This is a genomic window from Gillisia lutea, assembly GCF_021568705.1.
Classification (GTDB): Bacteria; Bacteroidota; Bacteroidia; order Flavobacteriales; family Flavobacteriaceae; genus Gillisia; species Gillisia lutea.
Genome location: NZ_JAKGTH010000012.1, coordinates 1 through 57,671, shown reverse-complemented (window position 1 = coordinate 57,671; position 57,671 = coordinate 1). Strand labels below are relative to the sequence as shown.

The following is a 57,671-nucleotide window of genomic DNA, read 5'->3' as shown; positions in this document are numbered from 1 at the left end:
GGCAAATTGCCGATAGTTATGTGAAACTGAGAAGACCTGACGCGGCAGTTCTATATTACGCAGATGTTGTTGATCAACCAAGTATTTCCCCGGAATATTATTATAAATATGCCCAGGCCTTAAGAGGGGTCAAAAGATATGATGAATCAAAAACATGGTTAAAAAAATATCAGGAGTCTAAAGGAAATACCAAAGAATTAAATGAAATTCTAAACGGGGATATTTCTAAAATGATTCTAAAAGACAATTATACTATTTCAAATGTGCATTTTAATTCCGAAAAAAGCGATTTTGGAGCTTTTGAAAAGGATAGTGTGGTTTTTTTCGTGTCTGCTAGGGATGATGGTATTTCAAAAAGAAAGAAAATATATTCCTGGAATGGAGAACCTTTCCTAGACATCTACACTACCTCCCTACCAAATAAAGATATCTATTCTTTAAAGGGAGATGTAAATAGTGTTTTACATGATGGACCAATAGCTATTACTAAGGACGGGAAATATTTATATTTCAACCGAAATAACTATTTGAACAAGAAAGAGGGTAAGCGAGATGTTAATGAAACCAACAATCTTAAAATTTACAGAGCCACTAATATTGATGGTAAATGGGAAGATATTGTGGAGTTGCCTTTCAACAATGATAATTATTCTGTAGGACATCCTAGCCTTTCACCAGATAATAAAACCCTCTACTACGCATCAGATATTCCTAACGGTTTTGGCGGAACAGATATTTATAAAGTGCCAATTTTTGAAAATAACACCTATGGAAAACCAGTTAATCTTGGACCACATATAAATACCAAACAAGATGAAACATTTCCATTTTTAACCGCAGATAACATTTTATATTTTTCATCAAATGGTCACCCCGGTTTAGGCTTGATGGATATTTTTAAAACAGATATCGATGATCTATTAAAAACAATAGAAAACCTAGGGACTCCTGTTAATAGTAATATGGACGATTTCGCTTTCTTCAAGAAAAGCAATGATAATACAGGCTACTTTTCTTCTAATAGAGAAGGCGGTGTGGGAAGTGATGATATATATAATTTCACACGGCTTAAAGCTTTAAAGTTAAAAGGCCAGGTAACCGACATTATTAATAATGCTCCTATTCCCAATGCTACAATTCGTTTATTTGATGAAAAGAAAGAACAAGTCGCTTTTTTAGAAACCGATAAAGATGGAAATTATCAAACAGATATCAATAGAAACATCAAATATCCTATTGAAGCCAAACATATTGAATATCAAGAAAAAAGTGGAATTGTAAACACTTTTAATACGAATGATGTAGAGGAAATTATATATAACATTCAATTAGAGCCGGTTCAAGATGTAGAATATCTTGCTGAGATAAATAATATCTATTTCGACTTTGACAAATCAAATATTCGGGCTGACGCACAAACAGAGTTAAATAAACTAGTTGATTTAATGCAGAATAAATATCCACAATTGGTGCTTGAAATTAGCTCTCATACCGATATTAGAGGTAGTAATGAATATAATGAGGCATTGGCACTTAGAAGAGCTAATGCTACCTATGAATATTTAATATCTAAAGGCATATCAGCTAACAGAATTTCTACTTACAAAGGCTACGGAGAAACAATGCTTGCAGTAGATTGTAAGCGATGTAATGAAGTTCAGCATCAATTAAACAGAAGATCGATGTTCAAAGTAGTTAGTATGAAATAAGACATATATTATAAGAACCTACACTTCTAAAGAAGTGTTTATAAAAAACTCCCCACTCGTAAAAGTGGGGAGTTTTTTATTTTATATGTAACTATGATTTATCTTCTAACAAAAATATTTGTAAAATAATTCCTACCATCTTTATCTTTTTCTACCGCAATTCCAAAATGCGTATAGTTACCTTCTATATTAACACGGTGACCTTCACTAGCTATCCAGGCCTCCACAACAGATTTAGCATTTCTATAACCGAAAGCAACATTCTCGCTCATTGCACGAGCACCAATCTCTTTTACAAGATTCTGATATCTCTTTTCAAAATTATCATGATTTACAATCTCGTTGCTAGCCATGTAATCGGTATGCCCTTCAGCTTCAAAAGTAATATTATCAACAGTAGATAATGACGATAAACCTTTTGACGCTCGATATTTGTTTACCTCAATTAGAATTTCTGACTCTAACGCACTGTAAGGAACATTATCTCCAAGTTCAGCAGTTTGTAAAGCAACCGTATCTTCAGGAATTTCACTGTCTTGAGAGCAGGAAGCAAAAGTAAAAACGCATAAAAGCGCAATGCAAAGTTGTTTAGTAGAAGTAAGCATAAGCAGGTTAATTAAATTTGGCTTAGCCAAAATAATTAAAATAATCGATTAAAAGCACGATAAACTACGGATTTAATCGATTATGTGTCAATTTTAACACTATTTGTAGCTTAATACTTACATAATCTATTTTATAAAATAAAATAATCGACGAACGACACTTATTTAAAAGTAAAATTCCTTCCGTCATCGGCTAATTCCACTTTCTGAAAAATGGTGTTGGCCTCTTTTCTAAACAACTCAATATCACTATATCTGGTAGAATAATGTCCTAAAATTAAAGTTCCCACATTTGCTTCTTTTGCGAGAGTCGCGGCTTCTATAGCAGTACTGTGTTTTGTAGGAGCGGCAAGATGTTTATGCTCTTCTAAAAAAGTACTCTCGTGATACAGGACCGTGACATTCTTTATTTGTGGGACAATAGCAGGACTGTACGCAGTGTCACTGCAAAATGCATAACTTTTAGGTGGGTCTGGAGGTGCTGTAACCAAATAATTTGGAATTAATTCTCCCTCGTTAGAAATTACATCTTTGCCCATTTTTACGCTTTGATACAGAGCTACATCAATTCCATAGTTTTGAGCTTCATTAATCAGTAATTTTCTCAACCCGGGTTTTTCTCTAAATATAAATCCGTTGGTATATACTCGGTGATTTAAAGGTATGGTTTCTACTGTTACTTTCGCATCTTCAAATATAAGCTGAGGCTCTTTTTCCGTTAATTCATGGAAATAAAGAGGATAGTTAGTCCATGAATTGGATAATTTAAGCTGCAAAGTAATAATCTCTTTAATTCCTTTAGGTCCGTAAACATGCAACTCCGATTCCCTATTAAGTAACCGAAACGTGGATATCAAACCAACGAGACCATAGAAATGGTCACCATGTAAATGAGAAATAAAGATATGTTTGATCTTGGAAAATTTAACCTTATTTCTGCGTAGTTCTACTTGAGTTCCCTCTCCACAATCAATAAGAAACAAATGATTATTAATTTCTAGGACCTGTGCCGTAGGGTTTGTAAATGTTCTTGGCGTAGCGGCATAACACCCTAAAATGGTGAGTTTCATTATTGAATTTATTTTTGAAGCCTATATATAATACTCAGGATTTATCATAAGAAACTAAAACCCTAACTCTCTTTCAAGTTCTTCCATATTTACAATATCCTGAGCTTCTAATAATGTAGGAACCACTATTAGTTCATCTGGAACCACATCTATATTAATAGCATCGTTAACTATCACGAAAGATTTCTTGCTGCTACGGTGTGTGTTGGATATCTCCAAAAACTGAAGTAAATCCGGCAATTCTAAGTTGGTGTACGAAAGTAAGTTAATAACTAAATTATCATCCTTTAGGGTAGCACGATTTACATCTAGATATTCGGCAAAACCTTGAATATTATTTTTAGCATCCTCAAGGACGATATAATTATCTTTCTTTGTAATCTTCATATTATAATTATGTGAGATTGATTATCTATTAATTTTAGAAGCCAGCAAGTAAATAACAGCCATTCTTATAGCAACTCCGTTTTGCACCTGGTCTAAAATAATTGCCTGGTTAGAATCGGCTACATCACTGGTAATTTCCACTCCCCTATTAATTGGGCCGGGGTGCATTACTACTATTTCTTTATTAAGAGAATCTAATATCTTTTTATTCAAGCCAAATTGCTGGGTATATTCTCTAGTGGAAGGAAAATAACTTATCTCCATTCGTTCATTTTGAACACGGAGCATATTTGCCACATCACACCATTCAAGAGCTTTTATAAGGTTGGTCTCAACTTTCACCCCTAAAGATTCAATATGCTTTGGAATTAGAGTTTTGGGTCCACAGACTTTAACTTCAGCTCCCTGAAGCTTTAATGCAAAGATATTTGATAAGGCAACCCTGCTATGCATAATATCTCCTACAATTACGATTTTTTTGCCTTTCACCTCTCCTAGTCTTTCACGAATGGAATAAGAATCTAAAAGAGCCTGGGTGGGATGCTCATGTGTACCATCTCCAGCGTTTACGATACTTGCATCAACATGTTTTGAAAGAAATATTCCCGCACCGGGATTAGGATGCCTCATCACTACCATATCCACTTTCATTGCAAGGATGTTGTTTACAGTATCTATAAGGGTTTCCCCTTTCTTAACTGATGAAGAAGCAGAGGAAAAATTAATAACATCGGCACTCAGGCGTTTCTCTGCAAGCTCAAAAGAAAGCCTTGTCCTTGTACTGTTCTCAAAAAACAAATTAGCAATGGTAATATCCCTTAACGAAGGCACTTTTTTAATTGGCCTATTGATCACTTCCTTAAAATGATCGGCAGTTTTAAAGATCAGGTCAATATCTTCAGGTTTCAGATATTTTATTCCCAATAAGTGGTCTACACTTAGTTCACTCATGAAATTTTATTATTTTGATATCAAGTACACTGCGTCCTCCTCTTGATTTTCTTTCCAGTGCACTTTTACTTTTTCATCATTTATTGCATCTACCTGCCTCCCATTATAATCGGGTTGAATTGGTAAATGCCTGCTAAATCTTCTATCTATTAGTGTAAGTAATTCAATTTCCTTAGGCCTTCCGAAAGACTGAATGGCAGTTAAAGCAGATCGAATACTTCTTCCGGTATACAATACATCATCCACCAATATCACTTTTTTATCTTCAACAATAAAATCTATCTTGGTTTTATTGGCTTCTAAAGGTTTAGAGCTTCTTCTAAAGTCGTCTCTATAAAAAGTGATGTCCAATTGACCAAAAGGGATTGCATCAAGCCCATATTCAACTTTTAGAATATTTAAAATCCTCTCTGCTAGATATACACCACGAGGTTGAATACCAATAATAACAGTATCTTCAAAACCGGGATGATTTTCAATTAACTGGCAAGCCAAACGATGAAGAATAATGTTGATTTCCTTTGAATTAAGCAACATTTTTTGGCTCATAATATTAAATACTGATGTTAGTTAAGCAAAAATAGGATTTTTTTTTGTTTGAAGGAAGTAATACCAACTACTTGTTAAAATCAAAAAAAGCTTTATTGGAGATTGCAATAAAGCTTTTTACATTCATACAACAATGTACTGCTGCTATTCTTCAATTTGATTTAGTGAAGTGTATTCTGCTACCCATTGCTCAATTTCTTCCTTTTGTAAGGCTGTTAATTTGGCTTCATTATGTATCCAAACATAAGAGTCTAAGGGCATTTTTCCTTCATTAATCTCTTCTACGGTTTCTTCTAGCTTATGGAGTTGTTTCTTTAAGCTGTAATTTCCCCAATGTGAGAAATTAAGATGCTTTTTCCCATCTTTTACATGTTCATCCATCCAGTAAGATAAAGGTGCTATATTATTGTACCACGGATAGTTGGTGTTGTTGGAATGACAGTCATAACATGCTGTATGCAAAGTTGCCGCCACAGATTCCGGCATTTGGGTAAGAGCTACTATATCGGTTTTAGGGACAATTTTTGAGATATTCTTTTCAGGTTGAAAGAATTGAAGAATAACCAGTGCTACCAATAGTGCAATGGCAATAAGTTTAATTATTTTCATAAGAGCTGTTTCTAATCATAAATTTAGAAAAAACTGTGTAATAAAATCTTGTTATCTCCTTTACAATTTTATTTTTCAGAAAATAAAAATCCCTTCTTAGCGAACTAAGAAGGGATTCTATTTAAGATAAATGAATTTCTACCTAAGGGTAGAGGGAAATATTATTTTCCTTCCATTTTGTCTTTCAACGCTTGAAGTTCAGCATTCACATCACCAATAGTGGTTTTTTCACTGCTTTGCGAAGCTGCTTTTTTCACAGCTTGCTTAACAATTTGTTGCTCTTCTTCTTTGTGGATAGCTGTATGAGAAGCAACCACACGTTTGAATTCTTTATTGAATTCGATTATTTGGAATTCTGCAGACTCTCCAGCTTTCAATTTCTTACCATCTTCTTTTTCAAGGTGACGGGTAGGAACAAATGCAGTAATATCTTCGTTAAACTCGATAGTAGCACCTTTGTCAACCAATTCAGAAATCTCTGCAGTATGAGTTGTACCTACAGCAAATTCAGTTTCATACTTATCCCAAGGATTAGATTCAGTTTGCTTGTGACCTAAACTTAATTTACGTCCTTCAACATCTAATTCTAATACTACAACTTCCAATTTATCACCTACGTTAGTAAACTCAGATGGATGTTTGATTTTCTTAGTCCAAGAAAGATCAGAGATATAGATTAAACCATCAATTCCTTCTTCTAATTCTACGAATACACCAAAGTTAGTGAAGTTACGCACAATTCCTGTGTGTTTAGAACCTACAGGGTATTTAGAAGTAATATCAGTCCATGGATCTTGAGATAATTGTTTGATACCTAATGACATTTTACGGTCATCACGATCTAAGGTTAAGATCTCAGCTTCAACCTCATCCCCTACTTTCACGAAATCCTGTGCAGAACGCAAGTGCGTGCTCCAAGACATTTCAGAAACGTGGATAAGACCTTCAACACCTTCAGCAACTTCAATAAATGCACCGTAGTCTGCAATAACAACTACTTTACCTTTTACTTTATCTCCAACTTTAAGATCTTGATCTAAAGCTTCCCATGGGTGTTTGTGCAATTGTTTCAATCCTAATTGAATTCTTGTTTTAGCTTCATCGAAGTCAAGAATAACAACATTAAGTTTTTGATCCAATTCAACGATCTCATTAGGGTGGTTGATACGAGACCAAGAAAGGTCTGTAATGTGTACCAATCCATCAACTCCTCCAAGATCAACAAATACTCCGTAAGAAGTAATGTTTTTAACAGTACCTTCTAGTACCTGACCTTTTTCTAATTGACCAATGATCTCTTTTTTCTGCTCTTCAATATCAGCTTCAATAAGCGCTTTGTGAGATACAACAACGTTTTTGAATTCATGGTTGATTTTCACAACTTTGAATTCCATTGTCTTACCAACGTAAGCATCGTAGTCTCTAATAGGCTTCACGTCAATTTGAGATCCTGGCAAGAATGCCTCAATTCCAAATACGTCTACGATCATACCACCTTTAGTACGACATTTAACGAAACCATTTACTATTAAGCTTTCATCGTGAGCTTTGTTCACGCGATCCCAAGCCATGATAACACGGGCTTTACGGTGAGAAAGCACTAATTGTCCTGTAGCATCTTCACGTACATCAATTAATACTTCTACCTCATCACCTACTTTAAGCTCTGGGTTGTAACGGAATTCGTTTAAAGAAATAACTCCTTCACTCTTCGCGTTAATGTCGATAATTGCATCACGATCTGTAATATTAATTACTTTTCCTGTTACAACTTCATCGTCCAAGGTATCTACGAAATTCTCAGCTACCAATTTCTCGAACTCTTCTAATTTCTCATCATCTACAGGATCTATTCCTTCCTGGTAGTTGTGCCAATTAAAGTCTGCTAAGAATTGTTCAGGGTTAACCTGTTGTGCAGACGGAGCTGCTTTTTGAGATTCAGAGTTCGCTTGAACTTCTTGATTTTTAGTTTCTTCAGCCATTGCTGATGTAAAATTTGTATTCTATGCTCTTTTTAGGAAATTTCAGATAATTAAAACACAGAAGTGATTATATATTTGATTTTCAGCCCTTTTCTATTTCCATTGCTTTATCTGAAAAGGAGTGCAAAAATACAATTTATTTTTTTGAAAATCAAAGAACTAAAATCAAAATAAATGCACATTTATTTTGATTTTAGTTCTTTAATGCAATCACCTCTAGTGAAAGTTCTAATATCTTCTGAAATTGTTCGTCGATAGTAAGTGAAGAATTATCAATTTCTATGGCATCTTCTGCTTTTACTAATGGCGAATCCTCTCTAGTTGTATCAAGATGATCTCTTTCCTGAACGTTCTTCAGGACATCATCATAACTAACCTCCTGCTCTTTTTGCTTAAGCTCCATATATCGTCTTTTGGCTCTTTCTTCTGCAGAGGCCGTCATAAATAATTTTAGCTCGGCATCGGGAAATACCACCGTACCTATATCTCTTCCATCCATCACCACACCTTTCTCACTTCCCATCTTTTGTTGCTGTAACACCAATTTCTCCCTCACTTCCGAGATCGCTGCAATTTTACTTACAAATTGAGAAACTTCTAATGTTCGTACTTCATCTTCAACATTCTCATCGTTTAAATACACCGCTGCAAACCCAAGAGCTTTATCAAAAACAAAACTTATGGAAATATTAGGGAGCTGATTAATTAATTCCACTTTCTTAACAGAAGTTTTATTTATTAATCCATGACGCATGGCATACAAGGTTACTGCTCTATACATTGCGCCGGTATCTACATATACGTAGTGCAACTCCTTTGCAAGTTGTTTGGCCACAGTGCTTTTTCCGGTTGATGAAAATCCATCTATAGCAATTGTTATTTTTTTACTCATTAAAAATATTGATTTCAGTAGTTACTGCTTAATTCCTATAATTTTTTAAAGTCACAAAATTAAACAAATCTTATATGAAGTATTTATAAAAATAAAACCCCGACATCATCGGGGTTCAATTTTAGTTTAAAGCGTCTTTGCGTTTTTGACTTTTTCGTCAGTAAGTGCATGTTCCAGCACTTCCGACATATCTTTTACGTAATGAAAAGTAAGACCTTTTAGATATTCTTCTTTAATCTCTTCGATATCACGTTTGTTTTCTTCGCAAAGAATGATCTCTTTTATTCGTGCTCTCTTCGCTGCAAGAATTTTCTCTTTAATTCCTCCAACCGGTAAAACTTTACCTCTCAAAGTAATTTCCCCAGTCATCGCTATGCTTTTCTTCACCTTTCTCTGGGTGAATAAAGAAACTAAAGAGGTTAACATGGTGATTCCCGCACTTGGTCCATCTTTAGGAGTAGCTCCTTCCGGCACGTGAATATGTACATTATATTTCTCAAATATTCCAGGATCCAGTCCTAAAGTATTGGCATTCGATTTTATAAATTCCATAGCAATGGTGGCAGATTCCTTCATCACCTTTCCTAAATTCCCGGTAATATTAAGATTTCCTTTTCCTTTAGAAAGAATAGATTCAATAAAAAGAATATCCCCACCAACTTGTGTCCAGGCTAAACCTGTAACCACTCCGGCAGTTTCATTATTTTCATACTTATCACGTTCCATCCTCGGGCTACCAAGAATTTTCACAACATCTTCATTGCTAATCTTCACATTATACTCTTCTTCCATCGCAATGTTTTTAGCAGCATAACGCACCATTTTTGCAATTTGCTTCTCTAAACCACGTACTCCAGATTCTCTAGTATACCCTTCTACGATCTTTTCCAACTGGGCTTTCCCTATTTTTATATGCTCCTTAGTAAGACCATGCTCTTCCAGCTGTTTTGGTAGCAAATGCTGTTTGGCTATTTCTACCTTCTCTTCAATAGTATAACCGGTAACATTTATTATTTCCATTCTATCTCTAAGTGCAGGCTGAATAGTGTTCAAACTATTTGCTGTTGCTATGAACATCACTTTTGAAAGATCGAAGCCCATTTCCAGAAAGTTATCATGAAATTCGCTGTTTTGTTCAGGATCTAATACCTCTAATAATGCTGAAGATGGATCTCCACTATGTCCACTTGTAAGTTTGTCAATTTCATCAAGAACGAATACCGGATTACTGGTACCAGCTTTTTTTAGACTTTGAATAATTCTACCGGGCATTGCCCCAATATAGGTTTTTCTATGCCCTCTAATTTCAGCCTCATCTCTTAATCCACCTAGTGAAATTCTAACATATTCTCTTCCCAGTGCCTCTGCTACAGATTTCCCTAAGGAGGTTTTACCAACTCCGGGAGGTCCGTACAAACACAGGATTGGAGACTTCATATCATTTCGCAGTTTAAGTACTGCTAGATATTCTATAATACGCTCTTTTACGTCATCAAGACCATAATGATCTCTATCTAATATTTTCTTAGCGCGTTTCAGATCAAATTTATCTTTGCTGAATTCATCCCAAGGCAGGTCCAAAAACAGATCCAGATAGTTACGCTGAATAGAATACTCAGCTACCTGAGGATTCATTCGTTGCATTTTTGATAATTCCTTATTAAAATGCTTCTTTACCTTTTCGTCCCATTTCTTCTTTTTGGCACGAACACGCATTTCTTCTAATTCATCATCCTGAGAAACTCCACCCAATTCTTCCTGAATGGTCTTCATTTGTTGATGTAAGAAATATTCCCGCTGTTGCTGACTCATATCACTTTGCACCTTCGACTGGATATCGTTTTTCAGTTCTAATTTCTGAAATTCGATATTCATATACTTCAAAGTAGACAGTGCTCTATCCTTAAGGTTATTGGTTTCTAATAATTTCTGCTTCTCTTCAACCGTAAGGTTCATATTAGAAGAAACAAAATTTATAAGAAAAGAAGGACTCTCAATATTCTTTATTGCAAAAGAAGCTTCTGAAGGAATATTAGGGCTTCCTTTAATAATTTGTAAAGACAGATCTTTAATAGAATCTACAATTGCACCAAATTCTTGATTGTCCGGTTCCGGACGTTCTTCAGGCACTTCTTTAATGGTAGCAGAAAAATAAGGCTTTTCCTGGGTTACCTCAACTATCTCAAAGCGCTTTTTCCCTTGAATAATTACAGTAGTATTACCATCAGGCATTTTTAAAACTCGTAAAATCCTTGCTACGACACCTGTTTTATTGATATCTTTTGTAGTAGGGTTTTCTACTTCCTCATCTTTCTGAGAAACAACTCCTATAACCTTATTACCATTATTTGCATCATTAATTAGCTTGATAGAAGCATCTCTTCCTGCGGTAATAGGTATTACTACACCTGGAAATAAAACGGTATTTCTTAAAGGTAATATAGGTAAGGTCTCGGGGAGTACCTCTTTATTTATTTCTTCCTCATCTTCAGGCGTCATTAATGGAATTAATTCAGCATCTTCATCTATTCCTTGTAATGACAAACTGTCAATATTTGTTAATTTTGATTTAGCCATATCGTATTTTAAGTCAAACTGTCACTGCAGTTTTTTATTTATAAAGTTTAATAAACCTCCTATTCACGCATACTTCTCTGAGGTTCTGGGGTAATTGTAAGTATGCTTTCTATTCATTCAATTCTTATGCCACCTATTTAACCTTAATTTATTTTTGCCCAAACTGTAACAATTTAAAATCAGCTGTATCTTTATAGTAGAAGTTTAAGGTATTATTACTTGACACCAACCATCACTTATACCGAAGAGTTAATAGCACGTTGCCGCAATGGTGAGCAACGGGCTCAGTTGGAAATATATAATAAATACTATAAAGCTATGTATAATACTGCCCTAAGAATTGTGAACGACACTGCCGAGGCAGAAGATATCATGCAGGAAGCGTTTATAAATGCCTTTAATAAAATTGAGAGTTTTCAAGGAAAGTCCACTTTTGGTGCATGGTTAAAAAAGATTGTGGTCAACCTAAGTATCAATTCTTATAAAAAAGAATCTAAATACAGAAAAGTGTCATACAACGACGAATTTAGAAATGAAACTGAAGATACGGGTGGAATTGACCCACAAGAAGAAGCTACAAATTCTAAAGTACAAAAGGTTATTCATGTAATGAAGAACTTAAAAGAAAATTACAGAGTCGTTCTTAGTTTACATTTAATTGAAGGCTACGATTATGATGAGATCTGTGAAATATTAAAAATAAGCGCAGCCAATTGCAGAACCACTATTTCAAGAGCAAAAGAGCAGTTACGTACGAAATTACTAGAAAATGAAAATTGAAAATTTAAACGAATTCTTTAAAGATCTGGATCTAGATTTTGCTGAACCTTCAGCAGGACATAATGAACGATTTTTAGAACGTCTGCAGAAAAAGCAAGAAAAGCAAAAACCAAAAAGTAAACTTAGAAACCTCTGGATTCCTTTTTCTGCTATTGCAGCCTGTGCACTTATCGCTTTTTTAATGTTTGGTAATATTATAAGTCAGAACATCTCGGCAAACTCAGGTGATCTCGCTAATGTTTCTCCAGAGATGAAAGAAACCCAAAAGTTCTATACCACTCTTATCAATTCTGAATTAGAAAAAGTGGATGCTGCAAAATCTCCAGAAACTATTGCAATTATTAATGATGCAAAACTTCAGCTGGAAAAACTGGATGTGGAGTATGAGAAATTGAAAAAAGACCTCGTGAAAAGCGGAAACGATAAGCGAGTAATTTTTGCCATGGTTTCCAATCTTCAACAGCGAATTGATTTATTAAATAATGTAATACAAAGTATAGATACTATTAACAGTCTTAAAACAACACAAAATGAAAACAACTTTATATAATCTACTATTTCTAATAGTACTTTCCCCCGCCCTTCTTTTTTCTAATAATGTAGATCCAAAATCGTTGAACGGAAAATACACGAAGGAAAAAAAGATCTCCAAACAGTTTACTGTAGATGCTAATACTTTGATGAAAATAAGTAATAGCTATGGCAATATTGATGTTTCCACATGGGATCAAAACACCATTAAAATTGAGGTTTTTATCAAAACAAATGGAAATGATGAAGAAAAGGTGATTAAAAAACTCAATGATATCAATATCAAATTCAATCAGTCTTCATCTGAAGTGAGTGCGAGAACAGAATTTCCAAAATCCAACAATAACTCCTTTTGGGATCTGCTATTTGGTGAGAGTTCTAATGTGAACATGGAAGTGAATTATGTTATCAAGGCACCTGTAAACAATAATCTTGACCTTAATAATGATTACGGAAACATATTTATCGATAAGCTGAACGGTAATTCTAAGATCAATTGTGATTATGGTAGAATTGATATAGGTGAATTAAATGGAGACAGCAACTATCTTTATTTTGATTATTCGAGAAATAGCCATTTTGGAACTATAAATAAAGCCATCATCAATTCCGATTATTCTGAATTCACTATTGAAAATGCCAGATCTCTAGATATCAATGCCGATTACAGTACTAGTGTAATTCGAAAAGTTGAATTGCTTCAGTTTAATTGTGACTACGGAAGTCTTACTGTAGATAAGGTGAGAAAACTATTAGGTTCTGCAGATTATTTGAGCACCAAGATCGGGCAAGTGCATCAGTCCCTAGACCTGAATGTAGATTATGGAAGTGTATCTATTGACAAAATTATGAAAAGTGCCGGAGATATAACCATAGCAAGTGATTATGCAGGTGTAAAGATTGGATATGCCACTGATTATGCCTTCGATTTCGCTGTGAATACTTCCTATGGTAGTGTTAGCGGAATGGATAATTTTGATATTAGAAAACAAAATAAAAGCTCTAATGAAAAAAACTATTCCGGATATCACCTAAGCAGCTCCAACAAAAGTAATATTCGCATCAATTCCAGCTATGCTAACATAAATTTCAGACAACAATAATCAACACTTAAAAAAACCATTACAATGAAAAAACTACTATTATTAGCCAGCTTAATAGTTCTGAGTACAAATATTTCCTGTGCACAGGGATGGAGAAACTCCAAAAGAATCACAGGGAATAAGGACCTTACCTCAACCACCAGGTCGGTAGGAGAATACAATGCAGTTTCGGTTTATGGACCAATGGATGTAGAATTGGTAGCCGGTAATGAGGGAACCCTAAAAATAGAAGCAGAAAGTAACCTTATAGAATATATCACCACTCAGGTAGAAGGGGGCAATCTTAAAATAGCTATCGAAAGAGGGGTTAATTTGCAAGCCTCAAGAAATATGTCTATTAAGATCACCGTACCTTTTAAAGATATAGAAGCAGTGCGATTAACAGGTTCTGGAGATATTTGGAACACTGATGTTATTAAAAGTCAAGAGTTCCAGGTAGAAGTAACGGGATCTGGAGATATAACTCTCGATCTTAAAGCGGATACTGTAATTGGTGGTATAACCGGTTCTGGAGACATCACCTTTAAAGGTGATACTAACAGACTGAAATGTTCAGTTAAAGGTTCTGGCGATTTCAAAGCATTTAATCTTAACGCAAATGACGTGAAAGCTTCAGTTACAGGTTCTGGCGATATTGAAATTATGGCGACACAGGAACTTAAAGCTAGTGTATCGGGATCAGGTGATATTACTTACAAAGGGAATCCTGAAAAGCAAGATTTTAAAACTTCTGGTTCAGGTTCTGTTTCTAAGGGTTAAAACTTATTGCAGAAAATAGAAAGGGCAACTAAAACTGATTTAGTTGCCCTTTCTATTTTTAATACTCTCCAATTATTTATCCTTAGGAACTCTTAATAACAGGAAAACTCCTAATATAAAAAAGACAACTAAAAAGAGAATAGCATTTCTAACGCTTCCCGTTACTTGCGCTACTACCCCATACATAAGCATCCCTATTACAATTCCTATTTTTTCAGAGACATCGTAAAAACTAAAGTAACTAGCAGAGTCAAGAGTGCTCACCGGAAGCATTTTTGAATAAGTAGATCTGGAAAGCGCTTGAATCCCTCCCATTATAAGCCCTACACTCGCTGCCGCAATGTAAAAACCAAAAGGGGTTGTAATGAAGTAAGCATAGACGCATATTACAATCCAAAACAAATTAAGACCTATCAAAGTTTTAATATTCCCTATACGGCCGGCAATCCTTGAAGTAAGTGTCGCTCCGGCAACGGCTACCAACTGAATTAAAAGTATACTTACAATTAAACCTGTTGTAGCGTCTTGCTCTCCCCAATCCAGTTCTTCTATTCCAAAATAAGTAGCAATTAGCATAACCGTTTGCACACCCATACTATAAACAAAAAATGCAATTAAATATCTATACAAAGGCTTTTGATGCTTTAAAGCATACCAAATAGACCTCAATTCTTTAAATCCGTTAAAGAGTACATTTCTGGTCATTTTTTGTTTCTTATTACCTTTGGGTAAGTAGTAATAAGTATACTGGCTAAAGCTTATCCACCAAATCCCGGTTAAAACAAAAGAAAGCCGAGTCGGTAAACCTTCATCTTCAAAACCGAACCACTCATATTTCATGATCATTACCAGGCAGATAAGAAGAAGAATAACACTACCTATATAGCCCATAGAAAATCCCTTAGCACTTATTTTATCTTGTTGATCAGGAAAAGCAACATCCGGCAAATAGGAGTTATAGAACACCAAACTTGACCAAAAACCTATTAGCGCCAAGAAGTAGCAAAGCAAACCAAACCAGAGGAAGTCTAAGCTAAACCAAAACAATCCTATACAAGAAACAGCTCCCAAATAGCAGAAGAACTTTAAAAAAGATTTTTTATTCCCCACATAATCTGATATTCCCGATAAAAACGGACTAAAAATAGATACCACTAAAAACGCAGCAGCAGTAACATAGCTGATAAGAGAATCATTATTAAAGTTAAATCCAAGGAAATTAACAGTGTCATCTAAAATAACTCCATCATTATTCTTAACGATAGTAACAGCACCATAAAAAATGGGAAATATTGCGGAAGTTATTACTAAACTGTAAACAGAATTGGCCCAATCGTAAAATGCCCATGCATTTAACAATTTCTTACTTCCTTTAGGGAGATCTTTCATTTTTTAAAAATAGAAAAAGCTGCTCAAATTGAGCAGCTTTCAAAATTATTATTTCTTGATATCTTATTTAAATGTAGTCACTCCATATTTAGCAGCTTCCGCTCTCGCTTCAGGTGCCCATTTTGTAAGATTACTAATTCTTGTTGCAGAAGAAGGGTGTGTACTTAAGAATTCAGGTGGAGCTTGCCCATCGCTATGAGCAGCCATTCTTCTCCAAAGATCTGCAGCTTCATCTGGGTTATATCCAGCAATTGCCATTAATGTTAATCCAATTCTATCGGCTTCAGTTTCATGACTTCTACTAAAAGGAAGCATCACTCCTAATTGCGATCCAAGACCATATGCCTGCGCAAAGATTTGCTGAGTTTGCTCGCTCTTACCACTTACCGCAACACTACCTGCAACAGCACCTAATTGTTGTAATTGCGCAGCGCTCATACGTTGTGCACCATGATCAGCTAATGCGTGAGCTACCTCATGCGCCATTACCACTGCTATTCCGGTTTCATCTTTAGCTATAGGAAGTATTCCAGTATATACTACAGTTTTACCTCCAGGCATCGCCCAAGCATTTACGGCATCGTCTTGTACCAGATTAAATTCCCATGCAAAATCTTTTAAATATCCCTGATACCCATTAGCATTTAAAAATCTCTCTGAGGCGGTAACAATTTTTTGCCCCACATTTTTTATCATATTAGCTTCAGCAGTATTCTTAACAACTTTGTTTTCCGACAAAAACTCATCATATTGAGCAAAGGCAGACGGGAATAACTGTTCATTTGAGACAAAATTCAAATTTTTCTCACCCGTAAAAGGATTCGTCTTACAGCTTACTAAGGTTAGAACGGCAAATACAACTATAAGTAAGTTTTTAATTCTCATAATTTTTGGTTTATTTTTGATAAAAGTACAAAAGTGAAGCCTTCTCTTTAATTAGTTTAAGTTCGCTTTAACAAAAGTTAATTTTCAAAAATAATACCAATCTCAAAATAAAAAGATGTTCTAATAATTATCCTGCGATCTTTCCTATATTATTATCTTGCCCTCTTTTAATGATAATATGACTAAAGACCACAAAAATAAATTACCTGTACAGGTATTGTTAACTCCAAAATACATATTAACCACAGGGAAGATCTTAACAGCGATCTCCCCTTTTCTTGCAAGTAGATTTGCTGCCAGATTATTTCTTTCTCCTCATAAATATAAGCTTCCGAAAAGGGAGAAAAGAATGGATGAAAATTCAATTCAGAAAACTATTATTGTTCCATCCATTAACAGGGAGATTGTTAGCTACAGCTACGGGACATCTAATAAAAAAGTGCTGTTAATCCACGGTTGGAGCGGTCGTGGTACCCAAATGGCTCACATCGCAGAAGCGCTCATCGAAAAAGGCTATTCGGTAGTGAGTTTTGATGCTCCTGCCCATGGAAAAGCTAATGGGAAGATAAGCATGATGCCTTTTTTTATTGAATCAATTCATCATTTAAACGAGATACATGGTCCTTTTGAAGCTGCTATTGGGCATTCTTTAGGTGGCATGTCTATTCTTAAGGCCATTAAAGACGGGTTATCTATCAAAAAGTTGGTTATAATAGGCACAGCCAACAGCGTTACTCACATTACCAAAGAATTTGCCCGGAATATGGGCTTATCTGAAAAAGTAGCCGATAAGATGAAAGCCTACTTCGATTCTAAATTTGGTGAAGATATGGATTCCTACTCCGGAGCTTTATCTGCTGAAAAAGTAAATATTCCAACACTGGTAGTGCACGATGAAGATGATGTAGATGTGCATGTAAGTTCTGCATATGAGATTGCCGATAAACTTAAAAACTCAACATTATTGATTACCGAAGGTTTAGGGCATAGAAAGATATTAGGAGATGCTCATGTAATTAACAAAATCACAACGTTCATCACGGTATAATCTTTGTAGTTTTAGAGAAAAATATACCGATGAAAAAATTCTTTTTAGTCCTATTGGTCGTTATAGCTGTTAGTTGCAACGGAAATGCTCAGAAAAATCAAACTAAATCTTCTGCTAAATATAATGTTTCAAAGACTGATACAGAATGGAAAGCCAGTCTTACGGCAGAACAATATGCTGTGATGATAAATGAAGCTACAGAGCCACCTTTTTCAAGTGAATTAAATGACATTAAAACACCTGGAACCTTTGTGTGTGCGGCATGTGGAAATGAAGTATATGAAACAAAATATAAATTTGATAGCGGGACAGGTTGGCCAAGTTTCGACAGAGCTATAAAAGGTGGAGTAGCTTATGGATCTGACTCTAAATTAGGTTATTCTCGAGATGAAGTTCACTGTGCAAATTGTGGTGGTCACTTAGGACATGTATTTGATGATGGTCCAAAAGAGACTACTGGGAAAAGACATTGTATAAATGGAGTTGCTATGAAATTCGTTCCAAAGACTAAATAATTTAGCTATGAAAAAATATAATTTAGAACTATCTGATAAGGAATGGAAAGAAAAACTTTCTCCTGAGCAGTATAAAGTTCTAAGACAAAAGGGAACGGAAGCTCCTCACACCGGAAAATATAATCTTCATTTCGATAAAGGTGAATATCACTGTGCTGCCTGTAATGCAAAATTATTTGAAAGTAATACTAAATTTGAAAGCGGATGTGGTTGGCCAAGTTTTGATGAATCCATTCCGGGAAGTGTAGAATATATACAAGACAGAAGTTTTGGAATGTTACGTACAGAAATTTTATGTGCAAACTGCGGAAGCCATTTAGGGCACGTGTTTGATGATGGTCCCACAGCTTCTAGCCAGCGTTACTGTGTAAATTCCGCAAGTATTGAATTTGAAAAATAACTTAAAACATTAAACCATGAAAAAAATTATCACATTAGCATTATTCTCATTTATCGCACTAACCTCTTGTTCTGATGGAGATCCGGGACCACAAGGTCCTCCGGGAGAAGACGGTCTAATTGGTAGCGTAGTAGATGTTACAGGAGATTTTAGCGCGGCTAATAATTACGAACTTTCCTTGAATTTCAACGATGTTGGCTTAGAGGTTTATGAATCGGATGTTGTTCTTGTATATCTAAAAACCGGAGAAGATGGTACCGCAGGTGGACAACCGGTTGAAGTTTTTAGACAACTTCCTCAAACTTATTATATAAACGGGCAAGCCCTTCAATACAATTTTGACTACACCTTTTTCGATGTTCTTATCTTTTTAGATGGAACAGCAGATTTTGGAAGCTTGGATTCTAGTTATACAGACGATCAAGTGTTAAGAGTTGTAGTAGTACCTGCTGAGTTTGCTGAGACTTCAGGAGTAGATATTTCCAATATGGAAGCAGTTATGAAAGCTTTAGATGTTCAGGAAAATGACATTGAAAAAGCGAGTCTTAAAAAATAAATAGAAAACCCAATACCATAAAGGCTTATCTCTTTTAAAGAATAAGCCTTTTTTTATTTCATTAATTTTAAATATTAAGCGTTGTAGCCTTTCTAATAACTTTTTGTTTAGACTAGAATTCCTTAAATTCGCAACTTCTTAAACTGTTACAAAAAATTCAGAATATGAGTAAATACGATATCATTGTTTTAGGAAGTGGACCTGGAGGTTATGTTACCGCAATCCGCGCTTCGCAATTAGGTTTTAAAACCGCCATCGTCGAGAAAGAAAGTCTTGGTGGTGTTTGTCTTAACTGGGGTTGTATCCCAACAAAAGCATTGTTAAAAAGTGCGCAGGTTTTCGATTATCTAAAACATGCTGAAGACTATGGTCTTACTTTGAAAGATGCCGATAAAGATTTTAGTGCAGTTGTAAAAAGAAGTAGAGATGTTGCAAATGGAATGAGTAAAGGTGTTCAATTCCTAATGAAGAAAAATAAAATTGATGTAATTGAAGGTTACGGGAAGTTAAAAGCCGGTAAAAAGATTGCAGTTACCGATAAGAATGATAAAACTACCGATTACGAAGCAGATAATATCATTATTGCTACAGGAGCTCGCTCAAGAGAATTACCTAGTTTAAAGCAAGATGGTAAGAAAGTAATTGGTTACCGCGAGGCAATGACCTTAAAAGAGCAACCAAAATCTATGATCGTAGTTGGTTCTGGAGCAATTGGTGTAGAATTCGCACATTTCTACAATACGATGGGAACCGAGGTTACCGTGGTAGAGTTCTTACCGAATTTGGTTCCATTAGAAGATGAAGAGGTTTCTAAACAATTTGAGAGAAGCTTCAAAAAAGCAGGAATTAAGGTAATGACGAACTCTTCTGTAGAGAGTCTTGACACTTCAGGTAAAAAAGTAAAAGCTACTGTAAAGACCAAAAAAGGAGAAGAGATCCTTGAGGCTGATATCGTTCTTTCTGCCGTAGGCATTAAGACCAATATTGAAAATATAGGTTTAGAAGACTTAGGAATTAAAACCGATAAAGATAAGATTCTGGTTGATGAGTGGTACAAGACCAATGTTTCAGGAATCTATGCAATTGGTGATGTTGTAGCCGGGCCAGCCTTAGCACACGTTGCTTCTGCAGAAGGTATTACTTGTGTTGAAAAAATTGCAGGAATGCATGTAGAACCAATCGATTACGGAAATATCCCAGGCTGTACATATGCAACACCTGAAATTGCTTCAGTTGGTATGACTGAAAAACAAGCTAAGGAAGCAGGGTACGAATTGAAGATTGGAAAATTCCCATTTTCAGCTTCAGGAAAAGCGAAAGCCGCAGGTACTCCTGATGGGTTTGTGAAAGTGATCTTTGATGCTAAGTATGGTGAATGGTTAGGTTGCCATATGATTGGTGCCGGAGTTACCGATATGATCGCGGAAGCGGTTTTAGGTCGTAAACTTGAAACTACAGGGCATGAAGTATTAAAAGCTATTCACCCGCACCCAACTATGAGTGAAGCGGTTATGGAAGCTGTTGCAGCTGCTTATGATGAGGTGATACACTTATAAATAAGAATAAATACTTAATATTTAAAAGTCCTGAAATTCAGGGCTTTTTTTTGTTTCAATGATGTTACTTAGGAATTAGGTCACAGAACCAAAAAGCTGTATCCCAAGCCTCGGTCTTATCAGTAAAGCAGTCATCTTCATCTTTAGAGGCGTATTTCCTTTCTACCATCTCTCCTACTTCAAATTTTATCGGGTATTTAAAATTGGGACCATCATACACAAAACTATGGAATTCTCCATTTTCCCCGCAAGCATCAACACCTTCAGGCAAATCTTCTAAAAATGATTGGTCAATTATCCTTCTGCAAAACGTCTTATCTAGATATTTTGAATTAACGCAAACCGTTATTGCTTTAAAACCCGCTTCAATAAATTCTTTTAAAAGTACACGGGTATCTTTTTTCCACAAGGGAAAAACGGCCTCAATTCCCACTTCAGCCAATTGTTGTTCTCGGTATTCTTTTAAGTCTTCCAGAAAAATGTCTCCAAAAACACTATGAGTAAATCCCTTTTCCTTCAACTTAAAAACCTGAGAGTTCATAATTTCAGAATAGGTTTGCATAGAGACGTTTCCGTTTAACTCAATAATATGTAATGGAAGTCCTATACTTTCAGCTTGTCTCTTGAGCAATTCACTTCTCAAGCCATGCATGGAAACTCTATCTACTTCAGAATTAACCGTAGTTAGAAGTTTCTCTATTTTAATAGCTCCTGCCTGTTGTATTTTATATAAGCAAAAAGCAGCGTCCTTCCCGCTGCTCCAGTTCAAATATGCCTTTTTCATCTTCTACTTATTTATAAAACTACTAATTGCAAGATCATAGCTTTGTAAACCGAAACCTATAATTATCCCTACAGCATTGGGAGAGATATATGACTTATGCCGGAATTTCTCCCGGGAAAAGGTATTGGAAATGTGCACTTCAACCACCGGAGTTGAAATAGCTTTAATAGCATCCCCTATTCCTACAGAAGTGTGGGTATAAGCCGCAGCATTCAAAACAATCCCATCAAAATCCTCATCTGCTTTCTGGATAGCATCTATTAATTCTCCTTCTATATTACTTTGCTCATAAGAAAGTTCGGCATCTCTAAACTTAAATTGAAGCTTAGAGAAATACTCTTCAAAACTTTCATTGCCATACGTGTCTGGTTCTCTCGTTCCTAATAGATTAAGATTGGGACCATTTATTATTAATAATTTCATTTGCTAATATTTGTTATTTTTCTGAAGATTAAGAAAAGCATTCCTTCTAAACTTCTCCTTCTAATAGTTAAAGATATTAAAATTGAGACATAAAAAAAGCGAAGACCAATGGCCCTCGCTTTTTAAATATTAATACATTGCTCTTATTAGAACATGAATCCAATTCCAGCTTGAAACACAGAGTTATGAATATCTCTGTCTTTGATTAAATCGGTAAAACCATAGTTGTAACGTCCTTGTATAAAGAAACCATTGTTAAACTTGTATTCTAAACCTGAAGCAACTCCAAATTCAAAATCTTCAGCCTCATCAAAATCTACATCTCCGCCATCTTCTAATGGCTTGTAATCGATCTCTTCACTAACTTTAAAGTTAAATGATGGTCCCGCTTGAAGACTTAGTCCATCAACTAAATAAAATTTAGCTAACACAGGAACCTGAATGTAATCCAATTGATATTCAATATTACCATCTGTATCAAAAACGTTGTCCTGATCTCTTTCCACTACATCAAAACCTTGTCCTGAATATAGTACCTCTGGTTGGATAGAAACTTTGTTAGATAAAGGAATTTCTCCTACCAAACCTAGGTTAAAACTTGTTCTAGATTCTGCATCACCAAAATCATCTCCAGTTATATCGGCGAAGTTCACCCCACCTTTAACACCAAACATTACAGACTCTTGAGCAGATGCAGTGGTGAATCCCAATGCAGCAATTGCTATTACTAAAATTGACTTTTTCATTTGTTTTTGTTTTTAAGTTCGGGAGCAAAATTAAGCCTACATTTGTTAAGGAAATGTTACTCAAACCTAAAGTATTGCTAAACTAGTTTCCTTAAAATTGTTAATAACTTTACCTATGACGTGGCAACAATCTTTAAATGATTATAAAAACTACTTGCTTATAGAACGGGGGCTCGCAGATAATTCTGTTACAAATTACATTTTAGATGTTTCGAAACTTATTAACCACCTGGGCACTAACAATATAGTAATCTCACCCACAAAAATCACCCCCGAAATATTGCAATATTTTGTTTTTGAAATTGCAAAATTGGTGAATGCCAGAACGCAATCTCGAATAATTTCAGGCTTAAAAGGATTTTTTAATTTCTTAATTTTTGAAGGCTATCGAGAAGATAATCCTATGGAATTGATCGAATCTCCCAAAATTGGAAGGAAATTACCTGATACGCTTTCGCTAACAGAAATAGACGAATTAATTGATAATGTCGATCAATCAAAAGAACAAGGCGAGCGCAATAAGGCTATTCTTGAAACTTTATACGGCTGCGGACTCCGTGTGTCGGAGCTGTTAGATCTCAGGATTTCTGATTTATATTTTGATGAAGGTTTTATTAAAGTGACCGGAAAAGGTAGCAAAGATCGTTTTGTTCCCGTTGGAGACATTACTCAGCAAATTATAAGCGATTACATAAATAATAGCAGGCTGCAAGGACCAATTAAAAAGGAAGCTACTGATATTGTCTTTTTAAATAGACGCGGAAATAAGTTAACGAGAGCAATGATTTTTACAATTGTTAAAGATCTTGCAAAGAGAGCCAATTTACAGAAGAATATAAGTCCGCACACCTTTAGGCATTCGTTTGCCACTCATTTACTAGAGAATGGAGCCGATTTAAGGGCAATTCAGCAGATGTTAGGACATGAAAGCATCACAACTACCGAAATATACATGCACGTAGATAAGAGTCATTTAAAACAAGTAATATCTCAATTTCATCCACGCAAAGATTATTAAACTTGTGCTAAAGTCGGCGCTTAGTTTTTTCATGTATAAGAAGCATAGTAAATTCATGCAAAAATAAATTATATATGAAAACTTTGAAATTTAAAAACGGTGATGAAATGCCTGCTATTGGTCTTGGAACCTGGAAGTCTGCCAAAGGAGAAGTTGCCAAGGCTGTAAAAACAGCTATACAAAACGGATACAGACACATCGATTGTGCAGCCACTTACGGAAATGAGGCTGAAGTTGGAGAAGCGCTTGCTGAAGTTTTAAAAGAAGGTATCGTAAAACGTGAAGAACTTTGGATTACATCTAAGTTATGGAACAATTCTCATAAAAAAGAGGATGTTCTCCCTGCTTTAAAACAAACCTTAAAAGACCTACAACTGGATTACTTAGACCTCTATCTAATTCACTGGCCGGTAGCTTTTAAACCTGGTGTAGCCTTTCCCGAAAATGATGATGATTATCTCTCACTAGAAGAAGTACCCATTATAGAAACATGGGAGGCGATGATTGACGCAAAAAAGGAAGGTCTTACCAAACATATAGGAGTCTCTAACTTTAGCCAAACTAAATTGGAAGATCTCATCAAAAAGACAGATGATATACCTGAAATGAATCAGGTGGAGCTGCATCCTTATCTTCAGCAAAATGAATTAATTGAATTCTGTAGTAAGAACAATATTCATCTAACTGCTTATTCTCCATTAGGAAGCGGTGATAGATCTGATGAAATGAAAGCTAAGGATGAACCTTCTTTACTAGAAAACAAAGTAATTACTACCATAGCAAAAAAACACGGCGCTTCCCCGGCACAGGTAATAATTAATTGGGATACATTACGAGGTACAGCGGTTATACCAAAATCTACCAATGAAACTCGAATTATTGAAAATTTGGAAAGCACCGGTGTAAAACTAGATGAAGATGATCTTCAGAAAATCGCTGAACTTGATGATAACTTTAGATATGTAACAGGAAAGTTCTTTGTTACAAAAGGAAATTCTTATAAGGATATTTATGATGAGGAGTAATTAACTTTCTTTCTTAAAATAAAAAATCCCGTCAATGACGGGATTTTTTATTTACTACAATTTAAAAATTATTTAGCAATATTCACTGCACGCGTTTCACGTATAACGGTTACCTTAACTTGCCCGGGATATGTCATATCTGTTTGGATCTTTTGAGAGATCTCAAAAGAGAGATTTGCCGCCTTATCGTCTGTAACTTTCTCACTTTCTACAATAACTCGTAATTCTCTACCAGCCTGGATGGCATATGCTTTCTTCACGCCACCAAATCCGAAGGCTATCTCTTCAAGATCTTTCAAACGTTGGATATACGAATCCAACACCTGTCTTCTCGCTCCCGGTCTTGCACCACTAATAGCATCACAAACCTGCACTATAGGTGATAAAAGAGAATTCATTTCTATTTCATCGTGGTGAGCTCCAATAGCATTACATACTTCCGGTTTTTCACCATATTTCTCAGCCCACTGCATCCCTAAAATTGCGTGTGGTACTTCAGTCTCCGTATCCGGCACTTTTCCTATATCATGTAATAGTCCGGCACGTTTCGCTAACTTCGGATTCAATCCTAGTTCTGCGGCCATTACACCACATAGTTTAGCTACTTCTCTGGAGTGATGCAGTAAGTTCTGACCGTAAGACGATCTATACTTCATTCTACCAACCGTTTTAATTAATTCTGGATGTAGACCATGAATACCAAGATCGATCACTGTACGCTTACCTATATCAATTATTTCTTCATCTATCTGTTTGCGGGTTTTCTTTACCACCTCTTCAATACGTGCCGGGTGAATTCTTCCATCTGTAACCAGTTTATGTAAAGATAAACGCGCTACTTCTCTTCTTACTGAATCGAAACAAGAAAGTATAATTGCCTCAGGGGTATCATCAACAATAATCTCTACTCCTGTTGCAGCTTCAATAGCTCGAATATTTCTTCCTTCTCTACCAATAATTCTACCCTTCACATCATCGCTTTCCAGATTAAAGACAGATACACAGTTTTCAATCGCTTCTTCCGTACCGATGCGCTGAATGGTGTTAATGATGATCTTCTTAGCTTCTTGCTGAGCGGTTAGCTTGGCTTCTTCAATAGTATCCTGAATAAGGGCCATGGCATCTGCCTTCGCATTATCTTTCAAAGATTCTGTAAGTTGAGACTTAGCTTCCTCAGCCGAAAGCCCTGAAATCACTTCCAGTTGTTGAATTTTACTGGCAAGCAACTTATCTATTTCCTCTTGTTTCTTTTCTAAATAGTCGTTTCTATGATCGTAATCCTTGATCTTATCTTCAATATCTTTATTTAAATTCTTGCTTTTAGCAAGCTCACTTGAAAGCTGAGATTCTTTGTCTCTTATACGTTTCTCTGCATCTCCAATCTTCTTATCTCTGCTAAGTATTACTTTCTCATGCTCAGTTTTAAGTTCAATGAATTTTTCTTTAGCCTGAAGTATCTTGTCTTTCTTTATACTCTCTGCCTCCACCTTAGCTTCTCTAATTGTTGCAGCCGCCGATTTCTTGGCTCCTTTAACAATTTTTGACGCATTACTCTTCTCGAGAAATTTAGCTATTGCAAATCCTATTGCAACGCCTACTACTACTCCAATAATTACTATACTTATGTCCATATGTTTAAATGTATATATAAAAAAAGCCTGTACTAGATCATGTTTTGTATAAACTCCTTAAAATAAGTATAGGGCTAACAAGCTGATCAAGTATCCGCTCAAAGACGGCTCGCTTTTACAACTTAAACTCACCCTTTTTAAAGAATTCGTGTTGAGTTTATCAAAAATAAATCACTAATACAGGCAGTAAACCTTTTGTGTTATTTAAAAGAACTTATGTAGCTAAGTGAGTTTGAAGAAGTTCATTAAGTGACTTTAATTTCTCTTCAGCTATTTCCACTTCGCTTTGATTATCTATGGTTTTTTGCTCGGTCTGGGCTGCAAACTGCAAGGCACACATGGCCAAGACATCTTGCTTATCCCTTACGGCATAACTTTGCTCAAACTGCTTTATCATCGCTTCTATCTTCTTTGCAGCCTTACGCAATCCTTCTTCCTGATGGGACTGAATCGTTAGAGGGTAAACCCTGTCTGCAATCGATATTTTTATTTTAAGCGTATCTGACATTATTCTTTTATTCTGATAATTGAACAATACATTGATCAATATCTCGTATCAAGCCGTTTATTTTAAGCTTAGTTTCCTTCTTGAAATCGTTACTGCCTAGCATCGCGTTGGCGGCCTTTAGAGTTTGAACTCGGTTTTCTGAAGTTATTAATTCTTCGGTAATCCGCTCGTTTTCCTTTTTAACAGCTGTTAATTCTTCCTGAATTGAATGTTGCGTTTGCTTAAGAACTTCATACTTATGAAGCAACTTGCTTATTCTATTTTCAAGGCTATCAACTATTTCTGTCAAATCACTCATAAAAGCTCAACGTGCTACTTATTCCTACAAAGTTAACATACCTCCTCAAATTTCCCAATACTTTTAAATCTATTTTCAAAATCCTTTCAAATACGCTTTATATAAGGCGCAATAAAGCTTGAATAATCCCTGAAACTTTAAGTATATTTAGAGCCCGAAAACAATTATTTGAAAAGATTTTATGAAGAAGCTATTGCCGCTATTATTAGTTTTAGTTACAAGTCTTATACAGGCCCAACCTCAAGTGCCTACCGACTATTTTAGAAAACCATTGGACATCGATCTGGTTTTGTCCGGAACTTTTGGTGAACTCAGGTCAAATCATTTCCATAGCGGAATGGATATTAAAACCCAACAACGAGAAGGATTACCGGTTCTTGCGGCGGCCGATGGGCATATAAGCCGAATAAACATTCAGCATTATGGCTACGGAAAAGCATTATACATACTTCACTCTAATGGCTACACCACTGTTTATGGACATTTACAGCGTTTATCGCCCGAACTAGAAGCTTATCTTAAAAAGCAACAATACGCTAAAGAAACTTATGAGATAGAGCTTTTTCCTAAAGAAGGTGAATTAGCAGTTAAAAAAGGAGATCTTATAGCTTACAGTGGAAACACCGGAGGAAGTGGCGGCCCTCATTTGCATTTTGAAATTAGGGACGGTCAGCAACGCCCTATGAATCCAAACCTCTTTGGTATTAACCTGAAGGACACTCAAGCCCCCACAGTTAATTCATTATTCGTGTATCCACTGGGAGAAAATGCCCATGTAAACGGCTCAGCAGAAAGACAACAAATTAAATTAATCCCTCTTAGCGACGGCTCTTTTAAAACCCAAGAACTGGAAGCATGTGGCGAGATAGGATTTGGAATTTCTACAGTAGATAAGCTAGATGGAGCGCCCAATAACAATGGAGTTTACAAAATTGAAGCTAACCTTAACGGTGATCGTATATTCCAATTAAATATGGATAAATTCTCATTTTCTGAAACACGATATATCAATTCGCTTATTGATTATGAGTATTTCAGCAATAGAAAAAGTCGTATCACTAAATTATTCGTGCCACAGAACAACCCTTTGAGCATCTACGAAAATGTCTTAAACAAAGGAAATATAAGCGTTCAGGATAGCTTAACCTATTTATATAGCATCAAAGTATTGGATTATGCCGGAAATGAACGCGTGATACGAATTCCTATTTTAGGGAAACAGCCTAAGACTGCCGTTTCAAAAAATATCCAGGAGACTGATTATTTTGTAAAAGCCGATGAAGCTTTTTCTACAGAACAAAACGGAATAGATATCTATATTCCTAAAAATAGTCTTTACGAAGATACGTACCTCGACATTTCTTTTAAGGGTGACACGCTACACTTTCATCAGGACGACACTCCTATTCATAGCAACATTACTATTGGATTTGATGTGAGCAAGTATAAAGCTGAAGACAGAGAGAAACTTTTTATTGCAGAGTTAGGTTATAGAGGGAGGCCCAGCTATTCTTCAACCTATAAAAAAGGAAATAGATTTACCACCGGCACTCGATCTTTTGGTGATTACACCTTAGTAGCAGATATTAATGCTCCTAAAATTTCACCTGTAAATTTCAAAGACGGGCAATGGATCTCCAACAACCAAACGCTACAAGTAAAAATATCAGATGATCTTTCAGGGATTAAGAGCTATAGAGCAACTGTTAACGGAAAATTTATCTTGATGGAATATGAATACAAAAAGAATATGCTAACCCATAGTTTTAGCGACGAAGCTTTAACTGAAACAGAAAATCATCTTAAAGTAATTGTAACAGACAATGTGGGTAATAGTCAAACATATGAGGCTACTTTCTTCCGAAAGTAGGACTGCTTCAACCCAAGAACACAAAAGCCTCCTTATCAGGAGGCTTTTACTTTTAATTTAAACAACTTGTTTTATTCAATTATAAACCAGTTATTTATGATAAATTATTTCTCTATAAATTCTTTTAAAACTTCGACGGTATAATCTATATCTTCAGTACTATTAAATCTAGATAATGAAAAACGAAGGGACGGCTTTTTCATATCCTCTTCAGATAAAAACGCACTTAAAACATGAGAGCCTTTATCACTTCCACTCTGGCAAGCACTACCTTTTGAACAGGCAATACCTTTAAGATCTAATTGAAACAATAACATTAAGGCCTTTTCAGGAGAAACAGGTAAACATACATTTATTAGTGTGTAAGTACTACTTTCAAAATCTTTGCAGTTCCCATTAAATTTAACTCCTGGAATCTCAGTCTCTAATTTCTCGATGAAGTATTTCTTAAGAGAAGATATATACGCTCTCTCTTCATCCATTGTCTCATGTGCTAACTTCAACGCTTCTTCCAGACCTACGATATTATGAACACTTTCAGTTCCAGCACGATGACCCCGCTCCTGCTCACCTCCAAAAATAAGAGGTTTCAAACCGCTATTCTTACGTACAAAAGCAAATCCTACACCTTTGGGGCCATGGAATTTGTGCGCACTCACAGCTGTAAAATCTACTGGGAGATTAGACAAATCCATTTTAAAATGACCAATAGATTGCACGGTATCGCAATGAAACAATGCATTTTTACTCTTACATAATTTCCCTACAGTTTCAATATTCAAAATATTTCCCACCTCATTATTCACGTGCATCAGGCTAACCAGTGTTTTTTCTTCTGAAGAACTTAAGAGTTGCTCGAGATCTGAAATATCAACATTCCCACAATTATCCAGCTTTACATAATCTACCGCAATATCAAAACAGGCTTTTAATTGATCTACTGTGTAAAGCACCGCATGGTGTTCGATCTTTGAAGTGATTATCCTTCTCACCCCAAGGTCACGCACGGCAGAATTCAAGGCTAAATTATCTGCCTCGGTACCACCCGATGTGAACACTATTTCTGAAGCAGACACATTTAAATAACCCGCTACAGTTTTACGAGCATTTTCAACTAACGATTTAGATGACCTTCCATAACTATGAGTAGATGAGGGATTACCGTAGTTTTCTCTCATTACTTGGGCCATTTTATCTATAACTTCCTCACGCATTTGCGTGGTTGCTGCACTGTCTAAATATACTTTTCTCATGGGGCACAAAAATAAAAGAAATAAAATTATTTAAAGTATGCTCTGCTATAAATTACTAAAGCTTTATTTTTGTTGAAAACAAATTTTTATGCGCACTTACCTTTGCTTAGGAATACTCTTGCTTTTTTTAACTTCTTGTGATGATGGTGATATTATTTTCACTTCTTTTGATTTTGACGATCAAGACTTGAAAGTGTGCGGAGATGCTGAGAATAAAGTCTTCTATAAAATTAAAAATGACAATATTTTTGAATCTATATCGCTAAGCACTGATCAGCTTGCAACAATAGAAGAAGGTTTTATTTCAACTGAGATTGGTGAGATCACCTTTTCTCTTTCGGGGGAAAACAATAAACTTGTTTATAGAACTTTTGATGACGCTGTAACTACAGACTACTTCTGTAATAATATTCCTCCAAGCACACCTCGTGTGCAACAGGAATACAAAAGCGTTGGAGGCACAGTGATTATTATAACCCAAGAAACAGCCAGCGATGATATTGATGGAGATGATATATTAAATACTCTTGAAGGCATGGCTACAGAACAAGATACTGATGGGGATGGTATTTTTGATTACTTAGATATTGATGATGACGGAGACAATGTACCTACTAGTGAAGAACTTAAAAAACTCGCAACAGATCCAGTTAATGCAGATGGTTATAAAGATAGTGATGAAGACGGTATAGCAGATTACCTCGATGATGATGATGACAACGATGGTGTTATTACCCGATGGGAAGTAACCGAGTTAAATACCAACCCTGCCACAAATTATAACCCTACAACTGACCAACCATATTACCTAGATAAAACTGCCAGTATCCAGTATGAAGGAGCCGAAAGCCTTATTAACACAATTAAGAAGAGCTTTAGTTCTTTAATTAGAATTCAGGATCTCAAACTAAAGAATCAAGGAGGAGACGCCGAAGAAATATCTTTTGAAAGTTATACTTTAGGCACTTTTGTATCTAACAATTTGGAAGTAACCTACCCTTTAGAAGAAGAGGAACCTACAGAAGGCGAAGAAACCAATTAAGCATTCTGAAAAATATAAACTTCTGTGGCGCCCGCTCCATACTTCTGGAAATCGGCGTCATAGAATTTTAAATTATCATACCTTCCTAGCATAAAATCGAGTTCTGCCTTAAGTACGCCCTCACCAACTCCATGTATGAAAACGATTTTTGGAATACGCTTACTAATAGCAAACTCTATTTGTCTGACAGCTGTTTCTATTTGAAGACTTAAAATATCATAGTTACTCATGTTTCCATGAGAACGAACCAATTTTTCTATATGCAAATCTACTTCCATAGGAGGAGCACTTCTCTCCTTTGGTTTTATTCGCGTTGATTTTAAGCGCTTTACGGGCTGTTTTTCTTTTAATATCTTAGAAAGAGGAATATCTACAGCATTTAGCATTCTACTTTGATCGCTATCAATTTTGACCAGTTCAGAACTCTGAAAATCTAACAAAAAACCTTCCGTAGTCTCTATAGAGATAGCTTCTCCGTTAACCTTGATCACTTTGCCTTCTAAGGCATCATCCAGCACTGCCACTCTATCACCAACTGTAAATCCCTCCATTACAAATCTTGTTGTTCGTTATCGTCAATATGATCATCCTTAGTTTCAACCCAATAATTTGTCGCTCTGTACAAACCAAACATTATCACTACAAAACCACCTATTTGAATATACTTATCTGGGGTTTCAACCGTAATAGAATACACTAACATAATTCCTCCAACCAGAATAAGCAGTGTATTAATTAATTGGGAATATTTTTTCATCATAATTAACTGATTTTTAGTACTTAAAATTGCATATGGAATAATTTCATTCGCCTCCAATATGCTAATTTTAAGTAAGCAATAAATATATGAAGCAAATATACACTATCGCATTTTTTTTTCTGCCTTTAATCTGTTTTTCCCAATTGTATATTATGCCTAACTTAAATCAGGATAGTTATATATATTCGGAAGGCACAATAGTATTTGTAGAAAAGAACATTGATCTGACTCTAAATAATGAGGAGAGTTCAAAAGCGAGTATCTTTTTAAGAAATGAAGCTCAACTGTTACAAGGAAGATCTAACTCTGTTAATTCCGGAAATGGCCAAATTTCGGTATTTCAGGAAGGAACGGCATCCGAATACACATATAATTATTGGGGTATTCCAGTTCAAAATAATTCAACAAATTCTAATTTTGGGAATATACTTTTTGAACCGCTCTCCAAAACCCTTAGTAGAAAAGCAGAAATAACAAATAGTTATAACGGAACCGCAAATCCATTGAACATTTCGAACAAATGGATATATAAATACACGGGCAATAGTTACAGTGATTGGAAATACATAGGAAATATTTTTGATGTTTTACCGGGGGAAGGCTTCACCATGAAAGGGGTTTCTGGAACTAACACTGAAGTAAACATCTATGGCACCATGAATAATCCGGGAGGAAAACAACGCTATGATTTTCGAGGAATTCCCAATAATGGAATAATCACTTTAAAAATTAAGGCAGATGAAGGCAAACTGATAGGAAACCCATATCCCTCTGCAATTGACCTCAATGCATTTCTTCAGCAAAACGAGAGCTTAACGGGAATTGCCTATTTCTGGGATTCACGCCCTGTAGCTTCACATTATATCAAAGATTATGAAGGCGGCTATGGAGCCTATTCGCCAGCGGGCGGAAATTGTGGTTACGTGCCCGCGGTATTTAGCAAGTATGACGCCTTTGGGAATCCACTTTCAGAAAGCGGTCTAGGCGATTATTATGCAAGACGCTTCACCCCTCTTGCCCAAGGTTTTATAGTTATAGGAGCTAGTGAAGGAGAATTTTCTTTTAAAAATGAGTATCGAATTTTCACAAAAGAGAATGCTGAAACATCCCAGTTTAAAACACAGCGACTCTCCAACAAAGATGTGGAGGAAAATATCTCTTCTATTCGCTTGAATATTGAATTTACAAACCTCTATATCCGACAGTTATTATTGGTCTTTAACGACAATAGCACGAAAGATGCAGACAGAGCAATGGATGCTAAGAACTTATCCTATTTAGATACCGATGCAGGATGGTTGATAAATGATGAGTCTTACCTGATTGAGGTTAGACCCTATTTACATGATGACCTAATCCCTTTGGCTATAAAATCTACAACAAATCTTAACCTTAGTTTCAAGGTTGTTGAAACCGAAAATTTTAGTGAACCTCTATATTTAGTCGATTCCTATACAGACACTTATTATAATCTAAAGGAAGAAGTGTCAATCACAATAGAGGCAGCATACGTGGCCGATCGATTTAAGATCAGTTTTAAAGACAAACCTATTACAGAAATTATAGAAACCGAAGAAGAAACCACTCCAGATCCCGTACCACAAACACCGGAAATCCCGGAAGTCACCCCCATATATTCAATACTCAAACCTTCCATTTACCAGAATAATCCATTAAAAAGGCTGGAGATAAATATTCCTGAAAAATACAAAGAGGTTTTTATAGAAATATTTGACAGTTCCGGAAGAAAAGTCAAAGAAACCAGTAGAAAAATCACCGAAAAACATATTGAAATTTCTACGTCAAATTTTAGCAGCGGAATTTACATCCTGAAAATATATAACCAGGATGAAGGTATTATTTCTAAAAAAGTTATAATTTCAAATTAAATACTTTTATTAATGGAAGATTTTTTACTTCCCTGCTTAAATAAGGAAATATTTGGAATAGACTGTTACGGCTGTGGCGGACAAAGAGCTCTTCTTTTATTGCTTGAAGGTAAATTTGAAGCTGCCTATCATATGTTTCCGGCGATCTACACCTTGCTCCCACTACTATTTTTAGTATTATTCAATATTTTCATCAAATTTAAATATGCTTATACTCTCAAGATCGGTCTAATTCTTTTGAATGCAACGATTATCTTTATTAGTTATATCTTTAAAATGTATGATCTATTTAATTCTATATAAATTCTTTTAAAAACACACTATGAATATACAAAGGCAAGAACTACCCAACTCTACTTTAATTCTAGTATTTGGAATCTTATCTATTGTAGGATGTTGTTGTTACGGAATAGTCGGCTTAATATTCGGTGTTCTTGCAATAGTAATGGCTAAAAAAGCTAAAGAGATCTATTTAGCAAGTCCCGAACTTTATATTGGGTATCAAAACGTGAATACCGGAAGAATATTAGCTATTATAGGAGTGGTGCTAAGTGCAATTGTCCTAATATCCAATATCATTTTCTTAATTTTTATTGGAGAGAATGGAATGATGGAAATACTAGAGGAAGTACAACGCGAATATGGGGGTTAAAAAAACAAATGCTCGTATAATATGAATTATACGAGCATTCGTAAATATCGACAACTTTAATTATTTCAAAGTATCAATTAGATCTTCCAAACTAAGTTTTTCCTGATTTCCACTTACCATATTTTTTAGACCATAAACTTCAGCTTTAATCTCTTCAGCACCGGCAAGTATAACGAATGGTATATTACGCTTATTTGCATGATTCATCTGCTTTTTCATTTTTGCAGCATCAGGATATAACTCTGCAGCTATTCCTGCTTCCCTGAGCTTTTGAACAGCCTTTAAACCATACATTGCCTCATCTTCTCCAAAATTTATAACCAATACTTTAGTTGCGGCACTAACAGTGGTTGGAAAAAGATCCAATTCTTCCAGCACCAGATAGATCCTGTCTAATCCAAAGGATATTCCAACCCCACTCATATTTTTTAAACCGAAGATACCCGTAAGGTCATCATATCGACCTCCGCCACCAATAGAGCCCATTTTTACCGTGTTGGGAGCCGCAACCTCAAAGATCGCACCCGTGTAATAATTAAGTCCTCGAGCTAAGGTAACATCCAGATCTAATACTGCAGTTTTTAAAGGCATTTCAGAAATAGCCTTTTGAATAAACTGCAGTTCTTCAATTCCCTTTTTTCCTATTTCAGAGGTTTCCAAAATGGTATGAAGTATAGCTATCTTATCATTAAAAGTACCTTTCATTCCAAAGATAGGCTGGATTTTCTTCAAAGCCTCTTCAGATATTCCTTTCTGCAACATTTCATCTTTTACACCCTGCTCCCCTATTTTATCGAGTTTATCTAAGGCAACCGTAAAATCGATCAATTTATCCTGTTCTCCAATAACTTCAGCGAAACCTGATAATATTTTTCGATTATTTATCTTTATTGTAACACCTTCCAGTTGTAATGCTGTGAAAACTGTATCGTACAATTGGACAAATTCTACTTCCTGCCATAAACTATCACTCCCCACCACATCAGCATCACACTGAAAGAATTCGCGAAACCTTCCTTTTTGAGGACGGTCTGCTCTCCACACCGGTTGAATTTGATAGCGCTTAAATGGAAACTCCAATTCATTTTGATGTTGTACCACATATCTGGCAAAAGGAACCGTTAGATCGTAGCGTAGCGCTTTCTCACTAATCGAGGAGGTGAGCTTTAAGCTATCTTCATTCTTATAGGCGTCTTTATCAGCTTTTGCCAAAAAATCTCCGGAATTAAGAATTTTAAAGATCAACCTATCACCTTCTTCCCCGTATTTTCCCATCAAGGTATCTGAGTTTTCAAAACTAGGAGTTTCAATAGGCTGAAATCCGAATTTTACAAACTGAAATTTTATGGTGTTAATTATATAAGAGCGCTTTGCCACTTCAATTGGAGAAAAATCCCTTGTTCCCTTTGGGATGGAAGGTTTTTGTGCCATAATGTATATTTCTTGAACTAAGTATCTATTTATAAAACATCAAAAACTACAAAACACCCTAAAAATTTCTCTGGGTCCTATCATTTTTGATGCTGCAAATATCTTAATTTTTGTGCGAACCCAAACAAATTTCAATTTTTAAGTAACATTCCTGTAAATTGGTAGTCTAACTACTGCGTTTTGATACTATCTAACTATGTTCTCACTATTAAAGGAAAATATAAGAATTGCTTTCGATTCTATTAAAAGTCAACTTCTTAGAACCATACTCACTGTTTTAATTATTGCTATTGGAATAACCGCTTTGGTGGGTATTCTAAGTGCTGTAAGCGCCTTAGAAAATACTATTAGTAGTGATTTTGCGTCTATGGGTGCTAATACCTTCAATTTACAGCAATACGAATTTGCCACAAGAAGCAGAGGCGGTGGCGAAGTAGAAAAGGTTAATCCAATTATCAATTACCGTGAGGTAAAGGAGTTTAAAGACAATTATGAATTTCCGCAAACTCAAACTTCTATTTCCTTTACAGGAACAGGAAATGCGGAAGTAAAATATGAAAATGAAAAGACCGATCCTGAAGTTTCGGTATTAGGAGTAAATGAATTTTACCTTTCCAACTCAGGTTTAAATCTGGAAAAAGGGAGAGATTTTAATTATTTCGATATTCAGAATAACAACCATGTTGCAGTATTAGGAGCCGATTTTGCCGAGGGAATATTCAAGGGAACCGATCCTATCGATAAAGTAATCAGCGTTAGAGGAGCTAAGTTTAGAGTAATTGGAATCTTGGAGTCAAAAGGTTCTACATTTGGTAACAATCAGGATCTTCGTGTTTTGATTCCCGTTGAACTTGCTCGCTCAATCTTCACACAACCCAATATTAATTACGCAATAAGTGTAAGAGTTGGAGATAAAGAAATGATGGAAGGTGCACAAAGCGAAGCTATCATCACTTTTAGAAACATTCGAGGATTGAATCCTATTGAAGAAAATAATTTCGGGATTGAGAAAAGTGACGATCTAATTAATAGAATTTTTTCTATTACCAGTTATTTGAACATTGCCGCTTGGATAATATCTATAATTACCATTTTTGGGTCTTCTATAGCATTGATGAACATTATGCTAGTATCGGTAACCGAGCGGACCCGAGAGATTGGAATACGTAAGGCCTTAGGTGCAAAAAGAGGCACAATAGCTACTCAGTTCTTTATGGAAACCCTAATCATTGGTCAGTTTGGAGGTATTCTAGGAATTATTTTAGGAATATTGATTGGATGGGGAGTATCTGCAGCGGCCGATTTCGATTTTGTAACCCCATGGAAAGCGATGCTATGGGCAACCGGAATCACCATATTAGTAGCAATAATTGCCGGTAGTTATCCTGCTTCCAAAGCTGCAAAACAAGATCCAATAGATTCCTTACGCTACGAATAGCGAATTTGCATGATAACTGTTTAGAGCGAACAAGTTAAAGCCTACAAGAAGTTATTGTTTTTTTTAGGTGTTGATTACTTTATCAAAATAGGAAAAAAGATCTCCCTTGGTAATTACAGCACCTTGCTGTATAAGAGCGAAAATATCCTTATTTCTATCACCACTCAGCACTTTTGAAGAAGTGTACATATTTACTGTATCTGCCATAAGGTTTTGCTGAAGCCAGTTGTAACCATCTCTGGTAGTAATATCGATTCCTTCATTCTCAATAGTTACGGCGATCAAGTTGATCTCAACTTCAGTTATATTGAAAAGGTACATTTGGTTTGAAGAAAAATGTTCCAGAAAACTTACTTTATCCAGCACACCTTCCCAAATCAAGTCACTAAAAACATCCAATTCATCCTCAGCAACCTTAGGCTGTTCTTTTTTAATCTCCTCCCACTCTGCTGCTGTAATAGACTGCGAGGCTAGAAAATTAATGAATTCCTGATGCAATTCTTCAAATTGCTCTTTAGTTAGACGACTGTATTTCATTTTAATGACTTCTAAAGTATTACGGTATAGAAAACCTAATAGTTAACTCTACACTTGATAAATTTAAATAAAAAAAGAACTGCTTAAAAATCACAATTAATTGTAATTCCTAAACAGTTCTAAAATATTCTTTTTTGATTAAGCTTCCGCTACAACATCAAAAGTGAATGTAGATATCACTTCACGGTGAAAACGCAAAGTAGCTTCATATTGACCTAAACGCTTAATGTTTCCACCAGCAATGGCAATAAATTTCTTATCTAATTCTACTCCTTCTTTTGCTAATGCATCAGCTAAATCTGCATTGGTAATAGATCCAAACATTTTGTCTCCACCACCAGCTTTAGCAGTAAGTTTAAGCTCTAAACCATTTAATTTAGCAGCTTGTTTCTTAGCTTCATCTATATTCTTTTGCTCTTTAAAAGCACGTTGCTTTAAAGTTTCAGCAAGAACTTTCTTTGCAGACGGGGTTGCCAGTTCAGCAAAACCTTGAGGAATTAAAAAGTTTCTACCGTAACCGTTTTTCACGTTTACCATATCATCTTTAAATCCTAAATTTTCTACGTCTTTTTTAAGTATCAATTCCATAATTGCCTCTTTCTTATTTTAATAAATCGCCAACATACGGCATTAATGCTAGGTGACGTGCACGTTTAACCGCAACAGCCACTTTACGCTGATATTTTAATGAAGTACCAGTTAAACGTCTTGGTAACAATTTACCTTGTTCGTTTACAAAAGCTATTAAAAAGTCTGGATCTTTATAATCGATATATTTAATACCAGATCTTTTAAATCTACAATACTTTTTAGTTTTGTTAGTCTCAATATTTAACGGAGTTAAATATCTAATTTCTCCGTCTTTCTTTCCTTTTGCTTGTTGTTCAATAGATGACATAACTACGCTTTTTCTTTGTTTCTATTTCTTCTCTTTTCGGCCCAAGCAATTGCATGTTTATCTAAACGTACAGTTAAATAACGCATCATTCGCTCATCTCTTCTAAATTCCAATTCCAATGGCTCGATAGCCTCACCTGGAACAGTGAATTCGAATAGGTGGTAAAAACCACTCTTTTTGTGCTGAATTGGATAAGCTAATTTTTTTAGCCCCCAGTTTTCTTTTGATATCATCTTGGCACCGTTAGAAACAAGAAAGTCTTCGTATTTCTTAACTGTTTCCTTTATCTGGTCGTCAGATAAAACGGGATTCAAGATGAAAACAGTTTCATAATGATTCATAAAAATTGATTTAAATTAATTTGGCTGCAAAAGTAAAACATTTTTTAATATCTACAAAGCCTTTAATGAGCGATAAACCTGTTTTTAAGCCTATGAAATTGCATTTTATCTTGTATTAATAAAATTTAATGAGTAATATTGTCTTTACTTAACCTTTTTAATGTGGAAGAAATTTTACTCAAATGTGCAGTTGTTGATGATTCTAGCTTACAACGTTTATCTATTGTAAAGCTAATAAAAGATCATGCCAATTTAAAGGTAGTAGCTCAGTACAATAACGCCATTGAAACTAAAAATGGTCTATTAGATACTGAAGTGGATCTAATTTTTCTAGATATTGAAATGCCTATTCTTTCCGGTTTCGACCTGTTAGATGACCTTCCAAATAAACCCCAAATTATTTTTGTTACCGGAAAAACGAAATATGCTTTTAAGGCCTTCGATTATGATGCGGTTGATTATATTCAGAAGCCTGTAAATAAAGAGCGTTTCAATAATGCAGTCAATAAGGCGATCAATTTACACAAGTTAAAGACCAACGGAGCGCCGGTTGAAGACGAGAATTTCATTTTTGTAAAGAGCAATCTTAAAAACCGTAAGGTCTTCTTAAACAAATTAAAATACATTGAAGCTTTGGGAGATTATGTGAAATTCGTAACCGAAAAAGACACTTTTGTAGTTTTGGCAACCATGAAGTCTTTTGAAAAGCAATTACCTCAGGATAAATTTTTACGCATCCATAAATCTTACATTGTAAATCTGGAAAAGGTAGAACGCTACAATAGTAAGAATATCGAAATAGACAAACAGCAATTACCTCTTAGCAGACATAAGAAGTCCAATCTTATTGAGGCGCTTAGCGCTATGCAGGAATAAACTTCCCTACTCCCCCCATTTTTTTTATATTTCACCCCTTCAATTAAGAATTCCTATAAATGTTTAGTAAGGATCTACATTTATAATTACTCTTACGCTTCTCCATACCCCAACAGATCTAAAACTCCCTAATACTTTATTGATATATTGCTTGGTCTTCCCTAAAGACTGATTTGGCGGAATCTTTAAAAGTATATTTTTATAATATTCATTTCTAATACGGGCTACAGGCGGAAATTCAGGCCCTAGAACATGCTGCTTGAAAATAGTCGACAATCCCTGCGCTAGCCAATCTGCCGCTTCGTTGGTTTTTGAATAATCCCTACTTTTTAAAGTGAATTTAATCAATTTGTAATATGGCGGGTATTTGTACTGATAGCGCTCCTCTAACTGCTCCTTATACATTTCAAAATAGTTATTTTCTGAAACCTGCTTCACTATTTGATGATGCGGATTATAAGTTTGAACAAGCACCTTTCCACGAGCTTTAGTACGCCCTGCCCTTCCTGCTACCTGCAACATTAACTGAAAACTTCTTTCATGAGCCCTAAAATCTGGGAAGTTCAATAAGTTATCAGCATTCATAATACCAACCAACCTTACTTTACGAAAGTCTAATCCTTTACTCAACATTTGAGTTCCCACTAATACATCAATACTCTCTTGTTCAAAAGCGCTAATTATCTTTTGATGTCCGTGTTTCCCTCGTGTGGTATCCAGATCCATTCTTCCAATCCTCGCTTCCGGCAATAGAGCTTTCAGTTCGGTTTCAATTTGTTCGGTTCCAAATCCTTTAGTGGTAATTTCCAAGCTATCACAAGCCATACATTTTTTCTGCATTGCAATATGATAACCGCAGTAATGGCAACGCAACTGATTGCTATTATTATGATATGTTAAACTCACATCACAATTCGGACATTGAGGAGAATGCCCGCAGGTAAGACATTCTAAAATTGGGGAATATCCTCTTCTATTTTGAAAAAGAATCACCTGTTCTCCTTCTTCTAACGTGATTTTTATTTCTTCTAACAACCGATCAGAAAAATGACCAGTCATTCGTTTCTTTTTATATTTTTCCTTTATATCCACAATCTCTATATCGGGAAGCTGTACGTTGCCAAACCTTCTGTTTAAAGAAATTAGCTTATACTTATTGTGCGTAGCATTAAAATATGATTCTAAGGAGGGTGTAGCAGACCCCATAACCACATTAGCTTTATGCATATTAGCCAGAACAATAGACGCATCTCGAGCGTTGTACCTGGGCGCAGGATCAAATTGTTTAAAGGTGGTCTCATGCTCTTCATCAACTACTATCAATCCAAGGTCTTGAAAGGGAAGGAATATTGAAGATCGGGCTCCTAAAATGATCTTTGCTTTCGTATCGCCACTTAGCACATGCTTATAAACTTCCATTCTTTCATTAACGGAATATTTACTGTGATACACTAAAACCTGCTCCCCAAAAAAAGATTGCAACCTTTCTACTAACTGAGAAGTGAGGGCTATTTCAGGTAATAAATATAACACCTGTTTTCCTTGGGCAATTACCTGCTCAATCAATTTAATATAAATCTCAGTTTTACCGGAAGAAGTGACCCCATGCAAGAGACATATTTCTTTATTTGCGAAACCTGAATTTACCTCCTCGAAAGCGGCTTGTTGCCATTCATTCAATATAAGGGATTGATCCGTCTCTCCTATTTCAAATTTTACCCTATCGGTTTTTAAATGATATTCTTCTAAAACATTTTTAGCGATCAAACTTTTAATAATCGCTGCGGAAGCACCACTAGCCGATGAAAGCTCTTTTATCTGGATAGGTTTTTTGTTTTGTGCCTGAATTTGAAATAAACTCAGAATAACGTCCCGCTGCTTTGGAGCTCTGCTTAACTCATCTAATAATGAATGCATCTCCTTTTCCGCATCAAACTTCTTATTTAAGCGAACATATCGAATCAATTTAGGTTTGTACTGCTCAAATATTTCCTGATTTATAACTACAATATTTTTTGCAACCATGGAGTTAATAACCGGCAGAACCGTTTTTTTATCCAGCAACTGTATTACCTCGTGGATTTTTAAAGATGATTGACGTTGAAGTGCCTCGTATATCAGATATTCCTGATCGGTTAAAATTTCTTCTGAAATATCTTTTTCTCCCGATAGCTGGATAAGTGTTTCACTCTCTAATAAAAAAGCTCCCGGCAAAGCAGCTTTTAAGACTTCGCCAGTTGCACACATATAATATTTAGATATCCACTGCCAGAACTCAAGTTGAAACATAGTGACCACAGGCAACTCATCTAATATCTGCTCTATAGGTTTAGCTTCATAAACCTGTGGTGAATCTTGATGGATTTTAGCGACAATACCTGTATATATCTTGGTTTTACCAAACGGAACTGCTACCCGCATCCCGGGCCTTAAAAATTCTGCTTCCTCGGGTTCTACAGCATAGGTAAACTGATTTTCTAAAGGTAGGGGAAGGATGACATTAATATAAAAACTCATGTATAGCGCTTAAGAGGGTAACAAATTTAAACTTCTTTTCACTGGAAATAAAAAAACCACTCTTTAAAAGAATGGTTTTTTATCTAAAAATTACTGTCGTACTATTTTGCTCTTTCCCAGGTCTGCGTCCTGTAAAAGAAAGCTATATAACCTCTAATATTTAAAATATCAGGATTATTCTCATTTAGCCAGATTTTACATTTATATACTTTCCCTGATTTAGGGTCGGTAACTTCTCCATTAACATATTCTTGGCCATCTTTCTCTAAACCTCGCATTACAACCAGCCCTTCAATAGGCTTATCTTTTAAATCTCCCTCACATTTAGTACATCGTCGATCCCTATCTTCTTCCTTTAATATTCTTACTACCTTTCCACATATCTCACCATTATCTTCATATATCTTGATAATGGAATTAGCCTTTCCAGTTTCCTCGTTGATAGTTCTCCATTCCCCTATCACCGACTGCGCCTGTGTATTCAAGGAAATAAATAAGATCATTAAAAAATATAAAATCGGTTTCTTCGCCTTCATTTTTTGATTTTTAAGTTCAATTCAAAAATTTCTTTTACCATTCAAGCTATTAGCTTTTCCCCAACATCCCTTTCTTCAAATCCTTATCTGCCGGTTTATCAGATAACCAGATTCCAAATAAGGCTTTCTTAAATTCCATTCCTTGAAGTGTTCCTTTTTGCTTTCCATTTTTATATACTAGCACTCCCTTTGATGGTATATATACAATGTCAAAAACATCATTTTTACTTATTTCCTCAGAGAAATAGTTTTTAAACGTTGTAATTTCCTTAGAGATTCCCGAAGTTTTACCGTTGGTGGAATTCTCAAAACCTTCATTTACCGCGTCAATCATTTTTTGGCTTGTAATAAGACCGGACACAATATGAAGCTTAATAGCCATAGGTTTATCTGCATTGATAATTCCTTTGGCATCGGCAGATTTCCCATCTAAATAAAGGGCACCCGCATACATATCCATCCAAAATTTCTCTCTTACCCCAGCACCATTTATGGAAAGACTTTGTCCTTCAAAATTAACGGTATTTGGTAATGTTACTCCTGCCATTTTAGTTTGTGCAGAAGAAGTTGCCAGACCTACTAAGGCAACTATAAAAAATAAGGCTTTTTTCATATTTATTAAATTTAATTGGGTTAATTTATTTAAAATTTCTCTTTAATTTAATTAAAGATGCATTTAATTCGTATCCTAGCAATAAAATATTGGAATTGAGCCAAATATATACCATTAGTACCAATAACGCTCCAATAGATCCATACAACTCATTATACTGCGAAAAATTTTCAATATAGAGACCAAACAAATAAGTAGTGAGCAAAATAAGTAAAGTGGTAAATAAAGCTCCCACTGAAAAAAATCTGGATTGCCTACCTTCCTTTGTGCCAAAATAATATAAAGTTGCCACTGCTACATATATTAACAACACGAATACTATGTATTTTACCAGCTGTGCCGAAATTCCATTTTCACCAAACACGCCTAACTCACTAAGGTCGTCTACCGCATATGTTAGGTAAACAGCCAGTATCACTGTAATTAACAATAACAATGCCATGATAATGGAGACCCCTACTGCTATTACATACTGCCTGATTATCGATCTATTGGCATTAGTATGATATGAGAATTCAAAACCCGTGAATATTGCATTTACACCATTGGTCATTAAAAAAATTGATAATATGAACGCAAATGATAGCAATCCACCTCGAGGCGTGCTGGCGATATCAAGAAAAATATCATTAAAAAATTCAGATGTGGTGGGTGGTAAAAGCGAATCCATAAACACCAAAAACTGCAACTGAAAATCATCTATGAAATTGATATAAGGAATCAAATTCAGTATAAAAATAAGAAATGGGAATAGCGCCATAAAAAAGCTAAAAGCAATAGCACTGGCCCTGGTAGAAAATGTTCCGTGAATAATACCTCCGGAATAAATCACCCATAAATCATACGCCGTTAATCCGTCCAAGCCGGGAAGAACAATACTCTTTGTCCATTGCTCCCATGCATCAGAGATTCTTCCCAGTGCAGATTTTGCCTTTTTATTAAGCATGAATTAAACCGCTTTTAAGCTTAGGTCCATATTATAAACAGAGTGGGTTAACGCTCCACTAGAGACAAAATCTACTCCGCATTCGGCATATTTTCTAACAGTATCCAGGGTAATTCCCCCGCTGGATTCGGTTAAACACTTTTTATTAATAAGCTGAACTGCCTTTTTGGTATCTTCATAATTAAAATTATCTATCAAAATTCGATAGATTCCTTCCGATTCTAATATCTCCTGAATTTCTTCCAGATCACGAGCTTCAACGATAATTTTGAGATCCAAATCTTTTTCTTTGAGATACGCTTTAGTTTTTTCTATAGCTCTGGTAATACCGCCTGCAAAATCGATATGATTATCTTTAAGCATGATCATATCATACAAGGCAAAACGATGATTTTCACCACCACCAATTTTAACGGCCCATTTTTCCAAAGCTCTAATTCCCGGGGTAGTTTTCCTAGTATCTAATATTTTTGTATTGGTGCCCTTTAGTTTCTCAGCAAAATCTTTGGTTTTAGTTGCTATTGCACTCATACGCTGCATGGCATTTAAAACCAATCTTTCTCCTTTTAAAATAGATTGCGAAGATCCTTCTACATAGAACACTATATCCCCACGTTTCACCTGTTCACCATCATTTATAAGAGTTTCTATTTTTAAACTGGGATCTACATAGTAAAAAACCTGTTTAGCAAATTCTACTCCCGCTATTATCCCTGTATCTTTTACAAGGAGTTTTGCACGGCCTTTGGCTTGTGCAGGAATACACGCCAGAGAACTATGGTCCCCGTCTCCAACGTCTTCTCTTACAGCGTTGACAATAATTAATTCAATTTCCTTTTGAAATTGTGCTTGTGAGATCATTTCAATACTTATTTTTGTAAATGTAGCAAAGTCTTAGTAAAATGACCATAAAATTACTGGGGATAGGTAAAACTGATGATCCCGCCATTCAAAATTTGACAGAGGTTTACATTAAACGTCTCGGTTTTTACAATAAATTTGAATTTGAGCTTATTCCTGATCTTAAAAAAGTTAAGAATCTGGATGAAAATCAACAAAAGACCAAAGAGGGAGAGCTCTTGCTAAACAAATTAAACAATTCAGATTTTGTAGTGCTTTTAGATGAAAATGGAAAACAATTCTCATCGGAAGGCTTTTCAGAATACATTCAAAAAAGGCTCAATAGCGGTTTAAAGCAATTGGTGTTTATAATTGGCGGACCTTATGGTTTTTCTGAAGCCGTTTACAATAGAGCAGATGCAAAGGTTTCTCTTTCTAAAATGACCTTCTCCCACCAAATGGTACGGTTATTCTTTGTCGAGCAACTCTATCGTGCGTTTACCATCCTGAAAAATGAACCTTATCATCATCGTTAAAAAAACCTCTAGATGAAATTAGTTTTTGCCACCCACAATAAGAATAAACTTAAAGAAATTCAGGTGTTGTTCCCGGAGTCTATAGAATTGCTTTCTTTAGATGACATAGGCTGTTATGACGAAATTCCTGAAACTGCCGATACCATTGATGGTAACGCCATTTTAAAGGCCAATTACGTAAAACAACATTATAATATGGATTGTTTTGCTGATGATACTGGTTTAGAAGTAACTGCTCTTAATGGGGAACCGGGAGTGTATTCTGCACGTTATGCCGGAGAAGATAAAAGTGATGATGCCAATATGGAGAAACTACTTTCTAAACTAGCCGATGTCACAAACCGAGAAGCCAGGTTTAAAACGGTGATCGCACTTAATATAAACGAGCATCAATATTTATTTACAGGAATTTGCGAAGGAAAAATCATAAAAGAAAAAAGGGGAAGTTTCGGCTTTGGATATGATCCTGTTTTTCAGCCTGATAACTTCAAGGAAACCTTCGCTGAAATGGAACTTCAGAAAAAATCAGAATTAAGTCACCGTGGAAAAGCCATAAAAGCCTTAATAGAATACCTTTCAAAATAGCCATATTTATTACTTATAAAATTCTGCAATAAGCTGTAAACTAATGCTTACCTTTGCAGCTTATTAAAATTTTATATGAATAAATTTGAACAATTAGGATTAAATCCTGCCATTCTTAAAGCTATTGAGGATATGGGCTTTACGGAGCCAAGTGAGGTACAGGAGAAAGCGATCCCTATTTTATTGCAAGAAGACACCGATATGGTTGCACTTGCCCAAACAGGTACAGGAAAAACCGCCGCTTTTGGTTTTCCACTCATTCAAAAAATCGATGCTAACAGAAGACACACCCAAGGATTAATTCTTTCCCCTACCAGGGAATTGTGTTTGCAAATTACAAATGAGCTTAAAAATTACTCTAAACATACCAAAGGTTTAAACACCGTTGCTGTATATGGTGGAGCAAGTATTACAGATCAAGCAAGACAAATTTCACGTGGTGCACAAGTTATCGTTGCTACTCCCGGAAGAATGCAAGATATGATCAACCGTAAGTTGGTTGACATTTCAAAAATTGAATATTGTATTCTTGATGAGGCCGATGAAATGCTTAACATGGGATTCTTTGAGGACATTACAGCAATATTGTCACATACCCCTATAGAAAAGAGTACCTGGTTATTTTCGGCTACAATGCCTAGAGAGGTATCTATCATAGCTAAAAAATTCATGCATGATCCAGTAGAGATTACCGTTGGAAATAAAAACCAAGGAACCTCAAATGTTTCACATGAGTATTACCTAGTAAATTCTCGCGACCGTTATGCTGCATTAAAGCGTTTGGCCGATGCCAATCCGGATATCTTCTCGGTTATTTTTTGTAGAACAAAAAGAGATACTCAAAAAGTTGCAGAACAACTTATTGAAGATGGCTATAGCGCAGCTGCAATTCATGGTGATCTAAGTCAGAACCAACGTGATATGGTTATGAAGAGTTTCAGAAATCGCCAGATCCAAATGTTGGTTGCTACCGATGTTGCTGCACGTGGAATTGATGTAGATGATATTACACACGTAATTAACTACCAACTTCCTGATGAGGTTGAAACTTACACCCACCGAAGTGGTAGAACCGGTAGAGCCGGAAAAAGCGGAGTTTCTATAGTAATCGTTTCTAAAAGTGAACTTCGTAAAATAAAGAGCATTGAACGTATTATCAAGCAAAACTTTGAGCAAAAAGACATTCCTGATGGAATGGAAATTTGTAGAGTTCAGCTTTTCCATTTAGCAAACGATATTAGGAATACCGAGATCAATCATGATATCGATCCTTATTTGCCAAGCATAGAAGAAGTTCTTAAAGACTTTTCTAAAGAAGAGATCATTAAAAAAGTGTTTTCTGTAGAATTTACTCGTTTCTTCAACTATTATAAGAATGCGGCTAACCTTAATTCTAAAGCTTCAAACACCAGAGATAGTGGTAGAGATACAGATGGTGGAGATAGCACTCGTTTCTTCATAAACGTTGGTGCAAAAGATGATTTCGATTGGATGAAATTGAAAGATTTCTTAAAAGAAACACTGGACCTGGGCAGAGATGATGTATTTAAAGTTGATGTAAAAGATAGTTTTTCTTTCTTTAATACAAATAGTGAATTAGCCGATAAGGTTATTGAGAAATTCCAAGGTTTCCAACACCAAGGTAGAAATGTTAACGTGGAGATCTCCCAAGGTGGTGGCGGAGGTGGACGTTCTTCTGGACGATCACGCAAACCACGAGGAGAAAAAAGAGATCGTGGAGACCGCGGAGGTAGAAGCGATAAAGGTTCTTTCAAACCAAGATCCTCCTCCTCTGAAGGTGGAGAAGGTAGAAGACGATCTTCTGGATCTGATTCTAAAGACAGAAATTCCTCTGGAAAAGGTGGAGCAAGAAGTAAAAATATTACCAGCTCTGTAAATAGAAGAAAATCTAGAAGATCAGAATAAATTAGACAAAGGGAGAAGTTTGGTACAATATTTACTATACTTCTCCTTTTTGTATTATATCATGTATGAGAATATATATAACCCTTTTAAGTCTATTTTTAATAACTTTTGGCACTCTTGCTCAGGAAACTGATATAGTAACCGGTAAAGTGTTAAATGCTTCTAACGATAAGCCTTTAGAGAATGTGCATATTGTTAATCTAAATCAGGTTAAGGGTACCACCTCAAGTGAAGAAGGAGATTTTGAGCTTGCTGCTACAGTTAATGATACCCTATATTTTTCTTACCTAGGCTTTAGAACTATACGAGTAAGAGTTACCAACGACTGGTTAAAATACGGAGTGGTTAAGGTTAAAATGACAGAACTTGGAATAGCGCTGGAAGAAGTTCTGGTTAAGCCTATTCAATTAACAGGTTATCTTGAAATTGACGTGAAAAACATTCCTATTTATGAAAATTACAGATACAGTATTTCCGGTTTAAACTCTGCTTATGAAGGAGGTAGCTATTCTCCTAATGCAGCAACAAAAGTTTTGGGTGCCATATTTAACCCCGCAGATGCGCTCTATAATATCTTCGGAAAGAAACCTGCCCAGATGCGCAAACTTCGGAAGATGAAAGAAGATGATGAAATTAGAACCCTTTTGCAGTCAAAATTTGACCGACAAACTCTCGCTGCTGTTTTACAGATAAATGAAGTGGATATTGACGAGATTCTCGCCCGCTGTAATTATTCAAAAGATTTTATTCGCACTGCTAACGATTTGCAAATTCTCGATGCAATTAGTGGTTGTTATGAAGAATATAAAGTCTTAAAAAGATAGAAATCTACTCTCCCCTTTTAATTTTTATTTTCTAAGAGCTGTTTTAAATTCTTTAATCCCAACTCAAGCTCTTTCCCGTAAACTTTATCTACAGGTTGGATTAACGCTAGAACCGAAAAAGGAAATTTTAGCCCTCCTCTTATACCCCATACCATTTTAGTAGTATTCTCATCTATTTCTTTCATCCCTTTGTAATCCAGAAAAATCATTCTGAATGGTTTCAGGAAAAGGAATCGGGTTTCTACTATCTTCCCATGATGGATCTTTACTATTTTTTGGGTTCCTTCAAAAAATCTTTTATGCCCCTTCCAATAAAGAGCAGCATCCTGTTTACCATCTTCTCCCTTGTACTTGAGTTCTCCATTAAAATCTTCAGTAAACCAAGGCATCCACAAATATTCTTTTTTTAACTGCCTAACTATATTGAAAACCTCTTCTTTAGGCCTGTTAATAATTACGGTTCTACTGATATCGAATTCTTTTTTCGCCCAAGCATGAAGAAATGCTATAAAAGTGATTATAGCGATAAGAATATAAAAAAATAGGGTCATTGAGGTGTTACTGATTTCAAGACTAAAATTAAAACTTTAATAAATATCATGAAACTTTTTTACTAATTGATTGAAGTTTTTAAAAGATTTAGACAACCATTCAAACTTCGTTTCAATTTTATCAGTTTCACTCAGTTTCCAATCTACGGAACTGCTTCTTAATTTACCAGTAAGTTGTTGTAAAATAATTGCTGCAGATACTGAGATGTTTAAACTTTCTGTAAACCCATACATTGGAATCTTCAAAAAAGCATCTGCCTTAGAAAGAACTTCATCAGATAAACCATCCTTTTCGGTTCCAAAAAAAATAGCACAAGGCTCAGTAATATCAAAATTGGTTAATACCTCTGCCCCATCATGAGGAGTTGTAGCAACTATTTTATATCCTTTCTCCCTTAAATCGGTGATACAGTCGGCAGTAGAGTCATGCCTATTTAAACTCACCCATTTCTGTGCGCCCATTGCTATTTCTCTGTCTATCTTCTTCTGATTCTTTTCTTCTATAACATGTACATTCTGTACCCCAAAAACATCGCAACTCCTTATTACTGCACTCGTATTATGCAACTGATAAACATCTTCGGTAGCCACGGTTATATGATTAGTACGCTCATTTAGTACTTTTTCAAATAAAGCCTTTCGTTCTGGAGTTAACATGTCTTCTAAAAAGGTAATAAATTGAGGGCTGGCCATAATGCTAATTCGTAAATTAAAATATAAGATTAAATATTCTGAAAAAAGGCTGTTCAATTTCATGTTTGAACAGCCTTTATAAAAATTATCGATAGAAATTCTTACTTCTCAAAATCTTTTAAAGTGGTAATTATAATGTCTACACAATCTTTAAGTTCTTCTTCATTCATTACCAAAGGTGGGGCAAAACGAATGATGTTTCCATGTGTTGGTTTAGCTAACAACCCATTCTCCTTTAAGGCCATACATATATCCCAGGCTGTACTGCTCTCTTCTGAATCGTTAATTACTATGGCATTTAATAAACCTTTACCACGTACCAATTTAACAATTTTAGAATCTATTATGTAATCGTTAAGGAGCTCCCTAAAGAGGTTCCCCATATTTTCAGCATTTTCAGCAAGATTTTCATCCCTAATAACTTCTAATGCTGCGGTAGCTACTGCTCCGGCAAGTGGGTTTCCGCCAAAAGTAGAACCGTGTTGACCAGGCTGGATAACATCCATTACTTCATTATCTGCTAAAACGGCCGATACAGGATATACACCACCGGAAATTGCTTTTCCTAAAATTAAAATATCAGGCTTCACATTTTCATGATCTACTGCCAAAAGTTTTCCGGTACGTGCTATTCCGGTTTGAACTTCATCAGCTATAAACAACACATTGTGTTTTTCACACAGCTCTTTTGCCTTTTTCAAATAACCTTCAGATGGCACATAAACTCCTGCCTCTCCCTGAATAGGTTCAACTAAAAATCCGGCTATATTATCATTTTCCTCCAAGGTTTTCTCCAGAGCTGCAGTATCATCATATGCTATTTTAAGAAATCCGGGAGTATACGGTCCAAAATTCTTTCTAGCTCCTTCATCATTAGAAAACGAAATGATCGTGGTAGTTCTTCCGTGAAAATTATTTTCACAAACAATTATTTGTGCTTTGTGTTCTGGAACTCCTTTTTTCTCATAAGCCCACTTACGTGCAATTTTAATAGCCGTTTCAACAGCTTCTGCGCCAGTGTTCATTGGCAGCAGTTTATCAAAATTGAAGTATTCTGTAGCATATTTTTCAAAAGGGCCTAATATATCATTATGAAAAGCTCTGGAAGTAAGTGTAAGTTTTTGAGCCTGATCTGTAAGCGCTTGTACAATTTTTGGATGGCAATGTCCTTGATTAACCGCAGAATATGCCGATAGAAAATCATAGTACTTCTTTCCTTCTACATCCCAAACATGAACCCCGTCTCCTTTTGTTAGTACAACAGGTAATGGGTGATAATTATGTGCTCCGTGTTTATCTTCTAATTGAATGGCTTGTTCTGATGATGTGATTTGTTCTAATCGCATGTCGAATTTTTTATAAATTTATTATTCTTTAATTCCTTCTTTGTGCTACAGAAGTAGTAAAAGCAGTGGGAGAGAAATCATCCAAATGCAACAGTCGCAAATTACTAAATGTTATCTGAAATTTATAATACGAGCTCCAATAAATCTTGACAATTATTCTATTTTTGCGCTATGGGTAGAAAGAATAGAAATCGAATCTTCGAAGAGTTAGAAATAGTTGGTGCAGGTGCAAAAGGAAAAAGCATCGCGAAAGCACCTGATGGTAAAGTTATATTTATTAATAATGCGGTTCCAGGTGATATAGCTGATATACAGACCACCAGAAAAAAGAAATCCTTTTATGAGGGAACCGCTATAAAATTTCATGAATATTCCAATAAACGGGTAGAACCGGTGTGTCAGCACTTTGGTACCTGTGGAGGCTGTAAATGGCAATTCATGGGATATGAGCACCAGTTATTTTATAAACAACAGGAAGTAGAAAATAATCTTGTAAGATTAGGAAAAATAGAACTTCCTCCGGTAGAACCTATTTTGGGAAGTAAAAATATTTACTTCTACAGAAACAAAATGGAGTTCTCTTTTAGTGATAGCCGCTGGTTAACCTTGGAAGAGATACAAAGCAATCAAGAATTTGATGATAAGAATGCACTAGGATTCCATATTCCTGGAATGTGGGATAAGATCCTAGATATCAAAAAGTGTCATCTTCAAGAAGATCCGAGTAACGCCATCAGGAATTTCGTGAAGGACTTTGCTAATAAAAACGATATTTCCTTTTTCAACACAAGAGAACAAAGAGGCTTATTAAGAACTCTAATGATTAGAACTTCTACTACAGGAGAGATCATGGTAGTGCTTCAGCTTTTTGCTGAAGATGTTGAAAAAAGAACCTTATTATTAGATGCTCTTGCCCAGGAATTCCCTGAAATTACTTCCCTTCAATATGTCATCAATTCAAAAGGGAACGATACCATTTACGATCAAGACGTAATTTGTTATAATGGGAACGATCACATTTTTGAAGAAATGGAAGGGCTGAAATTCAAGATTAATGCCAAATCCTTTTACCAAACCAATTCTCAGCAAGCTTACGAGCTTTACAAAGTGACCCGTGATTTCGCCGATCTTACAGGAGAAGAACTAGTTTACGACCTCTATACCGGAACCGGAACCATAGCTCAGTTTGTTGCGGCTAAAGCTAAAAAAGTAGTGGGTATTGAAGCTGTTCCTGTTGCTATTGAGGATGCAAAGGAAAATGCAAAAAGAAATAACATAGAAAATGCTGAATTCTATGCAGGGGACATGAAAAAAGTGTTCACAGCAGAATTCATACAACAACATGGGCAACCCGATGTTATAATTACCGACCCTCCAAGAGATGGTATGCACAAAGATGTAATTGAACAAATTATTGGTATATTGCCGAAACGCATTGTTTATGTAAGCTGTAACTCTGCCACTCAGGCAAGAGATCTTGCTTTATTAGACGAACATTACAAAGTAACCAGAGTGCGTCCCGTAGATATGTTTCCTCAAACTTTTCATGTAGAAAACGTTGTATGCTTAGAATTAAGATAAAAATGAAATCGCTCTACAAAGTAGCATTAGGCCTAAGCGGTATAATACTACTTTCTTTGGGTTGTCAGCGAGACGACATTTGTTCGGAAACAACCCAAACCACTTCCAGATTGGTACTTTCCTTCTATGATGCCGACAATGTGAATGTGTTGAAAGCACCTCCAAATATGAATGTTAAGGCTACTGATAACGACTCCCTTCTTTTTGAAACTATCAATCAGAATAACATCGCTATTCCGCTTAAAACCGATGGGAACAGTACAGAATATGAATTTATCATTAATGCTGAGGAAGAGGATGATGAGCCATCGGTCGACATAAATTCAGATATCGTTCAATTCACTTATGCGAGAAGTGAAGAATATATTAGCCGAGCCTGCAGTTATAAAGTGGTTTACAGCAATTTAAACGCAGTACTCACCTCGGAACCAAACAGCAATTGGATAAAAAATATTGTTATAGAAGAATCTAATATTGAAGATGAAACAACTACTCATATTTCTATTTACCACTAGCCTCTTCTTATTGGCTAATATTCCAAATCTTTGGGCACAAACTCCGGCAGTTGAAACTGATTCTATCCAGTATAAAGAGCGCTACGGACTTAGATTGGGAATCGATCTAAGCAAACCTTTAAAATCTATTCTAAAAGACGATTATTCAGGCTTTGAAGTGCAAGGCGATTATAGAGTTTATAAAAATTATTACTTGGCTTCAGAAATTGGTAATGAACAACAGACCTTTAAAGAGCGGGATCTAAAATCTACTAGTAAAGGAAGTTACATTAAAATTGGAGCCGATTATAATGCATATGAAAATTGGGCAGGAATGGAAAATATTATTTTTGTAGGTGCACGCTATGGATTTACCACTTTTTCTCAAACCAGAGATTCGTATTACATAAATACTGGAAGTTCCAATTATTTCCCGGATAACGTTATAAATACATCTACAGAATTTAATGGTCTTACCGCAAGCTGGCTGGAACTTATGGTGGGAGTAAAAGTTGAGTTGTTTAGCAACCTCTATCTTGGAGGAAATTTTCAATTAAAAAGATTGGTTTCCCAAACGCAACCCGATAATTTTGATAACTTAACAATTCCCGGCTTTAACAGAACTTACGATGGAAGCATGTATGGCGCCGGGTTTAGTTATAGTATCTCCTATTTGATTCCTCTTTACAAGAAAGCTAAAGATTAGTTTTCCTGATCTTTCAGTTTGTGTAATTTCTTGGTTCCTTCATAGATATCATATTTCAGGAATTTAGATTCTAGAGCACCATTGTATAATTTGATCTTTCTTGATGGTCTTAACCCAACATGCTTTATAGACTCCAGATTTGAAGTTATAAACCAGGCTTCGGTTCCCGGGTAGCTTTGTTTAAGTGTATCTCCTATTTCCTTATAAAAAGCCGGCATATCAATATTCAATCGTTCCCCATAAGGAGGGTTAAAAACCATATGTAAATGGCGTTCTCCCTGCTTTATACTTTCAAAGAAGTTTTGTCTCTTTACAGTAATAAATTCTGAAAGATTCGCATTTTCAACATTATCTGTAGCCTTTTCAACAGCTGATGGTGCAGTGTCATATCCCATAATATTGAAATGGAAATCCCTAACTTTTTTCAATACAGATTCTTCGATTTTTTCAAATAAGTCAACATCCCAGTCCTTCCATTTTTCAAAGGCAAATTCCTTTCTATTCAGGTTTGGGGGAATATTACAGGCTATCATGGCTGCCTCAATTAATATTGTTCCACTCCCACACATTGGGTCTAAAAAATCACATTGGCCATCCCACCCGGACATAAGTAATAGTCCGGCAGCTAACACCTCATTTATAGGGGCTATATTAGTCGCGGTTTTGTAACCTCTTTTATGTAAAGATTGTCCAGAGCTATCCAAAGACACGTTACATGTATCCTTTTCAATATGTACATTAATTCGAAGTGTGGGAAAGTCCAGATCTACACTAGGGCGCTTATCAAACTTTTCTCGAAATCTATCAACAATAGCATCCTTTGTTTTTTGAGCTATATATTTAGAGTGTGTGAACTTTTCAGAATGCACCGTAGCATCTATAGCCAAAGTATCATTAACATCCAGAAATTGCTCCCATGCAATCTTCTTTATCTCATTATAAAGGTCATCTTCAGAATGTATCTTAAAACTTTTAAAAGGCTTTAAAATTTTAATTGCGGTGCGTAAACACAAGTTAGCCTTATACATGAATCCCAGATCCCCGTAAAATCTAACATTTCTAATTCCTTCCTTTATATCCATTGCCCCTAAGGCACGTAACTCTTTAGCTAGAATCGGCTCAAAACCATAAAGGGTTTTTGCCACCATCTCAAAATTATTTCCCATTCTCATTAATTATAGAACCGCAAAAATACATTAATTTTGTTCGATATGATAATTACTAGCCCGTGACAACCCTTAATTTTACAGGACATTAATGAATGCTGAAATTAAGAATCCCATTATTTTCAAAGAGACTATATAAATGATATACTTATTACCATTATTGTCCGTATTTATCGGCTATCTGATTGCACTTTTTCTAAAACCCTCATCCTCGCTAGGTTTTAAGCTATTACTCTCTTTTAGTGGAGCTTATTTGCTATCTATTACCGTGTTTGAACTTCTTCCAACGGTGTATGAAGGAGGATCAGAGCATATTGGAATTTTTATCATGCTTGGATTATTGCTCCAAATTTTATTAGAATTCTTTTCAAAAGGTGTGGAACATGGACATATACATCATGACGAAAATACTGGGAAATTTCCTTTGGTACTGCTCATAAGTCTCTGCATCCATTCTTTGTTGGAAGGTTTCCCCCTTCATAACACCGAACATTTATTACATGGAGTAATTATTCATAAGATCCCGGTAGCCGCTATATTATCCACTTTTTTAATACATTCTAAGATAAGTAAATTTCAGGTTTTCTTATTTCTAAGCATATTTGCATCCATGACACCATTGGGGAGTTGGATTCAGTCAAATTTCACACAATTAGATCAATATAACTACTTTATTAGTGCAGCGGTAATAGGAATATTTCTACATGTTTCTACGACCATCCTATTTGAAGCCTCTAAAAATCATACTTTTAACGCTTCTAAACTTGCAGTTATTATCTTCGGAATATTATTGGCATATCTTTTATAACCTATGTTTAGCAAAGAAGAATCAAAAAAGATGCGTCAGGAATTCTGGACCGAATTTGGTCAGCGCCATACTCGTAAATGGATGCTTTATAATACCAGCATTAAAGAGATAGAATTAAAGTTTACTTTTGATACAGAGCAGGCTCAGGTGTCACTTGATGTTGTATCTGCAGACGATCTAATTAGAGCTTATTACTATGAGAAGCTGTTAGGGTTAAAGAACATCTTACTTACAGAATATTTACCTGATGCATTATTCGAAGAAAATTATCTGCTACCAGAAGGTAAAACAGTCTCCCGGGTATATGTACAATTAAAACGAGTTAATATACATAGTAGAAAAGATTGGGATCTGGTTCAAAAATTCTTAAATGACCGAATGAATTTAATGGAGGAATTTTTCAAAGAGTATAGCGACTATATCGCAGATTAACACACTTTTTCCCTCCAAGCATTCCATTCTAAACTCGATTTAGAAATAGTATTTTAACAAGAGCCAGAGCTTACCAGACACCCTTATAAAATCTGTATTTGATTAATATGTCGTCCCCCTTCGGGCCGGGCTTTGCGCGCTACGCGGTAGCCAGCTTCAATCCCTGGCCGGGTGGCAGATTTAGAGGAAGATGGTCCAGCAAGAAAGACAGCCTTCGTGGGCTGTTTTTTATATGCTGAAGATTTCCTGGGGGAGCTTTGCATTTAAAAAGCTCTTAAAAACAAAAAACCCCTTCATC

At 35.6% G+C, this 57,671-nt stretch carries 62 protein-coding genes and 1 other RNA gene (1 of these 63 running past the window's edge); 28 read left to right on the top strand and 35 right to left on the bottom strand.

Annotated features, from left to right (window positions below; translation table 11 throughout):
• Positions 1–1,709, top strand: partial view of an OmpA family protein gene (locus L1I30_RS14200; protein ID WP_236134969.1) — the 3' portion only. It extends 178 nt beyond the left edge of the window; the window shows 1,709 of its 1,887 coding nt (coding positions 179–1,887); the start codon falls outside the window, past its left edge; the stop codon is at positions 1,707–1,709.
• 98 nt (positions 1,710–1,807) lie between these two features.
• Here the strand turns inward: L1I30_RS14200 and L1I30_RS14195 are convergent, their stop codons facing one another.
• From L1I30_RS14195 to lon, 9 genes are all read right to left on the bottom strand, one after another.
• Complete coding sequence (locus tag L1I30_RS14195) at positions 1,808–2,314, bottom strand: CAP domain-containing protein (RefSeq protein WP_236134968.1); 507 nt, start codon at positions 2,312–2,314, stop codon at positions 1,808–1,810.
• 161 nt (positions 2,315–2,475) lie between these two features.
• A complete protein-coding gene (locus L1I30_RS14190) occupies positions 2,476–3,384 on the bottom strand; it encodes a ribonuclease Z (protein WP_236134967.1) in 909 nt (302 codons plus the stop codon).
• Between the two features lie 54 nt (positions 3,385–3,438).
• Complete coding sequence (locus tag L1I30_RS14185; protein ID WP_236134966.1) at positions 3,439–3,771, bottom strand: ribonuclease Z; 333 nt, start codon at positions 3,769–3,771, stop codon at positions 3,439–3,441.
• Between the two features lie 21 nt (positions 3,772–3,792).
• Positions 3,793–4,722: an aspartate carbamoyltransferase catalytic subunit gene (locus L1I30_RS14180; protein ID WP_236134965.1), complete on the bottom strand. Its 930-nt coding sequence runs from the start codon at positions 4,720–4,722 to the stop codon at positions 3,793–3,795.
• A gap of 9 nt (positions 4,723–4,731) precedes the next feature.
• Entirely contained in the window at positions 4,732–5,271 is a 540-nt protein-coding gene (gene pyrR / locus L1I30_RS14175) for a bifunctional pyr operon transcriptional regulator/uracil phosphoribosyltransferase PyrR (RefSeq protein WP_236134964.1), read from the bottom strand.
• 144 nt (positions 5,272–5,415) lie between these two features.
• Positions 5,416–5,880, bottom strand: coding sequence for a heme-binding domain-containing protein (locus tag L1I30_RS14170; RefSeq protein ID WP_236134963.1), 465 nt, complete (start codon positions 5,878–5,880; stop codon positions 5,416–5,418).
• Between the two features lie 161 nt (positions 5,881–6,041).
• Positions 6,042–7,862: a 30S ribosomal protein S1 gene (gene rpsA, locus L1I30_RS14165; RefSeq protein ID WP_236134962.1), complete on the bottom strand. Its 1,821-nt coding sequence runs from the start codon at positions 7,860–7,862 to the stop codon at positions 6,042–6,044.
• Between the two features lie 193 nt (positions 7,863–8,055).
• A complete protein-coding gene (cmk, locus tag L1I30_RS14160; protein ID WP_236134961.1) occupies positions 8,056–8,754 on the bottom strand; it encodes a (d)CMP kinase in 699 nt (232 codons plus the stop codon).
• Between the two features lie 126 nt (positions 8,755–8,880).
• The gene (lon, locus tag L1I30_RS14155) at positions 8,881–11,331 is read right to left on the bottom strand and encodes an endopeptidase La (RefSeq protein ID WP_236134960.1); all 2,451 of its coding nucleotides are present in this window, start codon (positions 11,329–11,331) and stop codon (positions 8,881–8,883) included.
• A gap of 219 nt (positions 11,332–11,550) precedes the next feature.
• On the opposite strand from lon, the gene L1I30_RS14150 reads away from it, so the two are divergent.
• From L1I30_RS14150 to L1I30_RS14135, 4 genes are read left to right on the top strand one after another with little or no spacing between them, the layout of a single operon-like run.
• Complete coding sequence (locus L1I30_RS14150; RefSeq protein WP_236134959.1) at positions 11,551–12,111, top strand: RNA polymerase sigma factor; 561 nt, start codon at positions 11,551–11,553, stop codon at positions 12,109–12,111.
• Positions 12,101–12,661, top strand: coding sequence for a DUF4179 domain-containing protein (locus tag L1I30_RS14145; protein ID WP_236134958.1), 561 nt, complete (start codon positions 12,101–12,103; stop codon positions 12,659–12,661). The genes L1I30_RS14150 and L1I30_RS14145 overlap by 11 nt, the downstream gene beginning before the upstream one ends.
• The gene (locus tag L1I30_RS14140; RefSeq protein ID WP_236134957.1) at positions 12,642–13,745 is read left to right on the top strand and encodes a hypothetical protein; all 1,104 of its coding nucleotides are present in this window, start codon (positions 12,642–12,644) and stop codon (positions 13,743–13,745) included. The genes L1I30_RS14145 and L1I30_RS14140 overlap by 20 nt, the downstream gene beginning before the upstream one ends.
• A 24-nt stretch (positions 13,746–13,769) precedes the next feature.
• On the top strand, positions 13,770–14,504 hold the full coding sequence (locus L1I30_RS14135) for a head GIN domain-containing protein (protein WP_236134956.1): 735 nt from the start codon (positions 13,770–13,772) through the stop codon (positions 14,502–14,504).
• 72 nt (positions 14,505–14,576) lie between these two features.
• Here L1I30_RS14135 and L1I30_RS14130 read toward each other — a convergent pair whose 3' ends face one another.
• On the bottom strand, positions 14,577–15,893 hold the full coding sequence (locus L1I30_RS14130) for an MFS transporter (protein WP_236134955.1): 1,317 nt from the start codon (positions 15,891–15,893) through the stop codon (positions 14,577–14,579).
• A 63-nt stretch (positions 15,894–15,956) separates the two neighbouring features.
• On the bottom strand, positions 15,957–16,778 hold the full coding sequence (locus tag L1I30_RS14125; RefSeq protein ID WP_236134954.1) for a M48 family metallopeptidase: 822 nt from the start codon (positions 16,776–16,778) through the stop codon (positions 15,957–15,959).
• 178 nt (positions 16,779–16,956) lie between these two features.
• On the opposite strand from L1I30_RS14125, the gene L1I30_RS14120 reads away from it, so the two are divergent.
• From L1I30_RS14120 to lpdA, 5 genes are all read left to right on the top strand, one after another.
• Positions 16,957–17,826 (top strand): alpha/beta hydrolase, encoded by an 870-nt coding sequence (locus L1I30_RS14120; RefSeq protein WP_236134953.1) that lies wholly within the window; start codon positions 16,957–16,959, stop codon positions 17,824–17,826.
• A gap of 29 nt (positions 17,827–17,855) precedes the next feature.
• Positions 17,856–18,341 carry a peptide-methionine (R)-S-oxide reductase MsrB gene (msrB, locus tag L1I30_RS14115; protein ID WP_236134952.1) on the top strand — a complete coding sequence of 162 codons (486 nt, stop codon included), beginning with the start codon at positions 17,856–17,858 and terminating at the stop codon, positions 18,339–18,341.
• 7 nt (positions 18,342–18,348) lie between these two features.
• The gene (gene msrB / locus L1I30_RS14110) at positions 18,349–18,741 is read left to right on the top strand and encodes a peptide-methionine (R)-S-oxide reductase MsrB (RefSeq protein ID WP_236134951.1); all 393 of its coding nucleotides are present in this window, start codon (positions 18,349–18,351) and stop codon (positions 18,739–18,741) included.
• A 16-nt stretch (positions 18,742–18,757) separates the two neighbouring features.
• Complete coding sequence (locus L1I30_RS14105) at positions 18,758–19,297, top strand: collagen-like protein (protein WP_236134950.1); 540 nt, start codon at positions 18,758–18,760, stop codon at positions 19,295–19,297.
• 164 nt (positions 19,298–19,461) lie between these two features.
• Entirely contained in the window at positions 19,462–20,853 is a 1,392-nt protein-coding gene (gene lpdA, locus L1I30_RS14100) for a dihydrolipoyl dehydrogenase (protein ID WP_236134949.1), read from the top strand.
• A 64-nt stretch (positions 20,854–20,917) separates the two neighbouring features.
• Here the strand turns inward: lpdA and L1I30_RS14095 are convergent, their stop codons facing one another.
• The 3 genes from L1I30_RS14095 to L1I30_RS14085 all read right to left on the bottom strand — a co-directional run bounded on the left by L1I30_RS14095 (position 20,918) and on the right by L1I30_RS14085 (position 22,806).
• The gene (locus tag L1I30_RS14095; protein WP_236134948.1) at positions 20,918–21,637 is read right to left on the bottom strand and encodes a Dph6-related ATP pyrophosphatase; all 720 of its coding nucleotides are present in this window, start codon (positions 21,635–21,637) and stop codon (positions 20,918–20,920) included.
• Positions 21,638–21,640: 3 nt separating this feature from the next.
• Positions 21,641–22,060, bottom strand: a complete 420-nt coding sequence (aroQ, locus tag L1I30_RS14090; RefSeq protein ID WP_236134947.1) for a type II 3-dehydroquinate dehydratase — start codon at positions 22,058–22,060, stop codon at positions 21,641–21,643.
• Between the two features lie 146 nt (positions 22,061–22,206).
• The gene (locus L1I30_RS14085; RefSeq protein WP_236134946.1) at positions 22,207–22,806 is read right to left on the bottom strand and encodes a porin family protein; all 600 of its coding nucleotides are present in this window, start codon (positions 22,804–22,806) and stop codon (positions 22,207–22,209) included.
• A 115-nt stretch (positions 22,807–22,921) separates the two neighbouring features.
• On the opposite strand from L1I30_RS14085, the gene xerD reads away from it, so the two are divergent.
• Both xerD and L1I30_RS14075 read left to right on the top strand, forming a co-directional pair.
• On the top strand, positions 22,922–23,824 hold the full coding sequence (gene xerD / locus L1I30_RS14080; protein ID WP_236134945.1) for a site-specific tyrosine recombinase XerD: 903 nt from the start codon (positions 22,922–22,924) through the stop codon (positions 23,822–23,824).
• Between the two features lie 74 nt (positions 23,825–23,898).
• Positions 23,899–24,849 carry an aldo/keto reductase gene (locus L1I30_RS14075; RefSeq protein WP_236134944.1) on the top strand — a complete coding sequence of 317 codons (951 nt, stop codon included), beginning with the start codon at positions 23,899–23,901 and terminating at the stop codon, positions 24,847–24,849.
• A gap of 68 nt (positions 24,850–24,917) precedes the next feature.
• Here L1I30_RS14075 and rny read toward each other — a convergent pair whose 3' ends face one another.
• From rny to L1I30_RS14055, 4 genes are all read right to left on the bottom strand, one after another.
• Complete coding sequence (gene rny, locus L1I30_RS14070) at positions 24,918–26,480, bottom strand: ribonuclease Y (protein ID WP_236134943.1); 1,563 nt, start codon at positions 26,478–26,480, stop codon at positions 24,918–24,920.
• Positions 26,481–26,530: 50 nt separating this feature from the next.
• Positions 26,531–26,637: non-coding RNA, 6S RNA (ssrS, locus tag L1I30_RS14065), on the bottom strand.
• Between the two features lie 57 nt (positions 26,638–26,694).
• Positions 26,695–26,988, bottom strand: a complete 294-nt coding sequence (locus tag L1I30_RS14060; RefSeq protein WP_236134942.1) for a cell division protein ZapA — start codon at positions 26,986–26,988, stop codon at positions 26,695–26,697.
• Positions 26,989–26,995: 7 nt separating this feature from the next.
• The gene (locus tag L1I30_RS14055; protein WP_236134941.1) at positions 26,996–27,286 is read right to left on the bottom strand and encodes a hypothetical protein; all 291 of its coding nucleotides are present in this window, start codon (positions 27,284–27,286) and stop codon (positions 26,996–26,998) included.
• Between the two features lie 181 nt (positions 27,287–27,467).
• Between L1I30_RS14055 and L1I30_RS14050 the strand changes: the two genes are divergently transcribed.
• Entirely contained in the window at positions 27,468–29,156 is a 1,689-nt protein-coding gene (locus L1I30_RS14050) for a M23 family metallopeptidase (protein WP_236134940.1), read from the top strand.
• A 104-nt stretch (positions 29,157–29,260) separates the two neighbouring features.
• Here the strand turns inward: L1I30_RS14050 and L1I30_RS14045 are convergent, their stop codons facing one another.
• On the bottom strand, positions 29,261–30,409 hold the full coding sequence (locus L1I30_RS14045; protein WP_236134939.1) for a cysteine desulfurase family protein: 1,149 nt from the start codon (positions 30,407–30,409) through the stop codon (positions 29,261–29,263).
• Positions 30,410–30,497: 88 nt separating this feature from the next.
• Between L1I30_RS14045 and L1I30_RS14040 the strand changes: the two genes are divergently transcribed.
• Positions 30,498–31,451 carry a hypothetical protein gene (locus L1I30_RS14040; RefSeq protein WP_236134938.1) on the top strand — a complete coding sequence of 318 codons (954 nt, stop codon included), beginning with the start codon at positions 30,498–30,500 and terminating at the stop codon, positions 31,449–31,451.
• Here the strand turns inward: L1I30_RS14040 and L1I30_RS14035 are convergent.
• Positions 31,448–32,002, bottom strand: a complete 555-nt coding sequence (locus tag L1I30_RS14035; protein ID WP_236134937.1) for a DUF8465 domain-containing protein — start codon at positions 32,000–32,002, stop codon at positions 31,448–31,450. The genes L1I30_RS14040 and L1I30_RS14035 overlap by 4 nt on opposite strands.
• Positions 32,002–32,268: a hypothetical protein gene (locus L1I30_RS14030; protein ID WP_236134936.1), complete on the bottom strand. Its 267-nt coding sequence runs from the start codon at positions 32,266–32,268 to the stop codon at positions 32,002–32,004. Before L1I30_RS14030 ends, L1I30_RS14035 begins: the two co-directional genes overlap by 1 nt.
• Positions 32,269–32,363: 95 nt before the next feature.
• On the opposite strand from L1I30_RS14030, the gene L1I30_RS14025 reads away from it, so the two are divergent.
• From L1I30_RS14025 to L1I30_RS14015, 3 genes are read left to right on the top strand one after another with little or no spacing between them, the layout of a single operon-like run.
• A complete protein-coding gene (locus L1I30_RS14025; protein ID WP_236134935.1) occupies positions 32,364–34,100 on the top strand; it encodes a DUF8693 domain-containing protein in 1,737 nt (578 codons plus the stop codon).
• A gap of 12 nt (positions 34,101–34,112) precedes the next feature.
• Entirely contained in the window at positions 34,113–34,403 is a 291-nt protein-coding gene (locus L1I30_RS14020) for a DUF2752 domain-containing protein (protein WP_236134934.1), read from the top strand.
• 19 nt (positions 34,404–34,422) lie between these two features.
• Positions 34,423–34,752: a CCC motif membrane protein gene (locus L1I30_RS14015; RefSeq protein WP_236134933.1), complete on the top strand. Its 330-nt coding sequence runs from the start codon at positions 34,423–34,425 to the stop codon at positions 34,750–34,752.
• Positions 34,753–34,812: 60 nt separating this feature from the next.
• Here L1I30_RS14015 and hisS read toward each other — a convergent pair whose 3' ends face one another.
• Complete coding sequence (gene hisS / locus L1I30_RS14010) at positions 34,813–36,183, bottom strand: histidine--tRNA ligase (protein ID WP_236134932.1); 1,371 nt, start codon at positions 36,181–36,183, stop codon at positions 34,813–34,815.
• Between the two features lie 196 nt (positions 36,184–36,379).
• Here hisS and L1I30_RS14005 point away from each other — a divergent pair, with 196 nt between their 5' ends.
• Positions 36,380–37,621 carry an ABC transporter permease gene (locus tag L1I30_RS14005; RefSeq protein WP_236134931.1) on the top strand — a complete coding sequence of 414 codons (1,242 nt, stop codon included), beginning with the start codon at positions 36,380–36,382 and terminating at the stop codon, positions 37,619–37,621.
• 63 nt (positions 37,622–37,684) lie between these two features.
• On the opposite strand, the gene L1I30_RS14000 is transcribed toward L1I30_RS14005, so the two are convergent.
• From L1I30_RS14000 to rpsF, 4 genes are all read right to left on the bottom strand, one after another.
• On the bottom strand, positions 37,685–38,158 hold the full coding sequence (locus tag L1I30_RS14000; protein ID WP_236134930.1) for a DUF6495 family protein: 474 nt from the start codon (positions 38,156–38,158) through the stop codon (positions 37,685–37,687).
• 138 nt (positions 38,159–38,296) lie between these two features.
• Positions 38,297–38,746, bottom strand: coding sequence for a 50S ribosomal protein L9 (gene rplI / locus L1I30_RS13995; protein WP_236134929.1), 450 nt, complete (start codon positions 38,744–38,746; stop codon positions 38,297–38,299).
• Between the two features lie 13 nt (positions 38,747–38,759).
• Complete coding sequence (rpsR, locus tag L1I30_RS13990; protein ID WP_236134928.1) at positions 38,760–39,056, bottom strand: 30S ribosomal protein S18; 297 nt, start codon at positions 39,054–39,056, stop codon at positions 38,760–38,762.
• Between the two features lie 2 nt (positions 39,057–39,058).
• Positions 39,059–39,397, bottom strand: a complete 339-nt coding sequence (gene rpsF, locus L1I30_RS13985; protein ID WP_236134927.1) for a 30S ribosomal protein S6 — start codon at positions 39,395–39,397, stop codon at positions 39,059–39,061.
• A 162-nt stretch (positions 39,398–39,559) separates the two neighbouring features.
• Here rpsF and L1I30_RS13980 point away from each other — a divergent pair, with 162 nt between their 5' ends.
• Positions 39,560–40,273, top strand: coding sequence for a LytR/AlgR family response regulator transcription factor (locus tag L1I30_RS13980; RefSeq protein ID WP_236134926.1), 714 nt, complete (start codon positions 39,560–39,562; stop codon positions 40,271–40,273).
• A 63-nt stretch (positions 40,274–40,336) separates the two neighbouring features.
• Here L1I30_RS13980 and priA read toward each other — a convergent pair whose 3' ends face one another.
• From priA to nadC, 5 genes are all read right to left on the bottom strand, one after another.
• Positions 40,337–42,790 carry a replication restart helicase PriA gene (gene priA / locus L1I30_RS13975; protein WP_236134925.1) on the bottom strand — a complete coding sequence of 818 codons (2,454 nt, stop codon included), beginning with the start codon at positions 42,788–42,790 and terminating at the stop codon, positions 40,337–40,339.
• Between the two features lie 101 nt (positions 42,791–42,891).
• Positions 42,892–43,326, bottom strand: coding sequence for a DUF2147 domain-containing protein (locus L1I30_RS13970; RefSeq protein ID WP_236134924.1), 435 nt, complete (start codon positions 43,324–43,326; stop codon positions 42,892–42,894).
• A 49-nt stretch (positions 43,327–43,375) separates the two neighbouring features.
• Positions 43,376–43,939, bottom strand: coding sequence for a chalcone isomerase family protein (locus tag L1I30_RS13965; protein WP_236134923.1), 564 nt, complete (start codon positions 43,937–43,939; stop codon positions 43,376–43,378).
• 25 nt (positions 43,940–43,964) lie between these two features.
• Entirely contained in the window at positions 43,965–44,885 is a 921-nt protein-coding gene (locus L1I30_RS13960; protein ID WP_236134922.1) for a YihY/virulence factor BrkB family protein, read from the bottom strand.
• Positions 44,886–44,888: 3 nt separating this feature from the next.
• Entirely contained in the window at positions 44,889–45,746 is an 858-nt protein-coding gene (gene nadC, locus L1I30_RS13955) for a carboxylating nicotinate-nucleotide diphosphorylase (protein WP_236134921.1), read from the bottom strand.
• Positions 45,747–45,787: 41 nt separating this feature from the next.
• On the opposite strand from nadC, the gene rlmH reads away from it, so the two are divergent.
• From rlmH to L1I30_RS13935, 4 genes are all read left to right on the top strand, one after another.
• Entirely contained in the window at positions 45,788–46,261 is a 474-nt protein-coding gene (gene rlmH / locus L1I30_RS13950) for a 23S rRNA (pseudouridine(1915)-N(3))-methyltransferase RlmH (protein WP_236134920.1), read from the top strand.
• Between the two features lie 12 nt (positions 46,262–46,273).
• Positions 46,274–46,846, top strand: a complete 573-nt coding sequence (locus L1I30_RS13945) for a non-canonical purine NTP diphosphatase (RefSeq protein WP_236134919.1) — start codon at positions 46,274–46,276, stop codon at positions 46,844–46,846.
• 75 nt (positions 46,847–46,921) lie between these two features.
• Positions 46,922–48,772 carry a DEAD/DEAH box helicase gene (locus tag L1I30_RS13940; protein WP_236134918.1) on the top strand — a complete coding sequence of 617 codons (1,851 nt, stop codon included), beginning with the start codon at positions 46,922–46,924 and terminating at the stop codon, positions 48,770–48,772.
• A gap of 65 nt (positions 48,773–48,837) precedes the next feature.
• On the top strand, positions 48,838–49,596 hold the full coding sequence (locus L1I30_RS13935; protein ID WP_236134917.1) for a carboxypeptidase-like regulatory domain-containing protein: 759 nt from the start codon (positions 48,838–48,840) through the stop codon (positions 49,594–49,596).
• Positions 49,597–49,613: 17 nt separating this feature from the next.
• On the opposite strand, the gene L1I30_RS13930 is transcribed toward L1I30_RS13935, so the two are convergent.
• From L1I30_RS13930 to rocD, 3 genes are all read right to left on the bottom strand, one after another.
• A complete protein-coding gene (locus L1I30_RS13930; RefSeq protein WP_236134916.1) occupies positions 49,614–50,147 on the bottom strand; it encodes an SRPBCC family protein in 534 nt (177 codons plus the stop codon).
• Between the two features lie 36 nt (positions 50,148–50,183).
• On the bottom strand, positions 50,184–50,840 hold the full coding sequence (locus L1I30_RS13925; RefSeq protein ID WP_236134972.1) for a TrmH family RNA methyltransferase: 657 nt from the start codon (positions 50,838–50,840) through the stop codon (positions 50,184–50,186).
• A gap of 101 nt (positions 50,841–50,941) precedes the next feature.
• Positions 50,942–52,186 carry an ornithine--oxo-acid transaminase gene (rocD, locus tag L1I30_RS13920; RefSeq protein WP_236134915.1) on the bottom strand — a complete coding sequence of 415 codons (1,245 nt, stop codon included), beginning with the start codon at positions 52,184–52,186 and terminating at the stop codon, positions 50,942–50,944.
• A gap of 171 nt (positions 52,187–52,357) precedes the next feature.
• Here rocD and rlmD point away from each other — a divergent pair, with 171 nt between their 5' ends.
• From rlmD to L1I30_RS13905, 3 genes are read left to right on the top strand one after another with little or no spacing between them, the layout of a single operon-like run.
• Positions 52,358–53,767 carry a 23S rRNA (uracil(1939)-C(5))-methyltransferase RlmD gene (gene rlmD, locus L1I30_RS13915; protein ID WP_236134914.1) on the top strand — a complete coding sequence of 470 codons (1,410 nt, stop codon included), beginning with the start codon at positions 52,358–52,360 and terminating at the stop codon, positions 53,765–53,767.
• A complete protein-coding gene (locus L1I30_RS13910) occupies positions 53,749–54,282 on the top strand; it encodes a DUF6452 family protein (RefSeq protein ID WP_236134913.1) in 534 nt (177 codons plus the stop codon). Before rlmD ends, L1I30_RS13910 begins: the two co-directional genes overlap by 19 nt.
• Positions 54,248–54,967, top strand: a complete 720-nt coding sequence (locus tag L1I30_RS13905) for a DUF6048 family protein (RefSeq protein WP_236134912.1) — start codon at positions 54,248–54,250, stop codon at positions 54,965–54,967. Before L1I30_RS13910 ends, L1I30_RS13905 begins: the two co-directional genes overlap by 35 nt.
• Here L1I30_RS13905 and L1I30_RS13900 read toward each other — a convergent pair.
• The gene (locus L1I30_RS13900) at positions 54,964–56,133 is read right to left on the bottom strand and encodes a THUMP domain-containing class I SAM-dependent RNA methyltransferase (RefSeq protein WP_236134911.1); all 1,170 of its coding nucleotides are present in this window, start codon (positions 56,131–56,133) and stop codon (positions 54,964–54,966) included. The two genes, L1I30_RS13905 and L1I30_RS13900, sit on opposite strands and share 4 nt — an antisense overlap.
• 139 nt (positions 56,134–56,272) lie before the next feature.
• Between L1I30_RS13900 and L1I30_RS13895 the strand changes: the two genes are divergently transcribed.
• Positions 56,273–56,941: a ZIP family metal transporter gene (locus tag L1I30_RS13895; RefSeq protein ID WP_236134910.1), complete on the top strand. Its 669-nt coding sequence runs from the start codon at positions 56,273–56,275 to the stop codon at positions 56,939–56,941.
• 3 nt (positions 56,942–56,944) lie between these two features.
• Positions 56,945–57,373 carry a DUF4268 domain-containing protein gene (locus L1I30_RS13890; RefSeq protein WP_236134909.1) on the top strand — a complete coding sequence of 143 codons (429 nt, stop codon included), beginning with the start codon at positions 56,945–56,947 and terminating at the stop codon, positions 57,371–57,373.
• Positions 57,374–57,671 lie beyond the last annotated feature (298 nt).

Coding starts and splice junctions, on each gene's coding strand:
- L1I30_RS14095 (WP_236134948.1), bottom strand. CDS start 21,637: ATGAAAAAGGCATATTTGAACTGGAGCAGCGGGAAGGACGCTGCTTTT.
- rpsA (WP_236134962.1), bottom strand. CDS start 7,862: ATGGCTGAAGAAACTAAAAATCAAGAAGTTCAAGCGAACTCTGAATCT.
- L1I30_RS14170 (WP_236134963.1), bottom strand. CDS start 5,880: ATGAAAATAATTAAACTTATTGCCATTGCACTATTGGTAGCACTGGTT.
- L1I30_RS14035 (WP_236134937.1), bottom strand. CDS start 32,002: ATGGAGGGATTTACAGTTGGTGATAGAGTGGCAGTGCTGGATGATGCC.
- L1I30_RS14130 (WP_236134955.1), bottom strand. CDS start 15,893: ATGAAAGATCTCCCTAAAGGAAGTAAGAAATTGTTAAATGCATGGGCA.
- L1I30_RS13900 (WP_236134911.1), bottom strand. CDS start 56,133: ATGGGAAATAATTTTGAGATGGTGGCAAAAACCCTTTATGGTTTTGAG.
- L1I30_RS13940 (WP_236134918.1), top strand. CDS start 46,922: ATGAATAAATTTGAACAATTAGGATTAAATCCTGCCATTCTTAAAGCT.
- L1I30_RS13960 (WP_236134922.1), bottom strand. CDS start 44,885: ATGCTTAATAAAAAGGCAAAATCTGCACTGGGAAGAATCTCTGATGCA.
- L1I30_RS14190 (WP_236134967.1), bottom strand. CDS start 3,384: ATGAAACTCACCATTTTAGGGTGTTATGCCGCTACGCCAAGAACATTT.
- aroQ (WP_236134947.1), bottom strand. CDS start 22,060: ATGAAATTATTAATAATAAATGGTCCCAATCTTAATCTATTAGGAACG.
- L1I30_RS14195 (WP_236134968.1), bottom strand. CDS start 2,314: ATGCTTACTTCTACTAAACAACTTTGCATTGCGCTTTTATGCGTTTTT.
- L1I30_RS14005 (WP_236134931.1), top strand. CDS start 36,380: ATGTTCTCACTATTAAAGGAAAATATAAGAATTGCTTTCGATTCTATT.
- priA (WP_236134925.1), bottom strand. CDS start 42,790: ATGAGTTTTTATATTAATGTCATCCTTCCCCTACCTTTAGAAAATCAG.
- L1I30_RS14140 (WP_236134957.1), top strand. CDS start 12,642: ATGAAAACAACTTTATATAATCTACTATTTCTAATAGTACTTTCCCCC.
- L1I30_RS13925 (WP_236134972.1), bottom strand. CDS start 50,840: ATGGCCAGCCCTCAATTTATTACCTTTTTAGAAGACATGTTAACTCCA.
- L1I30_RS14075 (WP_236134944.1), top strand. CDS start 23,899: ATGAAAACTTTGAAATTTAAAAACGGTGATGAAATGCCTGCTATTGGT.
- msrB (WP_236134951.1), top strand. CDS start 18,349: ATGAAAAAATATAATTTAGAACTATCTGATAAGGAATGGAAAGAAAAA.
- L1I30_RS14060 (WP_236134942.1), bottom strand. CDS start 26,988: ATGTCAGATACGCTTAAAATAAAAATATCGATTGCAGACAGGGTTTAC.
- L1I30_RS13930 (WP_236134916.1), bottom strand. CDS start 50,147: ATGACCCTATTTTTTTATATTCTTATCGCTATAATCACTTTTATAGCA.
- L1I30_RS14020 (WP_236134934.1), top strand. CDS start 34,113: ATGGAAGATTTTTTACTTCCCTGCTTAAATAAGGAAATATTTGGAATA.
- L1I30_RS14085 (WP_236134946.1), bottom strand. CDS start 22,806: ATGAAAAAGTCAATTTTAGTAATAGCAATTGCTGCATTGGGATTCACC.
- L1I30_RS14025 (WP_236134935.1), top strand. CDS start 32,364: ATGCCTAACTTAAATCAGGATAGTTATATATATTCGGAAGGCACAATA.
- rlmH (WP_236134920.1), top strand. CDS start 45,788: ATGACCATAAAATTACTGGGGATAGGTAAAACTGATGATCCCGCCATT.
- rlmD (WP_236134914.1), top strand. CDS start 52,358: ATGGGTAGAAAGAATAGAAATCGAATCTTCGAAGAGTTAGAAATAGTT.
- hisS (WP_236134932.1), bottom strand. CDS start 36,183: ATGGCACAAAAACCTTCCATCCCAAAGGGAACAAGGGATTTTTCTCCA.
- xerD (WP_236134945.1), top strand. CDS start 22,922: ATGACGTGGCAACAATCTTTAAATGATTATAAAAACTACTTGCTTATA.
- L1I30_RS14050 (WP_236134940.1), top strand. CDS start 27,468: ATGAAGAAGCTATTGCCGCTATTATTAGTTTTAGTTACAAGTCTTATA.
- L1I30_RS13910 (WP_236134913.1), top strand. CDS start 53,749: ATGCTTAGAATTAAGATAAAAATGAAATCGCTCTACAAAGTAGCATTA.
- rocD (WP_236134915.1), bottom strand. CDS start 52,186: ATGCGATTAGAACAAATCACATCATCAGAACAAGCCATTCAATTAGAA.
- L1I30_RS13895 (WP_236134910.1), top strand. CDS start 56,273: ATGATATACTTATTACCATTATTGTCCGTATTTATCGGCTATCTGATT.
- L1I30_RS14180 (WP_236134965.1), bottom strand. CDS start 4,722: ATGAGTGAACTAAGTGTAGACCACTTATTGGGAATAAAATATCTGAAA.
- pyrR (WP_236134964.1), bottom strand. CDS start 5,271: ATGAGCCAAAAAATGTTGCTTAATTCAAAGGAAATCAACATTATTCTT.
- L1I30_RS14040 (WP_236134938.1), top strand. CDS start 30,498: ATGCGCACTTACCTTTGCTTAGGAATACTCTTGCTTTTTTTAACTTCT.
- L1I30_RS13935 (WP_236134917.1), top strand. CDS start 48,838: ATGAGAATATATATAACCCTTTTAAGTCTATTTTTAATAACTTTTGGC.
- msrB (WP_236134952.1), top strand. CDS start 17,856: ATGAAAAAATTCTTTTTAGTCCTATTGGTCGTTATAGCTGTTAGTTGC.
- rny (WP_236134943.1), bottom strand. CDS start 26,480: ATGGACATAAGTATAGTAATTATTGGAGTAGTAGTAGGCGTTGCAATA.
- L1I30_RS14055 (WP_236134941.1), bottom strand. CDS start 27,286: ATGAGTGATTTGACAGAAATAGTTGATAGCCTTGAAAATAGAATAAGC.
- L1I30_RS14120 (WP_236134953.1), top strand. CDS start 16,957: ATGACTAAAGACCACAAAAATAAATTACCTGTACAGGTATTGTTAACT.
- L1I30_RS13890 (WP_236134909.1), top strand. CDS start 56,945: ATGTTTAGCAAAGAAGAATCAAAAAAGATGCGTCAGGAATTCTGGACC.
- rpsF (WP_236134927.1), bottom strand. CDS start 39,397: ATGAATCATTATGAAACTGTTTTCATCTTGAATCCCGTTTTATCTGAC.
- L1I30_RS13945 (WP_236134919.1), top strand. CDS start 46,274: ATGAAATTAGTTTTTGCCACCCACAATAAGAATAAACTTAAAGAAATT.
- L1I30_RS13965 (WP_236134923.1), bottom strand. CDS start 43,939: ATGAAAAAAGCCTTATTTTTTATAGTTGCCTTAGTAGGTCTGGCAACT.
- L1I30_RS14000 (WP_236134930.1), bottom strand. CDS start 38,158: ATGAAATACAGTCGTCTAACTAAAGAGCAATTTGAAGAATTGCATCAG.
- L1I30_RS14135 (WP_236134956.1), top strand. CDS start 13,770: ATGAAAAAACTACTATTATTAGCCAGCTTAATAGTTCTGAGTACAAAT.
- L1I30_RS14105 (WP_236134950.1), top strand. CDS start 18,758: ATGAAAAAAATTATCACATTAGCATTATTCTCATTTATCGCACTAACC.
- cmk (WP_236134961.1), bottom strand. CDS start 8,754: ATGAGTAAAAAAATAACAATTGCTATAGATGGATTTTCATCAACCGGA.
- rpsR (WP_236134928.1), bottom strand. CDS start 39,056: ATGTCATCTATTGAACAACAAGCAAAAGGAAAGAAAGACGGAGAAATT.
- L1I30_RS14125 (WP_236134954.1), bottom strand. CDS start 16,778: ATGAGAATTAAAAACTTACTTATAGTTGTATTTGCCGTTCTAACCTTA.
- L1I30_RS14045 (WP_236134939.1), bottom strand. CDS start 30,409: ATGAGAAAAGTATATTTAGACAGTGCAGCAACCACGCAAATGCGTGAG.
- L1I30_RS14015 (WP_236134933.1), top strand. CDS start 34,423: ATGAATATACAAAGGCAAGAACTACCCAACTCTACTTTAATTCTAGTA.
- rplI (WP_236134929.1), bottom strand. CDS start 38,746: ATGGAATTGATACTTAAAAAAGACGTAGAAAATTTAGGATTTAAAGAT.
- L1I30_RS14185 (WP_236134966.1), bottom strand. CDS start 3,771: ATGAAGATTACAAAGAAAGATAATTATATCGTCCTTGAGGATGCTAAA.
- nadC (WP_236134921.1), bottom strand. CDS start 45,746: ATGATCTCACAAGCACAATTTCAAAAGGAAATTGAATTAATTATTGTC.
- L1I30_RS13970 (WP_236134924.1), bottom strand. CDS start 43,326: ATGAAGGCGAAGAAACCGATTTTATATTTTTTAATGATCTTATTTATT.
- L1I30_RS13905 (WP_236134912.1), top strand. CDS start 54,248: ATGAAACAACTACTCATATTTCTATTTACCACTAGCCTCTTCTTATTG.
- lon (WP_236134960.1), bottom strand. CDS start 11,331: ATGGCTAAATCAAAATTAACAAATATTGACAGTTTGTCATTACAAGGA.
- lpdA (WP_236134949.1), top strand. CDS start 19,462: ATGAGTAAATACGATATCATTGTTTTAGGAAGTGGACCTGGAGGTTAT.
- L1I30_RS14145 (WP_236134958.1), top strand. CDS start 12,101: ATGAAAATTGAAAATTTAAACGAATTCTTTAAAGATCTGGATCTAGAT.